47 protein-coding genes and 1 pseudogene (2 of these 48 only partly in view) are annotated in these 57,380 nt (G+C 58.4%); 27 read left to right on the top strand and 21 right to left on the bottom strand.

Annotation, left to right across the window (positions count from 1 at the left end):
• Positions 1 to 1,550 carry the 3' portion of a choice-of-anchor L domain-containing protein gene (locus ACO07T_RS08395; RefSeq protein WP_422049024.1) on the top strand. It extends 1,348 nt beyond the left edge of the window, so the window shows 1,550 of its 2,898 coding nt (coding positions 1,349–2,898); its start codon lies off the left edge, out of view; the stop codon is at positions 1,548 to 1,550.
• Positions 1,551 to 1,910: 360 nt separating this feature from the next.
• Here the strand turns inward: ACO07T_RS08395 and ACO07T_RS08390 are convergent.
• The 6 genes and pseudogenes from ACO07T_RS08390 to ACO07T_RS08365 form a co-directional block, all read right to left on the bottom strand.
• Positions 1,911 to 3,076, bottom strand: a pseudogene (locus ACO07T_RS08390) (IS3 family transposase).
• A 143-nt stretch (positions 3,077 to 3,219) separates the two neighbouring features.
• Complete coding sequence (locus ACO07T_RS08385; RefSeq protein WP_422049023.1) at positions 3,220 to 3,867, bottom strand: N-acetylmuramoyl-L-alanine amidase; 648 nt, start codon at positions 3,865 to 3,867, stop codon at positions 3,220 to 3,222.
• A gap of 189 nt (positions 3,868 to 4,056) precedes the next feature.
• Positions 4,057 to 5,211, bottom strand: a complete 1,155-nt coding sequence (locus ACO07T_RS08380) for a helix-turn-helix transcriptional regulator (RefSeq protein ID WP_422049022.1) — start codon at positions 5,209 to 5,211, stop codon at positions 4,057 to 4,059.
• A 1,130-nt stretch (positions 5,212 to 6,341) separates the two neighbouring features.
• Positions 6,342 to 6,767 (bottom strand): sugar 3,4-ketoisomerase, encoded by a 426-nt coding sequence (locus ACO07T_RS08375; protein WP_422049021.1) that lies wholly within the window; start codon positions 6,765 to 6,767, stop codon positions 6,342 to 6,344.
• Between the two features lie 419 nt (positions 6,768 to 7,186).
• Positions 7,187 to 8,155, bottom strand: a complete 969-nt coding sequence (locus tag ACO07T_RS08370) for a glycosyltransferase (protein ID WP_422049020.1) — start codon at positions 8,153 to 8,155, stop codon at positions 7,187 to 7,189.
• Positions 8,156 to 8,176: 21 nt separating this feature from the next.
• Positions 8,177 to 9,280, bottom strand: coding sequence for a DegT/DnrJ/EryC1/StrS family aminotransferase (locus ACO07T_RS08365; protein ID WP_422049019.1), 1,104 nt, complete (start codon positions 9,278 to 9,280; stop codon positions 8,177 to 8,179).
• Positions 9,281 to 9,398: 118 nt separating this feature from the next.
• On the opposite strand from ACO07T_RS08365, the gene ACO07T_RS08360 reads away from it, so the two are divergent.
• Positions 9,399 to 10,034, top strand: coding sequence for a GNAT family N-acetyltransferase (locus ACO07T_RS08360; RefSeq protein WP_422049018.1), 636 nt, complete (start codon positions 9,399 to 9,401; stop codon positions 10,032 to 10,034).
• A 354-nt stretch (positions 10,035 to 10,388) separates the two neighbouring features.
• Here ACO07T_RS08360 and ACO07T_RS08355 read toward each other — a convergent pair whose 3' ends face one another.
• Entirely contained in the window at positions 10,389 to 11,348 is a 960-nt protein-coding gene (locus ACO07T_RS08355; RefSeq protein WP_422049017.1) for a YecA family protein, read from the bottom strand.
• Positions 11,349 to 11,659: 311 nt separating this feature from the next.
• Between ACO07T_RS08355 and ACO07T_RS08350 the strand changes: the two genes are divergently transcribed.
• The 6 genes from ACO07T_RS08350 to ACO07T_RS08325 all read left to right on the top strand — a co-directional run bounded on the left by ACO07T_RS08350 (position 11,660) and on the right by ACO07T_RS08325 (position 19,823).
• Positions 11,660 to 12,334 (top strand): Crp/Fnr family transcriptional regulator, encoded by a 675-nt coding sequence (locus ACO07T_RS08350; protein WP_209059812.1) that lies wholly within the window; start codon positions 11,660 to 11,662, stop codon positions 12,332 to 12,334.
• A 146-nt stretch (positions 12,335 to 12,480) separates the two neighbouring features.
• Positions 12,481 to 12,687, top strand: coding sequence for a YgaP family membrane protein (locus ACO07T_RS08345; RefSeq protein ID WP_422049016.1), 207 nt, complete (start codon positions 12,481 to 12,483; stop codon positions 12,685 to 12,687).
• Positions 12,688 to 12,905: 218 nt separating this feature from the next.
• Positions 12,906 to 13,790, top strand: coding sequence for an MBL fold metallo-hydrolase (locus ACO07T_RS08340; protein ID WP_422049015.1), 885 nt, complete (start codon positions 12,906 to 12,908; stop codon positions 13,788 to 13,790).
• A 57-nt stretch (positions 13,791 to 13,847) separates the two neighbouring features.
• Positions 13,848 to 15,527: a TIGR01244 family sulfur transferase gene (locus tag ACO07T_RS08335; protein WP_422049014.1), complete on the top strand. Its 1,680-nt coding sequence runs from the start codon at positions 13,848 to 13,850 to the stop codon at positions 15,525 to 15,527.
• Between the two features lie 105 nt (positions 15,528 to 15,632).
• Positions 15,633 to 17,372, top strand: a complete 1,740-nt coding sequence (locus ACO07T_RS08330; protein ID WP_422049013.1) for a SulP family inorganic anion transporter — start codon at positions 15,633 to 15,635, stop codon at positions 17,370 to 17,372.
• A gap of 177 nt (positions 17,373 to 17,549) precedes the next feature.
• Complete coding sequence (locus ACO07T_RS08325) at positions 17,550 to 19,823, top strand: methyl-accepting chemotaxis protein (protein ID WP_422049012.1); 2,274 nt, start codon at positions 17,550 to 17,552, stop codon at positions 19,821 to 19,823.
• On the opposite strand, the gene ACO07T_RS08320 is transcribed toward ACO07T_RS08325, so the two are convergent.
• Positions 19,820 to 21,037, bottom strand: coding sequence for a peptidoglycan-binding protein (locus ACO07T_RS08320; protein WP_422049011.1), 1,218 nt, complete (start codon positions 21,035 to 21,037; stop codon positions 19,820 to 19,822). The two genes, ACO07T_RS08325 and ACO07T_RS08320, sit on opposite strands and share 4 nt — an antisense overlap.
• 173 nt (positions 21,038 to 21,210) lie before the next feature.
• Between ACO07T_RS08320 and ACO07T_RS08315 the strand changes: the two genes are divergently transcribed.
• Together ACO07T_RS08315 and ACO07T_RS08310 are read left to right on the top strand one after the other, a co-directional pair.
• Complete coding sequence (locus ACO07T_RS08315; RefSeq protein ID WP_422049010.1) at positions 21,211 to 21,825, top strand: OmpA family protein; 615 nt, start codon at positions 21,211 to 21,213, stop codon at positions 21,823 to 21,825.
• The gene (locus ACO07T_RS08310) at positions 21,822 to 22,619 is read left to right on the top strand and encodes a caspase family protein (protein ID WP_422049340.1); all 798 of its coding nucleotides are present in this window, start codon (positions 21,822 to 21,824) and stop codon (positions 22,617 to 22,619) included. Before ACO07T_RS08315 ends, ACO07T_RS08310 begins: the two co-directional genes overlap by 4 nt.
• Positions 22,620 to 22,839: 220 nt before the next feature.
• Here the strand turns inward: ACO07T_RS08310 and ACO07T_RS08305 are convergent, their stop codons facing one another.
• The 3 genes from ACO07T_RS08305 to ACO07T_RS08295 all read right to left on the bottom strand — a co-directional run bounded on the left by ACO07T_RS08305 (position 22,840) and on the right by ACO07T_RS08295 (position 27,858).
• Positions 22,840 to 24,762, bottom strand: a complete 1,923-nt coding sequence (locus ACO07T_RS08305) for an acyl-CoA synthetase (RefSeq protein ID WP_422049009.1) — start codon at positions 24,760 to 24,762, stop codon at positions 22,840 to 22,842.
• Positions 24,763 to 24,825: 63 nt separating this feature from the next.
• Positions 24,826 to 26,460 carry a GMC family oxidoreductase gene (locus ACO07T_RS08300; protein WP_422049008.1) on the bottom strand — a complete coding sequence of 545 codons (1,635 nt, stop codon included), beginning with the start codon at positions 26,458 to 26,460 and terminating at the stop codon, positions 24,826 to 24,828.
• Between the two features lie 390 nt (positions 26,461 to 26,850).
• Positions 26,851 to 27,858: an AraC family transcriptional regulator gene (locus tag ACO07T_RS08295; protein WP_422049007.1), complete on the bottom strand. Its 1,008-nt coding sequence runs from the start codon at positions 27,856 to 27,858 to the stop codon at positions 26,851 to 26,853.
• A 112-nt stretch (positions 27,859 to 27,970) separates the two neighbouring features.
• On the opposite strand from ACO07T_RS08295, the gene ACO07T_RS08290 reads away from it, so the two are divergent.
• The 3 genes from ACO07T_RS08290 to ACO07T_RS08280 all read left to right on the top strand — a co-directional run bounded on the left by ACO07T_RS08290 (position 27,971) and on the right by ACO07T_RS08280 (position 30,149).
• Positions 27,971 to 28,420, top strand: a complete 450-nt coding sequence (locus ACO07T_RS08290; protein WP_209085920.1) for a hypothetical protein — start codon at positions 27,971 to 27,973, stop codon at positions 28,418 to 28,420.
• A 12-nt stretch (positions 28,421 to 28,432) separates the two neighbouring features.
• Positions 28,433 to 28,849, top strand: coding sequence for a hypothetical protein (locus ACO07T_RS08285; RefSeq protein WP_209077325.1), 417 nt, complete (start codon positions 28,433 to 28,435; stop codon positions 28,847 to 28,849).
• A 70-nt stretch (positions 28,850 to 28,919) separates the two neighbouring features.
• Positions 28,920 to 30,149 carry an NADH:flavin oxidoreductase/NADH oxidase family protein gene (locus ACO07T_RS08280; RefSeq protein ID WP_209077327.1) on the top strand — a complete coding sequence of 410 codons (1,230 nt, stop codon included), beginning with the start codon at positions 28,920 to 28,922 and terminating at the stop codon, positions 30,147 to 30,149.
• Between the two features lie 117 nt (positions 30,150 to 30,266).
• On the opposite strand, the gene map is transcribed toward ACO07T_RS08280, so the two are convergent.
• Together map and sfsA are read right to left on the bottom strand one after the other, a co-directional pair.
• Positions 30,267 to 31,133, bottom strand: a complete 867-nt coding sequence (gene map / locus ACO07T_RS08275; protein WP_209059881.1) for a type I methionyl aminopeptidase — start codon at positions 31,131 to 31,133, stop codon at positions 30,267 to 30,269.
• Positions 31,134 to 31,206: 73 nt separating this feature from the next.
• Complete coding sequence (gene sfsA, locus ACO07T_RS08270) at positions 31,207 to 31,932, bottom strand: DNA/RNA nuclease SfsA (protein ID WP_422049006.1); 726 nt, start codon at positions 31,930 to 31,932, stop codon at positions 31,207 to 31,209.
• 46 nt (positions 31,933 to 31,978) lie between these two features.
• On the opposite strand from sfsA, the gene ACO07T_RS08265 reads away from it, so the two are divergent.
• The 5 genes from ACO07T_RS08265 to ACO07T_RS08245 all read left to right on the top strand — a co-directional run bounded on the left by ACO07T_RS08265 (position 31,979) and on the right by ACO07T_RS08245 (position 35,307).
• A complete protein-coding gene (locus tag ACO07T_RS08265; protein ID WP_422049005.1) occupies positions 31,979 to 32,698 on the top strand; it encodes a competence/damage-inducible protein A in 720 nt (239 codons plus the stop codon).
• On the top strand, positions 32,695 to 33,426 hold the full coding sequence (locus ACO07T_RS08260; protein WP_422049004.1) for a GNAT family N-acetyltransferase: 732 nt from the start codon (positions 32,695 to 32,697) through the stop codon (positions 33,424 to 33,426). The genes ACO07T_RS08265 and ACO07T_RS08260 overlap by 4 nt, the downstream gene beginning before the upstream one ends.
• Positions 33,427 to 33,441: 15 nt before the next feature.
• On the top strand, positions 33,442 to 34,014 hold the full coding sequence (locus ACO07T_RS08255) for a peroxidase-related enzyme (protein WP_422049003.1): 573 nt from the start codon (positions 33,442 to 33,444) through the stop codon (positions 34,012 to 34,014).
• A complete protein-coding gene (locus ACO07T_RS08250; RefSeq protein ID WP_422049002.1) occupies positions 34,011 to 34,988 on the top strand; it encodes an OmpA family protein in 978 nt (325 codons plus the stop codon). Before ACO07T_RS08255 ends, ACO07T_RS08250 begins: the two co-directional genes overlap by 4 nt.
• A gap of 91 nt (positions 34,989 to 35,079) precedes the next feature.
• Positions 35,080 to 35,307 carry a WGR domain-containing protein gene (locus ACO07T_RS08245; protein WP_209059910.1) on the top strand — a complete coding sequence of 76 codons (228 nt, stop codon included), beginning with the start codon at positions 35,080 to 35,082 and terminating at the stop codon, positions 35,305 to 35,307.
• A 51-nt stretch (positions 35,308 to 35,358) separates the two neighbouring features.
• Here the strand turns inward: ACO07T_RS08245 and ACO07T_RS08240 are convergent, their stop codons facing one another.
• Positions 35,359 to 36,555 carry a hydantoinase/carbamoylase family amidase gene (locus ACO07T_RS08240; RefSeq protein WP_422049001.1) on the bottom strand — a complete coding sequence of 399 codons (1,197 nt, stop codon included), beginning with the start codon at positions 36,553 to 36,555 and terminating at the stop codon, positions 35,359 to 35,361.
• Between the two features lie 136 nt (positions 36,556 to 36,691).
• Between ACO07T_RS08240 and ACO07T_RS08235 the strand changes: the two genes are divergently transcribed.
• Entirely contained in the window at positions 36,692 to 37,351 is a 660-nt protein-coding gene (locus ACO07T_RS08235) for a histidine phosphatase family protein (protein ID WP_422049000.1), read from the top strand.
• Between the two features lie 45 nt (positions 37,352 to 37,396).
• Here ACO07T_RS08235 and ACO07T_RS08230 read toward each other — a convergent pair whose 3' ends face one another.
• On the bottom strand, positions 37,397 to 37,579 hold the full coding sequence (locus ACO07T_RS08230; protein WP_209059921.1) for a zinc-finger domain-containing protein: 183 nt from the start codon (positions 37,577 to 37,579) through the stop codon (positions 37,397 to 37,399).
• Positions 37,580 to 37,708: 129 nt separating this feature from the next.
• Between ACO07T_RS08230 and ACO07T_RS08225 the strand changes: the two genes are divergently transcribed.
• Positions 37,709 to 38,641, top strand: coding sequence for an ABC transporter ATP-binding protein (locus ACO07T_RS08225; protein ID WP_422048999.1), 933 nt, complete (start codon positions 37,709 to 37,711; stop codon positions 38,639 to 38,641).
• Between the two features lie 28 nt (positions 38,642 to 38,669).
• On the opposite strand, the gene ACO07T_RS08220 is transcribed toward ACO07T_RS08225, so the two are convergent.
• Positions 38,670 to 40,247 carry a DUF5928 domain-containing protein gene (locus ACO07T_RS08220; protein ID WP_209059927.1) on the bottom strand — a complete coding sequence of 526 codons (1,578 nt, stop codon included), beginning with the start codon at positions 40,245 to 40,247 and terminating at the stop codon, positions 38,670 to 38,672.
• A 148-nt stretch (positions 40,248 to 40,395) separates the two neighbouring features.
• On the opposite strand from ACO07T_RS08220, the gene ACO07T_RS08215 reads away from it, so the two are divergent.
• Positions 40,396 to 41,214 carry a sulfotransferase family protein gene (locus ACO07T_RS08215; RefSeq protein WP_422048998.1) on the top strand — a complete coding sequence of 273 codons (819 nt, stop codon included), beginning with the start codon at positions 40,396 to 40,398 and terminating at the stop codon, positions 41,212 to 41,214.
• A gap of 264 nt (positions 41,215 to 41,478) precedes the next feature.
• On the top strand, positions 41,479 to 42,384 hold the full coding sequence (locus tag ACO07T_RS08210; protein ID WP_209077347.1) for a LysR family transcriptional regulator: 906 nt from the start codon (positions 41,479 to 41,481) through the stop codon (positions 42,382 to 42,384).
• A 125-nt stretch (positions 42,385 to 42,509) separates the two neighbouring features.
• Here the strand turns inward: ACO07T_RS08210 and ACO07T_RS08205 are convergent, their stop codons facing one another.
• The 4 genes from ACO07T_RS08205 to ACO07T_RS08190 form a co-directional block, all read right to left on the bottom strand.
• Positions 42,510 to 44,537 carry an FAD-dependent oxidoreductase gene (locus ACO07T_RS08205; protein ID WP_422049339.1) on the bottom strand — a complete coding sequence of 676 codons (2,028 nt, stop codon included), beginning with the start codon at positions 44,535 to 44,537 and terminating at the stop codon, positions 42,510 to 42,512.
• A 314-nt stretch (positions 44,538 to 44,851) separates the two neighbouring features.
• On the bottom strand, positions 44,852 to 48,370 hold the full coding sequence (gene dnaE / locus ACO07T_RS08200) for a DNA polymerase III subunit alpha (protein ID WP_422048997.1): 3,519 nt from the start codon (positions 48,368 to 48,370) through the stop codon (positions 44,852 to 44,854).
• Positions 48,371 to 48,512: 142 nt separating this feature from the next.
• The gene (locus tag ACO07T_RS08195) at positions 48,513 to 48,707 is read right to left on the bottom strand and encodes a SlyX family protein (RefSeq protein ID WP_209077555.1); all 195 of its coding nucleotides are present in this window, start codon (positions 48,705 to 48,707) and stop codon (positions 48,513 to 48,515) included.
• A 95-nt stretch (positions 48,708 to 48,802) separates the two neighbouring features.
• Complete coding sequence (locus ACO07T_RS08190) at positions 48,803 to 49,369, bottom strand: carboxymuconolactone decarboxylase family protein (RefSeq protein ID WP_209059951.1); 567 nt, start codon at positions 49,367 to 49,369, stop codon at positions 48,803 to 48,805.
• 111 nt (positions 49,370 to 49,480) lie between these two features.
• On the opposite strand from ACO07T_RS08190, the gene ACO07T_RS08185 reads away from it, so the two are divergent.
• Positions 49,481 to 50,053, top strand: a complete 573-nt coding sequence (locus ACO07T_RS08185) for a TetR/AcrR family transcriptional regulator (RefSeq protein ID WP_209077353.1) — start codon at positions 49,481 to 49,483, stop codon at positions 50,051 to 50,053.
• A 30-nt stretch (positions 50,054 to 50,083) separates the two neighbouring features.
• Here ACO07T_RS08185 and ACO07T_RS08180 read toward each other — a convergent pair whose 3' ends face one another.
• Positions 50,084 to 52,141, bottom strand: coding sequence for a putative bifunctional diguanylate cyclase/phosphodiesterase (locus ACO07T_RS08180; RefSeq protein ID WP_422048996.1), 2,058 nt, complete (start codon positions 52,139 to 52,141; stop codon positions 50,084 to 50,086).
• Positions 52,142 to 52,340: 199 nt separating this feature from the next.
• On the opposite strand from ACO07T_RS08180, the gene hisS reads away from it, so the two are divergent.
• The 4 genes from hisS to ACO07T_RS08160 form a co-directional block, all read left to right on the top strand.
• The gene (hisS, locus tag ACO07T_RS08175) at positions 52,341 to 53,843 is read left to right on the top strand and encodes a histidine--tRNA ligase (protein WP_422048995.1); all 1,503 of its coding nucleotides are present in this window, start codon (positions 52,341 to 52,343) and stop codon (positions 53,841 to 53,843) included.
• Positions 53,843 to 54,928, top strand: a complete 1,086-nt coding sequence (locus ACO07T_RS08170; RefSeq protein ID WP_422048994.1) for an ATP phosphoribosyltransferase regulatory subunit — start codon at positions 53,843 to 53,845, stop codon at positions 54,926 to 54,928. Before hisS ends, ACO07T_RS08170 begins: the two co-directional genes overlap by 1 nt.
• On the top strand, positions 54,925 to 55,623 hold the full coding sequence (gene hisG, locus ACO07T_RS08165) for an ATP phosphoribosyltransferase (protein WP_209077361.1): 699 nt from the start codon (positions 54,925 to 54,927) through the stop codon (positions 55,621 to 55,623). Before ACO07T_RS08170 ends, hisG begins: the two co-directional genes overlap by 4 nt.
• Before the next feature lie 278 nt (positions 55,624 to 55,901).
• Positions 55,902 to 57,380, top strand: partial view of a Tex family protein gene (locus ACO07T_RS08160; RefSeq protein WP_422048993.1) — the 5' portion only. 882 nt of this gene lie beyond the right edge of the window; only the first 1,479 of its 2,361 coding nucleotides appear in the window; its start codon is at positions 55,902 to 55,904; its stop codon lies off the right edge, out of view.

Genomic DNA, 57,380 nt, shown 5'->3' with positions numbered 1-57,380 from the left:
TAAAAATTGCCGTTTCCGATACCGGTGACTACATACTGGACTCAGCGATTTACGTCACCAATTTTGAGTTGCTCCTTGATGGTGCAACTGGCGAGGATATCTTTAAAGTTGTCAATGGCGTAGTTGGTCAGAACGCGCTTGTGGCCTCTGAAACAAAGGAAGAATTTAACCTCGCAGCAGGAACTGGTTCAGTTGCTGGAGAGCTTAAGGCGCTTGATGGGGATGTCATCACCGGCTTCACTGATCAGATAAAACTCATCATTGAAAAGGTTAAGCTGCTTAAGGAATGGCTTACCGTTACTTCCGGCTCTGCAATTTTGGATATTGACGAAGATGGCGACGGTGACGTCGATGGGACAATCACGCTGGAAGGTGATTTCGAGGGAGCTGAATTTAATGTTGAAGTGGTTGGTGACAATTCCGAGATAACAGTGGAGTTCGCCACAGTGAATGCGCCTCCAATAGCTTTGGATGATATGTTCACGGTTTCCCAAAATAGCGCGCTGTCGGGTAACGTTCTAGATGACAATGGAAGCGGTTCAGATTTTGACCCGGACGGAGACAATTTGTCCGTCTCGCTGGTTTCTGGGCCAATGGATGGTGTGTTGTCTCTGAATCCTGACGGGACTTTTAGCTATGAGGCCAAAGGAGACCTATTTGATCTCGCAGCGCCTGGTGAAATAGTTGAGCAGAGCTTTGTCTATCAAATAGATGATGGTCGTGGGGGAGTAGAGCAGGCGACTGCTTCTATCCAGGTTAGTATCGGGGAAAGTGAGACAATCGAGGTCAACTCGCATATCGAATTTGATCGTGGCTCGTTTTTTGTGAATTCAAAAGAACGAATGCTTTTGTCGCAAGAACTTCATAAAACTGTAGCGGATGGTGAAAATACGGATGGTCCGGCACTGTTTGAGCTCAATAGAGCAGGCAAAGCTGAGCAGAACAAAGATTGGGGGACCGATAGTTCTGTGGACATCGTAGATGTGGCGGCGTTTACATACGACATGGAAACAGGCTTGCAAGACACGCTCGTTTTTGTCGACAGAGATACGGCTCGCGATGCCGGTTTCGGCGCGGACCTGAACATTGGCGATGTGATTAAACAAGAGGTCAATAGCTATGCCAGCACTGCTGGATTCGGAGCCGCTTTTGGTGTTCGGGACAAAGGCAAAGGGACCGAGGGGGGCTATGGGCCTTGGGATCAAACAGAGGACGAACGCGCATACATCAATGAAAACGAAGTGCTGTTCTTTGAACTCAAATCAGAGCAAGTCGTCGGCACCGGAGCCGCTTTCTCGCTCGATCTGGCTTCCGAAGAAATGGATATCGTGGACGTTACGGTAGATTTCTGGACAGCAGATTCTGAAGGGCACTTTAGCTTGATTGGAAGCGATGCCGCATATCTTAGCAATGGGGGCAGCGCCAGCGTAGAGGCAAGTCAGGTGTTTGATGCGGTGTCGTTTAGGTCTTCGGATCCCGCAAATGACATGTTGTATCGGATTGCGAGCTTGGAAATTTCAACGATCTATGCTGACGACATATTAGGTTAAAGTTCGGCTTCTCAGATTTTTCGGCGAAGGGTGATCTCGGTTTCTAGCGGTCCTCTGTTTGTGAATATTAGAACGGCCGCTCCAATTTGAGGCTCGGATTCGATAGCTCTACAGACACTACCACGCTGCCAGGGCGTCGCCACAACGCTGTACTGTGTGTCCTTTGATCCAGCTCCTTCAGGTGGAGAAGCCGTTCTTGTTTCTTCCTGTTGATATGGTTTCGGACAAGGCGTGCTGCCTGACGCCCTTGCGGAGTTCAAGCGAAGTAAGCCAAATGGCGCGGGTGAGATGGGCTTAAAGGGCTGGGGTCAGCCCGCCAGTTTGGACATGTCACGTTTTTGTGCCGCCCCAAGTGCACGTTTAGGCTACTTTCCGTTCGAGGGCGACCGGGCTTTTCCAGCCCAATGCTGAGTGCCTTCGGCGCGGATTGTAGAAGCCGTAGATGTACTGGAAGATGGCTAACTCAGCGTCCCGCCGCGTCTGCTATGACCTTCGCCAAATCAGCTCTGCCTTGATCGTTTTGAAGAGGGTTTCCACAGCTGAGTTGTCATAACAGTTGCCTTTGCCACTCATCGATACCTGGAAGCCGTGCTGGCGCAGCAGCTTCTGGTAATCGTGAGAGCAGTATTGGCTGCCACTGTGGTGTGGTGGATGCAGTCTTTTGGTGGCTGCCGAAGAGCTACGGCCATCTTCAACGCTCGGATCGCCAGATCACGCTTCACCCTGTTGCTGACCGCCCAGCCGATTACCCGTCGGGAATGCAGGTCAAGAATGACGGCAAGGTAGAGCCATCCCTCTCGGGTCCAAACATAACTGATGTCCCCGGCCCATTTCTGATTGGGGCCATCCGCGTTGAAGTCTCGTTTCAACAGGTTCGGGGCGATGTTGAGGGCGTGGTTGCTGTCAGTGGTCACCTTGTATTTTTGGGACCGTTCGACCCGTATTCCATTCTTCCGCATCAATCTGCCAACCCGGCGATGCCCGACGTTCAGACCCATCTCTTTCAACTCTTCGGTCATGCGTGGACGACCATAGCTGCCTAAGCTGAGACGGGACTGTTCTTTGATGTGAGCCAAGACAACCATGTCAGTCTGCTGCCTTTGGCTGGCCGGGCGGCTGCGATAGGCGCGCAGGCCACGGTTGCTGACACCCAAGACCTGACAAAGGCGGTTGGTCGAGAATTCGTGGCCATGCTCTTCAATGAACTGGAACCTCATGGTTTTTGGCTCGCGAAGAAGGCTGTGGCCTTCGAACGCTCTCTCGAACGCATGGCGTTCGCGTTCTCAGTTTGGGATGTCCCTCTCCTCCTTGAGAATACGGTTCTCCCGTCGAAGTCGCTCATTCTCTCGGGCAAGGTCGAGGTCTTTGTCTGACACAACCTTGGTGTCACGATGTGATGTCACCCATTTATTCAGCGTCGAAAGGCCAACACCCAAATCCGAGGCCACCTGTTTGCGTGTTAGTCCGCTCGTTAGCGCGATCCGCGCCGCATCACCGCGAAATTCGTCCTTCCGTTTCAATCCCATAGCTCGTCTCCTTTGCTGCAATAAATACTATCAAAGGAGCGGCATCAAACCGCGACAGGTCCACGATGGACACGACTCTGCGAAGAACCGAACGGGAAAACGTTCAAGCCCTCAAGCCCTGTTGGGGTTTGTTGCGACCCTTTTTACAACCACTCGCTGACCTTGAAACCTGGGCAAGCTTTCTGAGCATAATCGTTGTGGCCGTTGATTTTCCGGATCAGAGTCCGGCGTCCGATATCTGATATCAAGTTACGCAATGCGGTTTCTTGCGCTTCCGTGAAGTTGTCACTGAAGATGTCGGTTTCCGACGAGCCGAAGCCTCCTACCAGGGAAATACCGATTGTCCCGCGATTGTGGCCTCTCACATGTGCGCCGACGACTGTTTCAGCACGTCCTTGTGCAACGCTGCCGTCTCGGTCAACCACGTAGTGGTAACCTATGTCGTTCCAACCGCGATCTGATACGTGCCATCGGCGGATTTCAGTAATCTTCTCTTCAATAGAACGCCCTTCATACCATTCGGGTCGAGTAGCCGTGCAATGTACCACAATTTCATTCACCGCATGGTGCCCAGGGTCCTGGTAGATCATGCCTCCAGCGCTGGTGGTAGCGGCGACCTGCTGCATCTCAGCGGGTTTGCCATCATTGTCGAGCCAGGTTTCGGCGGCTTTGCGTGTGCGACGGCCAAAGTCACCGTCAATCGGGCCTGGATTGTAGCCCAGCGCTTTGAGTGCTTGTTGAATGGATGTCAGGGCAGCAGCCGGGCTGGTTATCGCAGCATAATTGGTCATTTCGATATTCCTAAAATAACTTGATCAAACCCAAAGCGCAGCGCCGAGGGCATTCAATTGGCGGGCTTGGCTCAGTCATTCTCAAGACCACCTGCGTAGTAGGTTAGAGAGCGGCGCCCGGTAATTCATGATCCGTACAGATCATGACATTTGCGTTCTTTGCGAAAGGAGTTCCAGCAATACCATGCTTCAAGCTACGGGCGGTAATACGCGAAGGATGAGCCTTATCAATTCGATTCTACTGCTGACGCCCGCTTTAGAAAGTACTGCGGCTACCTGATTTTTCGCCGTAGTAGGACTGGTGTTTCGCTTTTCCGCGATCTCTGCGACGCTAGCTCCTTCAGCGATCCAGCGACAGACGTCAGTTTCAGCCTGCGTCAGGTCATAAAGCTTAGTAAACCGGTCCAGCCTAAGATATGGGGCCCGTTCTGGATCGATTATGGTCACGAGAGCCCCCTCCAATCCATGCTCTAATTCTGCCTTGCTGTCACTGATCGGAGCAATGTCCAGAAGATACGGTGTCTGTCCGGAAGGCCGCCTTACAGAGATAAGAGATTCGTGCAGGTTTGCCTGGCCCCGAGCTGTAGACGCCACCTCAAAAATATGCGCTCGTATTTTAGATGTAGTTTCTGGGTCCGAGGTGACTATTCTGGCATCGCGAGCCAAAAACATACCATCCTTAAGACTAACAATTCTTTCCACTTCCGCGTTTTTCACGATTACCTGTCCATCTGGTAGCGCAAGTGCAATCCCTGCTTGAATTCGGTCCAAGGCAGTGAGTGCCGCTTTATAGCGGGCCTTCAGAAAAGCGAATACCCGACCTATCTCCAAAGACTTCGTTAGGTGGGGGAGCAAGGCGCGCGTGCGATCGCCTGCTACTGCTGGTATTTCATAAACTGTGCGATCAAAACCTATACTCATTGCATCGAACCAGACGGGATCTTCGTTCAGACGGACTCCAAGTCGCCGAGCAATGCCAGTTCTCTTCTTCAAATACGCATAGTCTTTTCGGCGGTCGAGAACTTCGGGTGGAATACCCGTTTCGATATCTGGAGTTGGGTAATGCGTTGGTTGCTCCTGGAGAAAATCCCAATCCTGGTTTTGGAGCCGGGAAAGCCAAGCACTATAGTACCAACCTGCGGGCGTACGGGAGAAATCTAGGTAGACAGTGGACATCAGCGTCAAATCTTTTGCACCGGCATTGCGGCCCCTGACCACCAGGGCGATAGCCTTGGCGTCGACGACGGCCGCAGTTGAATCCAATGCCTTGCGCCAGCTTCCGGGATTAACCGCTGTATCGTAAATTTTTTCGAGTGCCTGATAGCCTTTGTGATCCAACTTCAATTGCCATCTCCGACGATTAGAAATGCTAAATCGGGCTCGGGGATTTCGTCTTTTGAACGAGAACCGTCAGCAGATATTTCTGAATTTTCTGAATGCCCTTATATTAGCGCATTTTCAGTTCGATCGCGATGGTGGTAATCGGATATCGGTGTCTCACGTATTTACATCAGATTATGGGAAGGGACCGGGGTTTGTCTAATTCTCGAAACTAGATGGGTATTTATGACAGCGGCACCGTTCAAGGCGTTAGGGCCGAGGCTCTTTGAGGTGCCTGTAGTGTCCAGGAAAGTCGCTTTCTTTGGTTTGCGCTGTCCGTGCGCATGGTCAACTGGCGACAATATGTCGTTGTTTGTGTGCTTGGGCTTGGGGGGTATCACGGCTCGAAGTATTCAAAGATATCGCGTCGCGCTTTCTCGGGGTTGCGGTATTTTGGCCGTCTCACCTTCTCCCGCGTCGAGGGCTGAAAGAAAGTCTCGGCCACTGCGTTCTGCGCATGTTATTGATCCATTGGATCAATAAGTCCGCTGCCCGGACCAGCTTGGACTCATGAAAATTGCCTCTGCGGCTTATCGAGAATCACAGATTGTATTCGCGCAGAAACGCGGCACATTCATGGCTGGTGAATTGCGCGCCATGATCTGAGTGGATCAACAGGCCGAGCCTGGGATTGCGTCATCAGATTGCCGTCAGCAACGCCTGCCCTGCCAGTTCTGATGCTTGGCGCGCCTAGAGCGCCCAACCGACAACACGCCACGAGAACAGATCAATGAAACCGCAGAGGTAGGTAAGCCGATCCCTTTAATATGAGTGCTGATTGATGTGAGATTCTTTGTCAGCTTAGGTATGAGTATGCTCAAACCCTGAGGGAATTGGGCATAACCGTTTTGTCGGAAACCAAGTTGCTCGCGCGCCAGCAGATTTTCAACGCCACGAAGGCAGAGAGCAAAGCGGTGGCACGTCAAAGTCGCTTAATTGATGATCGCGCGCGGGAAACAGAAGCATTTGAACTTGGCTACATCGGGCAGGTATAACTAAGCTTATCCTCAATCCTTGGACGAGATTTTGCGTAAATCCCCACTAGAACACCGCTTCTCTCAGTGTGGGCTAAATCAACTGGTCCTTGCCAGGTATCACTTGCGTGCGGCGGCAAGGAACTCTTCGTAATCCCGATAGTAGTCCGCTTCATCATAGGGTTGAGAGGCGAGAACCATGCATACGGCGCCTTGGCTGAATTTGTCCATTTCCCGCCAAATTAAATTCCTGATGTAGAGGCCCTTCTTTGGGCTGCGCAACCATACGTCTCGCTTGGTTTTCCCATCATCAATCTTCATTCGGAAACTTCCGGACAGGGCAAAAACGACTTGCTCCAGTTCTCGATGCGCGTGTCCACCCCGCTCCGCATCAACAGGCACGTTGTAAAGATAGTAAACGCGCTGGATATCAAACGGGATGTGACGCCCCCCTTCCATAAAGGTCAGATCTCCTCGCGGGTCGGAGATCACGGGCAAATCAACAAGACGGACATTCTCGTCAAACTGAGAGTTGCTTTGGCTCATTTTGAAGGTTTCCTGATTTACTTCATAATTGAGATCACGAAATGCCAACTACCAAAACGCAATCAAGTCTGACAAGTTTGTATCTTACTCACTTTCAACAGGCCGTAAGCAACCTTTCGGGGGCAGGTAACACCCCAATCCAAAGCGGGATTATGGCGCTTAACGGTATGGCCTCTTGGGTTTCCTTTTTGAGAAAAAGTTTAGATACACGCTAGCAAGCGAAACCAGACATTGGATTGCAGTGCAAGGCGGTGAAACTGGGACAGCAGAAGCCGTTCGTCTTCTGAACGGCGAGATGCATTGCTTTCGAAGGCTCATTAGAGCACAGAAATTCAAAATCCAAACCAGCCTGCCGCACTGGATGCAGCGTCTCTGTCAGGCATATTGTGCCATCATAGATGGGCGTTAAAACCGTGATTTCAGCCGTCACGGCCGACTGCCTGCGCTTGTAGCTGTTGGCGTAACTTGTTTCTGCGGCGGCGTTCCGATCGCCAAGTCGCCAGTCCCAGCAATGGATGTCTCAGAAGCAAGCTGGTGAAGGCACCGGATTGATTTTCGTAATAGGCCAGCCCAAGCGCGGCCTTGATCTGTGCTCTTCGCAGGACACGTAAGACCTCAGAGCTGCCGCTCAGTCCAAAGTTTTCTGCGTCCTTTATCCGCTGGTGCATCACGCCCTTATGCGCGAGAAAACCTTTTCTGCGCTTCTCTTCAAAGGCTGCTATGTCCGCGTGGGAAAAGTCGGAGGAGGTCAGGCCCAGGCCCAGACGATACTGCACCAACTCTTCTTCCAAGACAGTGACACGATCTTCCAGCGCCGCACGAAACCCGAAGACAAGGTCTTCGTAGGCTGTTGGATCCATCGGGCCATAGTTCTCATAGAGGCTGCGGTGCCATGCTCCGGTTGCCCCTATGTAAAGCGCCTTTGATTTGGCTGCCTGTGTCAAATTCCAGCTGCGATAAAACAATGCAGTACGGAAATCCCCAGGCACCGGATTGCCTTCGGGGTCAATCGCTTGGACATAAGAGCATACCAAAAGCGGCGAACCTCGGCTGAAAGCCTCTTGGATGCGGCGGCAGCGCTGAGGATATGATAGGTCGTCCCCAGCGGCGGCAACCAGAACATCCCCCGAACTGAGACGATGTGCCATGTCAATATTGCCAGCCAAGCCCAAGTTCTTTGGATTGCGGTTCAAAATGATCCTATGGGGGCCGTTGTAAGCTGCCACGACGGCTTCGATTTCATCGAAGGTGCCATCGGTAGAATGATCGTCTGTAATGACAATTTCCAGGTCTGGCACATCCTGTTTCAGAGCGCTGACAACTGCCTCGCGAACGGTGTTCTTCTGATTATAGGTCAGTAGAATGTAGGATAAAGAGAGCTGCGCCATCTTATGCTTCTAACCCAGCCATCACAGAGCATCGGTCAGGCGGTTCACGGTTTCGATGACCCTGTCCTGATCTGCCTCGGGCATCTGTGGTCCGATAGGTAGGCTGAGCAATTCATCTGCAAATTGTTCCGCCAGGGGAAAGGCCCCTTTTGCGTGGCCCTGCTGTGTGTAGGCTTGCTGCTGATGTGGTGCAATTGGGTAGTGTATCAGCGTGGTGATGCCTTCTTCGGCAAGTTTCTTCATCAGAGTATCGCGCTGGGGATGCCGGATCACATAGAGATGCCAAACGGGATTGGCCCAGTCCGGGACATGCGGGCGTATAACGCCTTGTAGCGAGTTGCTATAGCGATCTGCAAGGCGGCGACGGGCCTCTGTCCATTGGTTCAAGTGCTTCAGCTTGACGTTCAGGATCGCGGCCTGCAGTGGGTCCAGACGGCTGTTGGTTCCTATGACCTCGTTGACGTATTTCTCGCGAGAGCCATAGTTGCCAATGGTGCGCACGCGTTCGGCAATATCTGCGCGGTTTGTGGTGACTGCGCCCCCGTCTCCAAGGGCGCCTAGGTTCTTGCCGGGGTAGAAACTCCAGCAAACCACGTCCCCATGAGCACCGATACGGTGATTTTTGTAGGTGGCTCCATGGGACTGCGCCGCATCTTCAATCAGCGGAACGCCTAACCTGCGAGCAACAGCCAATAGGGGGTCAAGATCCGCTGGCTGGCCATATAGATGCACGGCAATGATCGCCCGAGTTCTTTCGGTGACAGCGTCATCAATACGCGACGTATCAATATTATAGGTCTGTGGGTCTGGTTCGACCGGCACCGGGGTAGCCCCCACTGCGGAAACCGCAAGCCAGGTTGCCACAAAGGTATGAGACGGAACGATCACTTCATCGCCAGCCTTGACGCCAAGGGCTCGAAGGCTCAGACACAGAGCGTCCAGCCCATTGCCCACACCCAAGCAGTGCGCTGCACCGCAGTAAGTCGCGTAGGCTTCTTCAAAGGCGCTGACTTCCGGGCCAAGAATATAGTGCCCGCTATTTAGGACACGGGCCACCGCAGCGTCGATATCAGTTTGCAGCTCCAGATATCCGGCGCGCAGGTCAAGAAAAGGAATTTGCGCCATTTCCATCCATTTATGATCAGGGACGTTAATTTCCTGTGCTTCTGTAAACTTGTTTTGGGGGATAGGGAATGCGATAATTTTTCCTCATTGCAAATACCCCCACTCTGGACTTCGACCCATGACCGAATACTGTGGACCCGCTCCGCACACCAATATGGATGCCCACTCCAGTCGCGACACGCGCGCAGTCATCTTGGAAGGCAAGTGGCTTAACCTACGCCTCGCTCAGCCGAGCGATGCTGGCTATATTCACCAGCTGCGGATGGATCCCACATACAATCTACATCTGTCGGCGGTGAATGGCACGGTCCAAGATCAGGAAGACTGGCTGCACCGGTACAAAACCCGTGAAGCGGCGGGCGTCGAGTATTACTATGTTATCGAGCGACGCTCGGATGCGCGCCCCTGCGGGTTGGTGCGGCTTTACGACATTGAGAAGAGCCAGTTTACCTGGGGCAGTTGGATCCTTGACCAGAACAAAACGCCCAAGGCGGCGCTTGAAAGCGCTCTGCTGATATATGTCAAAGGCTTTGAAGAACTGGGGCTCAGTAAGTCTGTTTTTGACGTGCGCTTAGACAACGCCCGCACATTGGCCTTCCATAGACGCTTTGGGGCGGTTGAGACCGGACGAGATGCACAGGATGTATTTTTTGAATACACGGCTGCGCAATTCCGGGCCGACAAAGATAGGCACTTGGCAGCAATAAGAGCATCGCAATCCCCGGAGGGACGCCGCTCAATAGAAAGTTCCTAAAACTGTAGCGGGCTGGACATGCTTTAGAGCGATGTCTGCGCAATGGAGACCAGCTTGCCTCGAGGCCGGGCGGGGGGCGACGATGAATGGTCGCTGCTTGAGCACTTTTTCTTGCGGCCCGTGTCCTGAATGCCTGCAAGTCTGCCGATCATCGCCTTGTTCTTGCTGGCATGTTCTGGATTGCTGACACCTGCTCGGCGACCCGCATTTCCTGCCATTTGTGACTAGAGTCTACCGTGACCAATCCTTGGTTGAGAGAAGGAGCAGAGGCAATGACAGCAACAAGACTTACGGATGCGAAGAAGGAGATTGCGTTGGAGCAACCTGCCCCAGCGCCACCGCCACGCTCCAAGGTTACGCAACCGCAAAGTCCGTGATGTCTTTGCCTGCGCGTGCCTGTACCGGGGCTTGCAGTTTGAATTCGTGATACATCATCGGCACGACGAAGGGGATCAGGTCGACGAGGATGTCGCGGTCGGCGAAGGCGAAGGTGTCGATGGCATTGGTCCGGTGCGAGACGTGGATTTTGCCGTCGTTGAGGAAGTCGAGCAGGGGGAGCAGGAAGTCTTGATGGCTCAGGTGGAGGCCGTTGGCGGTCCAGCTGTCCGGGCGCAGGGCGGCGGCGGCGAGGAAACCGGCGCACCAGGAGGTTGGGTCCATGGCGCCCTCTGCGGTTTCGTCAAACACCGGCGCGAGGTGTTTGCTTTCTTCGAGGCCTGCCAGAATGTCGTCATAGAGGCCGCCAACCGCGATGATGACACTTTCGGGAAGATCCTCTGGGGCACCCAGGGCGACATGCAGCCATTCATAGGCTGGGACGGATTGAGGGGAGCAGATCACGCCTGTGAGGTAACCATCCAACTGGGAGACCGAGGTGCATTCTCCGCCTGCTGTTTGGGTTTCCAGAAACTCTTCGATGGTGTTGAAGTCGTTGAGGCGGCGCATAAAATCGTCTTGGAGGGCCTCGTCAACTTTCAAAGCCAAGGCATGTTCTTTTGCGGCGTCTGTGTCCCATTCCGAAAGGGCGACAAGGCTGTCTTCTTCCGCCTCCAGGGACTTGAGCGTCCGCTTGGATGTGGTCGGTTCGAGCGCCACAAAGATTGCTGTGATCACCAAAGTGGCGATGCCGCCACCAAGCCAGCCCAGAACCGGGGCGCTGATCCAGGTGGCTCCCATTACGGCGGCGGAGATTGCCAGCAAAAGGGAGCAGCCAAGATTGAGCAGGATGATCTGCATGACATTGAGGCGCGGGGCGTCGTTGGTCTTTGTGGGGGCGGTGGCAAGAACGATCTGGTTGGCGGTCATCGGTTTCATAGCGGGTCTCTCCGTGGGATGGGTGAACTCAGGAAGAGAACCATTCTGGTTCGGGTCTGGGGGACCGTCAGCGTTCTTGCTGTGATGTTTGTATACCGTCGTATTCATTTAGCGATTGGGTGGCAGAGGGTGAATGCAAATAGCCCTAAGGCAAGGCGGCTATACTTTAGGTTAGTTGGGGCGGTTTGAGCGACCTATGGCACACTGTATCGGCGATTAAACTCGCATCCCTTGGCCTTGCTCCGGACCCAATGGACCCGCAATTCAGGATGCACTAAGACACAGGCGGGATCATCTGAGGGGGCATACTGATGGAAGAGAATTGGATTGAAAAGTTCAATGGCCTGAGCCGCTTGCCTGCAGATATACGGGCGGCGTTGGAGGCGGGCAGCGAGATTGTTTCGGTTCCGGCAGGCACGCAGATCTTTGCGCCGGGGCAGACGGCTGACAATCTGTGGTTGCTTCTGGATGGCACGGTGAAGGTGCAGCAAAGGTCGGACACCGGGCGCGAGGTGTTTCTGTATCGGGTGCATGCGGGGGAAAGCTGTGTGCTCACCACCGCCTGTATGCTGGCCTTTGAGGATTACTCGGCGGAAGGCGCTGCGGAGACCGATGTGAAAGCGGTGGCGATACCGCGCGCGACCTTTGATGATCTTGTTGGCAAGTCGCCGGTGTTTCGGGAATTTGTGTTCACCGCCTATTCGCGCCGGATCACCGATCTGTTCACGCTGATTGACGATATTGTCTTTCAGCGGATGGATGTGCGGCTGGCGTCCCGTTTGCTGGAACTCGCGGATGCGGGCGATGTTGTGCATGCGACCCATGCCGCGTTGGGCACAGAATTGGGCACGGCGCGGGAGGTCATTTCGCGCACGCTATCGGAATTCCAGCGGCGGGGATGGGTGGAACAGTCCCGCGGCGAGGTAAAGCTTTTGGAACGCGAAGGGCTGGAGCACCTTGTGAAGACCTCAGGCGCGCATCGGTAAGACCTCTGGAGCCCTGTGGCGAAGGTACGCAGGGCGAAAATCCCGCCAGATTTCATGAAATTCGATTGCTTGGTGACCATGTCACCAAAGTCTCCGCGCGCCCCATGCGAATGTGGCCAGGCAACGATTCGACCTGGAGACGAAAAATGATGAAGAACATGGGAATGATCGACCGCGGCGGCCGTCTGATCATCGCGGCGGCGTTGGTGCATCTGGCGCTGGTTGCAGGCCTTATTGGTGGTGTCCTTTTCTGGATTGCCTTGGCAGTTGCCGCTGTGTTCACGCTGACGGCATTTGTCGGGAATTGCCCGCTTTATCGCATTGTCGGCCTCAAGACCTGCCGCGACTGCTGATCCACATGCGGGCCAAGGGCGCGAGGGGCCTTCCTTAAAGGCTGCCTTATGCGCTCTGCACCACACCCAGATGCGTTTGGCTTCGGCGGGAAGATTGCCGGGGCCGCGCGCCAGCGGTGCGGCTGTCGAGGCGCGCTTTCAGGCCATACGCATTCTCAGATGCTGTCACTGATTTGGAAGACCAAGGGCGCGGGGCGCGTCCTGAGGAGGAGAAACCTATGACTGATTATCCCGTCAACATCACCGTGAAACCTGAGGTGCAGGCGTTCTTTGACGAGGCGACCAACACCATCAGCTACATTGTCAAAGACCCGTCGTCAAAGAGCTGCGCGATCGTGGATTCGGTGATGGACATCGACTATGCCGCTGGGCGTATCACCTTTGATCACGCAGACGAGTTGATCCGCCAGATCGAGACACAGGGTCTTAAGCTGGAGTGGATCATTGAGACCCACGTGCATGCCGACCACCTGAGCGCGGCGCCTTATCTGCAAGAGCGGTTGGGCGGGAAAATCGGGGTCGGCTCCAAGATCACCGTGGTGCAGAACGTGTTTGGCAAGGTGTTCAACGAAGGCACCGAATTTCAGCGCGACGGGTCGCAGTTTGATGCGCTGTTTGAGGATGGCGACACCTATATGGTCGGCAATATGCAGTGCTTTGCCATGTATACGCCGGGGCACACACCCGCCTGCATGGTGCATGTGATGGGCGATGCGGCTTTTGTCGGGGATACGCTTTTTATGCCTGATGGCGGATCTGCCCGCTGTGACTTTCCCGGCGGCTCGGCAGAAGAGCTTTATGAGAGCATTATGAAAGTGCTGGGGCTGCCGGACGAGACGCGGCTGTTTATGTGCCACGATTATGGCCCCGGCGGCCGTGCCATCGCCTGGGAAACCTCGGTGGCGGAGCAGAAAGCGGCCAATATCCATGTTGGCCAAGGCAAGACCAAGGAAGAGTTTGTCAGGTTCCGCACCGAGCGGGATGCGCAGCTCTCGATGCCAAAGCTCATCATTCCATCGCTGCAGGTGAACATGCGCGCGGGGGAGGTGCCGACCGATAAAGACGGCAACCCGATGCTCAAGGTGCCGGTCAACGGCCTGTAAGCGGCGCTGCGCGCTGAGGCGTGCGATCTGTCAAAACCGCCCGGAGGAGGGGTTCACATGAACATCAAACGACTAACCGATCAGGTTTCGGTCAGCCCGCAGATTGTGGCCGATGATATTGCCGAGATTGCCGCGCAGGGCTTTCGCACCATTCTGTGCAATCGGCCCGATGGTGAGGGAGGCGATCAGCCCTCCTTTGAGGAGATAGAGGCTGCGGCCAAGGCCGCAGGGATTGAGGCGCGCTATGTGCCGGTGCAATCGGGCATGGTGCGCGATGAGGATGTGGCGGCATTTGGCGCGGTTTTGCAGGAGGTCCAGCGCCCGGTTCTGGCCTATTGCCGGACCGGCACGCGCTCGGCGACGCTGTGGTCTTTCCATCGATCCAAATCGCGCCCGATGGCGGAGATTCTCGCGGCCACCAAAGCGGCGGGCTATGACATGAACGGCGTGGCGCGGCGTATTTCAAATGGGGGCAAGACCCCCACAGATACCGGAGACGCGCATTTTGAGGTGGTGATCGTTGGCGCAGGTGCCGGGGGCATCGCGGTTGCCGCCAGCCTGAAGGCTCGGCAATCGGGCCTCAATATCGCGGTGATTGATCCTGCTGACATCCACTACTATCAGCCCGGCTGGACCATGGTGGGAGGTGGTGTGTTTGAGGCGCAAACCACCGCCAAAACCATGGGATCTCTCATTCCCAAAGGCGTGCATTGGATCAAATCCGCAGTGGCGGCGTTTGAGCCGGAAAACTATGCGGTCATTCTGGATGGCTGCCGGGTTGTGAAATATGACCGGCTGGTGGTCTGCCCGGGCCTGAAGCTGGATTGGGAAGCCGTTGAAGGTCTTGAGGAGACATTGGGCCGCAATGGGGTGACCTCAAACTACCGCTATGATCTGGCGCCTTATACCTGGCAGCTGGTGCAGGAGTTGCAGGAGGGGCGTGCGCTGTTCACCCAGCCGCCGATGCCGATCAAATGCGCGGGGGCGCCGCAGAAGGCGATGTATCTTTCCGGGGATGCTTGGCACCGCAATGGGCGGCTTGAGCACATCGACATTCAATTCATGAATGCTGGCGGGGTGCTTTTCGGGGTGAAGGATTATGTCCCTGCGCTCTCGCAATATGTGGAGAAATACGACGCGACGCTGAATTTCTTCCATAACCTCGTCGCGGTGGATGGGGCTGCGAAGACGGCTACGTTTAAAGTGGCGCAGCCGGATACCGATCCTGCGGAGGTCACGGTTGAATTTGACATGATGCATGTCTGCCCGCCGCAGGTGGCGCCGGATTTCATTCGGGTGTCGCCCTTGGCGGATGCTGCGGGGTGGGTCGATGTGGATCAGGCTACCTTGCGTCACACGAGCTATGACAACATCTGGTCCCTTGGCGATGTGATGAATGCGCCAAATGCCAAGACCGCCGCCGCCGCGCGCAAACAGGCCCCGACGGTGGCCGACAATATCGCGGCAGATATTGCGGGGCGCTCGCCAACCTCGGCCTATGACGGATATGGCTCCTGCCCGCTGACGGTGGAGCGCGGCAAGATTGTGCTCGCGGAATTTGGCTATGGCGGTGTGCTCAAACCCAGTTTTCCCACTTTCCTGCTGGATGGCACCAAACCCAGCCGGGCGGCCTGGTTTTTGAAGGAGACCATGCTGCCGCCGATCTACTGGAAGGCCATGCTCAAGGGGAAGGAGTGGCTGGCAAAACCGGAGAAGATCAAGGTCGCGCCGAACTAAGGCGCGCGCCGCCTGCGTCGCGCCCGCCTGGGTCACGTCGCGACGGGCGGGTGCAGACCTGCGCGATGGGCAGAGGCCCGCAAAACTCAGATGACGGAAAACACAATGTCCCACCCCCTGCGCCGGTTTGTTCCCATTCTTGATTGGGGGCGTCGCTATGACCGGAACGCGCTGTCAAATGACCTGATCGCAGCGGTGATCGTGACGATCATGCTGATCCCGCAGTCGCTGGCCTATGCGCTGTTGGCGGGGTTGCCGCCGGAGGCAGGCATTTATGCTTCGATTGCGCCGATCATCCTGTATGCGATCTTTGGCACCAGCCGCGCTTTGGCGGTGGGGCCGGTGGCGGTGGTGTCCTTGCTGACCGCGTCAACCATCGGGCAGGTGGCAGAGCAGGGGACCGCTGGGTACGCGGTTGCAGCGCTCACGCTGGCGTTTCTGTCCGGCGCGTTTCTGGTGCTTTTGGGTGTTTTGCGGCTCGGGTTTCTGGCGAATTTCCTGAGCCATCCGGTGATTGCCGGGTTTATCACGGCTTCGGGCATCCTGATTGCCGCCAGCCAGCTCAAACATATTTTGGGTGTGAGCGCCCATGGCCATACGCTGCCGGAGATGCTGCTGTCGATTGCCCGCCATCTGCATGAGATCAACTGGATCACAGTGGGGATTGGCGTTCTGGCCGCGGGCTTTCTGTTTTGGGTGCGCGGCAACCTGAAGCCGCTTCTGAAAAAGCTTGGGACGGGGCCGCTGCTGACCGATCTTCTGGCCAAGGGTGGTCCGGTTTTTGCGGTGGTGGCGACCACGCTTGCGGTCTGGGGGCTGAATTTGGGGGAGCAGGGCGTGCGCATTGTTGGGGATGTGCCACAAAGCCTGCCGCCGCTGACCTTGCCGGGGGTGAACAGTGATCTTATCGGCGCGCTTTTGCTGCCCGCCATCCTGATTTCGATCATTGGCTTTGTGGAAAGTGTCTCAGTGGCGCAGACCCTTGCGGCCAAGAAACGCCAGCGTATTGATCCGGATCAGGAGTTGATTGGACTGGGGGCGGCCAATCTGGGGGCGGCGTTCACCGGCGGCTTCCCCGTCACCGGCGGCTTCTCCCGCTCGGTGGTCAATTTTGATGCCGGGGCGGAAACCCCTGCGGCGGGGATCTTTACGGCAGTGGGGCTTGCGGTGGCTGCGGTTGCGCTGACCCCTCTGGTGTATTTTCTGCCAAAGGCAACGCTGGCGGCAACAATCATCGTGGCGGTGCTGTCGCTGGTGGACTTTTCGATCCTGCGAAAGACCTGGGCATACTCCCGCGCGGATTTCATCGCCGTGGCAGCCACGATCCTGCTGACGCTGGGGCTGGGTGTGGAGGTTGGTGTGGCCAGCGGTGTGGCCATTTCGGTGCTGCTGCATCTTTATAAGACCTCCAGCCCCCATGTGGCGGAGGTGGGGCTGGTGCCCGGCACGCAGCACTTTCGCAATATCCACCGCCATGAGGTGGAGACCGTGCCCGCGCTGGTGACGTTGCGGGTGGACGAGAGCCTCTACTTCGTCAATGCGCGGTTCCTTGAGGATTTGATCCAGAGTCGTGTCACCGCCGGTTGTGAGGTGCGCGATGTGGTGCTGATGTTCTCTGCGGTCAATGAAGTGGACTATTCCGCGCTGGAAAGTCTGGAAGCCATCAATGCTCGTCTGCGAGACATGGGGGTCGGGTTGCATCTGTCAGAAGTGAAAGGCCCGGTGATGGACCGGCTGAGGCGCTCGCATCTGATTGAGGCGCTCAATGGCGAGGTTTTCCTGTCTCAATATGACGCCTGGCAGAGGTTTGGCGTGCCGAAGAATATGCCTCAGGTTGCAGAGTAGGGGCGGCGAGAAGGCCTGTGGCCTATGAAACGCCCAATATTACAGCGCTTGGGTAGGCGGCCTCCTCCTTTGGGATAGGCTACATGACCGCTTAAAGAATTCTCAGGATTTCTGCGCCTAGGCTCCGTGAAATGCGCGCACACGTCGCGTGAGAAGGCATGGTCGGGAGGCGTTTCTATGCTCAAGTTTGGCAACCTTTCGCTCCGGCTCAAGCTGCCCCTGCTGATGGTCGCGTTGACCGCCACGTTCCTTGTGGGGGTGTCCTTTTCCGTCTACCGGATGGCGGAGCAGACCATTCGGCAGAATGTGTTCTTTTCTCATGAGACCTCCGCCAATGCGGCTCAGCAGGCGCTGACGGCCATGATTGATGCGGTGCGTCGCGATCTGGTGATGAATGCGGATCAGCCCACGACCTTCCGCGCGATCAGCAATTTCGAGCGCGTGATCAAGATGATCGAAGCGGACGATCCGATCCAATATCTCACAGAGACTTACGTCACCAACAATCCGCATGCGGCAGAAGAGCGCGCCAAACTGGTCGATCCGGGAGATGGCGAATACTACAGCCAATCCCACGCCAGCTATCACCCGACGTTTTTGCGGGCGCTCACGCTCAATGGATACAAGGATATGTATCTGTTCAACACAGAGGGGCGGCTGCTGTATTCGGTGGCCAAACAGGCGGATTTCGCGCAGGATTTCTCTGCCGGAGCAAATGCAGAGACAGGTTTGGGGCAGGTGTTTCAGGCCGCTTTGAAGGCGCAGCCGGGGGAGATCAGCACATCTGATGTTGCCGCTTACGCGCTTGGCGATGGCGGGGCTGGGGCCTTTCTTGCGATCCCGGTGCTGAGCAAGAAAAAGGTGATCGCGGGCGTTCTGGCGGTTCAGCTTTCCAGCGAGCGTATCGCGCAGGCCCTGGCGGGCAATCTGGAGCCAAACGGCGGGCAGAACATGTTTTTGATCAGCCAGGATGGGCGCGCGCGCAGCCCGTCTTTGATTGAGGGGCAGTTTGCGGTTGCCGATATATTGCCGGATGCGCCGCATATTACTGCGGCCGTGGCGCGCGAAGAGGCGATGTTTGAAAGCGTAGCAACCGGCGCTGGGCATACCGTGATTGGTCTCGTCAAACCGCTGGATGTTGATGGATTCTCCTGGGCGCTGGTGATGGAGACAGACCGCAATGCGGCCTTTGCGGTTGTGCGCGACATTCGCATGGTGGCCATCGCCATGATCGCTGCGGCTGTTGTTTTGGCCACGGGCGTGTCTTGGCTTGTCGCAAGCCGGATCACGCGTCCGATCCAATCTCTGCGGGAAGTGACAAGCGCGCTGGCGGAAGGGGCCTATGATGTGGAGATCACAGGGCGCGCGCGGGGCGATGAACTTGGCGATCTGGCCAACGCCATGGGCAGTTTCCGAGACCGCCTGAAGAGCGCGGATGCGGCCTCTGCCCGAGAAACGCAGGCGGCGCAGAAAACCGCCCATGTGGTGGCAACCATGAATGATGCGCTGTCTGATCTGGAAGGCGGCAATCTGGCCTGTGACATCACTACGCCTTTTGCGGAGGATTACGAAACGCTGCGGGAGAGCTTCAATCGCGGCCTCGCCAACCTGCGCGACATGATGTCAGGTGTGATCGATGCGGCGGGCAATGTGGATCAATACTCCAACGAGCAGAAATCTGCGGCAACCGTGCTGGAAGCGCGCACAGAGGCGGCGGCTGCCACGCTGGAGGAAACCGCGCGGGCGGTGGATCACCTGTCTGAAGGTGTGACAGCCACTGCCGATCGTGCAACCCGGGTTGATACGGCCATGCAGGCCGCGCGCAATGAGGCAGAGAGCAGTCGCGATGTTGTGTCCTCTGCGGTGTCGGCGATGGATCAGATCCAGACGGCCTCTGATGAGATTGCGCAGATCATCGGTGTGATTGACGACATCGCCTTTCAGACCAACTTGTTGGCCTTAAACGCGGGAGTTGAGGCTGCGCGCGCAGGCGAAGCCGGAAGCGGATTTGCGGTGGTGGCCTCTGAGGTGCGGGCGCTGGCACAGCGGGCCTCTTCTGCTGCGGGCAAGATCCAGACCCTGACCGGGGCCAGCGAAGACCATGTGGCCAACGGCGTTGCCATGGTGGGGCGTGCAGGCGAGGCGCTGAGCAGCATCATCACTCAGGTGGGCTCTGTGTCCGATTTGGTGACCGAAATTTCCGAAGGTGTGCAGGAGCAGGCGTCTGATCTTGATGAGGTCAATGCGGCCATGCGCAAGCTCGACACCATGACCCAGCAGAACACGGCTATGGCAGAAGAAGCCGCTGCCGCCAGCCAGATGTTGCAGGGCGAGGCGCAAAGCCTGACCGGCATTGTGTCGCGTTTTGAGATGGATGTGGCCAGCTCGGAGGAAGAGGCAGCGTTTGAGGGGCCGGAAGCAGGCTTGGAAGACACGCGCCTCAGCGCTTAGAATTCGACGTCCTCTTTGATGAAATCATAGAGGTTTTTGTAAAGCCCTTCGCAGTTTTGATTGTTCACACATTGCGGTGACGTTGCAGGGGCTGCGGGAGCGGTGGCGCGTGCGGCGGGCTTGGCCGGCTGACGTGGCTGCTTTGGCACGGATGCGGGCGCCGGTGCTGACTTGGCTTTGGCGACAGGGGGCGGGGTGGCCGCTTTCAGGCGTTCGATAAAGTCAAAATCCACTTCGCCATTGGCAATGAGATGTTGCTTGGTTTGAAACCGGGTGATCGCCTGACGGGTGGCAGGATCCAGCGTGCCGCTTGGGCTGCCGCTAAGATAGCCGAGCGCAATCAGGCGGCGCTGTATGTCCTTGGTCTCCGCACCGGTAAGCACATGTTTGCGCTCGCGTTTCTGGGCGGCGCGGGCATCTGTCATATCGCCCTGTAGACATTGCCAATAGGGCACACCCGCGTGCTTGCCCAACAGTTCGATCAGGCCAAGCTCGATCAGATTGCGCACCGCTTGCCCCTGACTTTCGACGCGGTCGATGGAGATCGGGACCGCCACATCCAGATCGTCGATCATGCCCGCAACCGTGCCGCTGAGCCCGCGACGGGAGACAACCATGGAATTGGAGACAGAGCCGCCAGCGAGCACCTGACGGCTGGGATATTGCACGAGATGCAGATCCACCGAGACAATCGAAAGCGTGCGTTTGCTGCGGTAAAGCGAGGTGGTGATGCCGCGCCCGCTGTTGGAGTCATGGCCTGCGGTGATGGTGTTGTCGACCGTGTCGGAGTCGAGCTGTGATATCGACCCTCTGATATAGAGGTTGGGTTTGATCTCGCCCTTTTTGCGGGTTGTCACCAGCTCCAGCTGACCAAAACCGGAGATACGGGCCTGATCCAGAAACACATAGCGCCCGCTGCGTTGGTTCATCTGGTTGAGCGCGTTGATGAGCATGTCATCCGCGCCCACATCAATGTCGCGTGTGTCATCGGGGATGTCGGAGGACGACACCAGATAGCGCCGCGTGGGCAGCTGGGCAAAGAGCCCGTCCATGCAGCGCAGGGATGGGGCAAAAGAGGTGAAATTCCGCGCCGGGCGCGCATTGGGTTGCGCAATGGCGGGGGCAAAACTGGCGTGCGAGGAGGCACAGCTGGTCAAAATGAACGCGGCCAAAAGCCAGAAAATCACAACGGAAACAAAGCGAACCCGAACCAAGAGGACACCATACACATAACCAAAACACCCCAATAGTGTGCGGCCAGTTGGTTTACACCGGTAAAACGGATGGGTGTTGTTGTGCGCGTTTTTGCTGCGAATTTTCTAAAAATTGAAAGCTCCCAAGTTACGCTCTGTTTAGGCTTTCATGGCAAAATAGAGGCGTTGCCACTGTGTTTTGTTTGGTTCTGGCTATGATGTTTGTGCGGTTTTTCAGTCTTATTGGCGCTTTCTTTCTTCTGTCTTCTCAAGTGCTTGCGGCTTCGCGTGAGCTGCCGGTTTCGGCAGACGGTTGCGCGATCCATTTTGCGCTGACGGGGCAAGTGGGGGCGGGGTGCGTACCGCCCGCCAGAGCGGAGCTTGGTGCGGAGCGGCGATTGCCGCCTGCGGGATTTGATACCGCAGCGGCCAGTCTGGACAGCGTGCCTGAGGAACAGGGGTACTTTATCCGCTTTCCCTTCAATTCTGACGATTTGACAGAAGAGTATAAGGCCCATCTGGCGCGGTTGGGGCGCGTCTTGAATGCGCCGAAGCTGGCGCAGAGCTGTATCAAACTGGTTGGCCATGCGGACAGTGTGGGCGGGCCTGCCTATAATCGGCGTTTGTCTGACGCACGGGCGCGGGCGGTGGCGGCAGCGCTGGCCAGTGCGTCTCAAGTGGATATGGGCCGGATCGCCACAGAAGCCCGCGGCGAAACCGCTCTGCTGAGGGGCATCCCGGGGCCACATCCGTTAAATCGCCGCGTGGAAATTCTGGCGCGGCCGAGCAATGGGACCCGTTGCAAGTGATTTGCCGGGCTCTGGTTGTCCTGCTGATCGGTGTCGTGGGCGTTGCGCACGCCGGATGGGCCGACATTCGCGACCAGCGGTATGTCGCGCTGGTGATTGGAAGCGGGGCCTATCCGGGGGCGGCGGCGCTATCCAATGCGGTGGCGGATAGCGGGGAGATTGCGGCGCGTCTGCATGCGCTGGGCTATAGTGTGATGCACCTTGAAAACCCGACACAGGCGGAGGTGATGCGCACGCTGGCCGTTTTGCGCTGGGCCGCTGTCGATGCGCGGCAGGTGGTGGTTTATCTGGCCGGGCATGGGGTGATGCAGGCGGGGCAGGCCTTTTACGTGCCGGTGGATGCGATGAATGGGACGCAGTTTGATCCGCCAGCGCAAAGCCCGACGGAGGCGCAGATGGGGGCTTTGTCTCAAACGGTGCCACTCTCCGCCATTGTGCAGGCGCTCTCGGATAAACCGCGCAACAAGATCATATTTTTTGACGCATGCCGTTCGGTTGTATCTCCGATCATGGGCGGGATTGGCGGAAGCAGGCGTGCCATGGAGGCCGGAGTGGCCATCGCTTTTGCGTCTTCACCGGGCACGGTGGCTTATGACGGCCAAAATGGCCACAGCCCTTTTGCGCAGGCTTTCTTGCGCCATGTCACACAAAAGGCCCCGCCGTTGGAGGATGTGCTGCGCCGCATTCGGGTCGATGTGGTGCGCCAGACGCAAGGGGTACAAGTGCCTTGGGTGCGCTCTTCGATGCTGCAGCGTGCGTTTGTGCAACCGACGCCTCCTGCGCCGAATGGCTAGGGTATGAGCTGACGGCTGATGAGAATGGGCGAGCTTGGTGCTGAGCGGGTCAAACTGGTGTGGTTCCAGCCCTTCGGTGCAGATCAGCTTCCGAGCACTCGGTATCGGGCGCAGGAGGCAGGGCACGCGTTGCGGACTTCTGTGGTGGGGGCAAAGTAAGAAGCGCCGCAGAGGGGACTGCGGCGCTTCAAATCTGTCAGTTCGGCTGAAGTGTTGCGGGTCAGCTGATGTCGACGGTGAAGGCAAATTGGCCCAATGCGCTTTGCAATGCGTCTTGACCGGACGCCACCGCAACTTTGGCGACAACGCCGCGGCTGGCGTCTTGCACCACGTCGAGGCTGAGCAGCTCGGCGGAGAGCTTTTGTGCCTCTTCCCGCACGGTGCGCTCGATTTCCATCATGTTGAGCGTGACTTTGTGGATCTTGCCCACTGCGGTCACAGGAAGGGTCTCAAGGCAGATGAAATCCTTAGGCACCGCCGCGCGTTCGGTCACATGGGTTTGTGCAAACTCCAGCAGCGCGGCCGCGTCGACTTCTGTGCCAGCGGATTTCTGATAGTACATTACTGGCACTTCGCCCACTTTGGCGTCCGGGCGGCCGATCACGGCAGCCATGGCGACGGCGGGGTGCTTGTGCATGGCTTCTTCGACGATCTTGGGGTCGATGTTGTGACCGCCGCGAATGATCAGCTCTTTTTTACGGCCGGTCATCCAGAAATAGCCATCCGCGTCACAGCGTGCGAGGTCGCCGGTGTTGAACCAGCGCTTGCCGTCTTGCTCCAGCCAGATGCCTTTGTTTTGCTCTTCGATCAGGTAGCCGTCAAAGACGTTGGGGCCGGTAATGTAGATCACGCCGGCCTCATCCACCTCTGCCCAACGCTCAAATTCGTCGTTGTCGTTGAGAATGGCGATGCGCATGTCCTGATAAGGGAAGCGCATACCGATGGAGCCGATGCGCGGCTCCGGGTTGTTGATTGGGTTCATGGAAGACGCCAGAACGCCTTCGGTCATGCCGTAGGCCTCAACGATGGAGACGCCGGTTTCCGCCATGAAGGCATTGAACAGTTCGACCGGCATCGGGGCCGCGCCACATGCGCCAAAGCGCAGGGAGCTGAGGTCTTTGTCTTTGTGCGGCACCTGCATCAGCGCGCCGTAGATGGTGGGCACGCCGGAATAGGAGCTTATGCCGTAGTGCTCAACCATGTCCCAGAACCCTGCGATCACGCCTTCGCCGCGATAGCCGGAAGGGGTGGCCAGCACGATATGGCCGCCGTGCATCCATGGCAGCAGGCCGGTTACGAGCATGGCGTTGGTGTGAAAGAGCGGCAGGCCGCACAGCGCTGCGGTGCCCGGGCCGACGTTTTCCGCGCCAACATAAAGGCTTGGGCACCAGGAGTTGTAGACCTCGCCAAAATGGGTGCGTTTCACGATTTTGGGCAGCCCGGTGGTGCCACCGGTGCAGAGCATGGTGGAGGTGTCCTGCGGACCCGGCGCATCAAAGGTGAGCGCGTCGGATGGATCGTTGGCGATCTCATCGAGCAGGCGGGACATGGTGACATTGGTGCCCTCAAGCGTGGGGGCGACCGGAGGCAGAGGCAGGGTTTCAGGCCAGACGCCGTCCCCCTTGATATAGGGTGCAAAGTTGCAGAGCAGGATGTGCTCCAGGCCGGGCACGTCTTTGGACGCGGCGCTGGCTTTCTCCCAGATGTCGACACCGGGGGTCTGTTCAAGCGTGATCAGCACTTTCACACCGGCGGCCTTCAGCAGGTCAGCCATGTGATCGGCTTCCATCAGCGGGTTGATGGCGAGCATGCCACCTGCCGCGCTGCCGCCCCAGATCGCAAAATGGGTTTCCGGCATATTGGGCAGGATGTAGGCCGCCACATCGTCGCGGCCGATGCCGAGGCGGCGCAGGGCGTTGGCCGTTTGGGTGATGCGCGCAAGCAGCTGGCCATGGGTCAGCACATAGGGCGTGCGCATGGCGGCGGCGCTCAGAAAGAAGCTGAGAGCAGGGGCATCAGGGTTGAGCGCTGCACCTTTCTGCAGCGCCTCATAGGTGCTTTGCGGCAGGTGCCGATCCTGCAAAGGTGTCCGCTCGAACGCAAGAATTTCATCCATGGTTTTGAGAACGGTATTGTTATTCATTGTCTTTCCCTTTTTGGTCCGGCACCCGCCTCTGTTCGCGTGAAGCAGGATGTCAGTGTGTCATCAGGCCGCAGCTTTGATCTGGTCCGATTTGATCATGTCGGCGGCTTTCTCAGCGATCATCATGGTCGGGGCATTGGTGTTGCCCGAGATCAGATTGGGCATGATGGATGCGTCGATCACGCGCAGCCCTTCCATGCCGTGGACGCGCAGCTCGGGATCAACCACCGCCATCTCATCGACACCCATCTTGCAGGTGCCCACAGGGTGATAGATCGTGTCCGCGCGCGCACGGATGTGTTTCTCCCAATCCGCATCTGTTTTGGCGTGTTCCGTGCCAAACATCTCTTTGTGGCGGTACTTTGCCAGCGCCGGGGCCTCCATGATCTCGCGGGTCATGCGGATGCCCTTGATCATGGTTTCCAGATCGCGGCGGTCTTCGAGGAAGGCCGGATCAATGGCCGGGCTGTCAAACGGATCCGTGCTCTTGAGCGTCACAGAACCGCGGCTTTCCGGGCGCAATTTGCAGATGTGACAGCTGAAGCCGTGGCCGTAGTGCAGTTTGCGGGAGTGATCGTCCACCAGTGCCACGGTGAAGTGCAGCTGCACGTCGGGGCGATCCAGCGACGGAGAGGTTTTCAGGAAGCCTGCGCCTTCCGCAAAGCAGGTGGCCATCATCGAGACACCGGTTTTGCGCCATCTTTTGAGGTGGCCCATCATTTTCATGCCGCCGCGCAGGCTGATCCCAAAGTTGTCGAGGTCTTTGGACTTATAGGCCAGCGTGAAATCGAGGTGGTCCTGCAGGTTTTTGCCAACACCAGGCAGATTGTGGCGCACTTCGATACCGTGTTTCTGAAGGTCCTGGGCATCGCCGACGCCGGAGAGTTGCAGAAGCTGCGGGGTTTTCAGCGCGCCGCTGCAGAGCAGCACCTCGCGTGTGGCGTTGACGGTGATGTCCGCGCCTTTGCCATCCTTTTTGTAGACCACACCGGTCGCGCGCAGGCCGTCAAATGTGAGCCGAGTGGCATGGGCCTTGGTGATCACAGTGAGGTTGGGGCGGTCCATGACCGGGAAGAGGTAGGCGGCGGCGGCAGAGCAGCGCTCGCCGTTTTTGGCCTCATCGTGGAACTGGGTGACCTGATAGTAGCCAACACCCTCGTTGTCGCCACGGTTGAAATCTGTCTTCTCGCGGAACTGCAGCTGGCGGGCTGCTTCGACAAAATCGGCGGTGATCGGGCGCGCTTCTTTCTGGTCAGACACCTGAAGCGGACCACCGTTGCCGTGAACGTCGTCGGCACCGCGCTCGTTGTTTTCGGATTTCTTGAAGTAGGGCAGGATGCTGTCCCAATCCCAGCCTTCACAGCCCAGATTGGCCCATTCGTCATAATCCTGACGTTGACCGCGCACATAGAGCATGGCGTTGATCGCGCTGGAGCCACCAAGCGCTTTGCCGCGCGGCTGGTAGCCCTTGCGGCCGTTCAGGCCGGGCTGCTCAACGGTTTCCATGATCCAGTTGTTGATCTTGAACGGTTTGCCCGGAAGCATCGCCACAACCGCAGCCGGCATGCGCACAAGGATGCTGTTGCCGCCGCCGCCGGCTTCGAGCAGGCACACGTTGATGTTGGGGTCTTCGGTCAGGCGATTGGCGAGCACACAACCCGCAGATCCACCGCCTACGATCACGTAGTCAAAATTCATAATATTCCTCCCTTTCTGCATGCTAGAAAATCGAGCGGTTTGAGGAAGCGTCTTTGAGGACATTTTTTTGACACTTCCGGCCAGTCGGATTCCTCTATTGTTCCAGATTTTCAATCTGGAGTGGTTTTGAGGTTGCTGGAAAGTCCGAAATTAAAGGGAGGTTTGCGCAGAATGCAAGCCGCGCGCGGCAACCGGAGATGGGCGCAATCTTTTGTTAAGATTTTAGAAAAACGGCTGTGGGCTCTCGGCGACCTAGCTGAAACAGGCCGTGAGACAGGCGCAATGGCATGTCTGGCCTCAACCCTGTGATGTGTGGTGTGGCACTGTGTCAGAAGGGATCGACATGCAGTTGACGTTGCGGCAATCTGTGCGCCCAATCAGCAGAAATGCTCAGGCACTCTGTTTCAGGCTGCCCGGGCTGTAGCCGTATTGCTTGGTAAAGGCGCGCACAAAGCTTGAAGATTCGGAGTAGCCGGTGCGCCACGCAACAGTGGTGACGTCCAGACCCGCGGTGCTGAGCAGCTCGTGGCCGATCGCCAGACGGGCCTCAATAAAGATCTGCCGGAAAGACGCGCCTTCTGCGGACAGGCGGCGGCGCAGGGTGCGTTCGCTCACCCCCAATTTGGCCGAGATGGAAGCAATCGTGGGCTCGTTGTTCATGTCGAGCAGAATGGCCTCGCGCACTTTGGAGCGCATGTCGTTGGGGGCGGTCTCGGTGAGGTTGAGCAGGCTGCGGCATTGCTGCAGGCAGTGCTCCATGGTCGCGGGGTCATGGCGCGGCAGAGGTGTGTCCATCAGGTGATCAGGCACCACGATGGCGTTGCGGTCACTGTTCACAATGACTTTCAGGCCAAGCAGCTTCTGGATCGCCGCTGCGCTTTCCGGGGCGTTGAGCGTGGATTCCACGGTCATCTGCGAGAGCGACAGTTTTGGTAGAATCTCTGAGGTGAAATTGGTGAAGACTGTCAGGTGGCGCTCCAGCACGAAGGTTTTGACGCTGGGCGGCAGGCCGTCGGTGTCATAGATCAGCAAAGTGCTGTTTTCGGCGCGCTCCAGTTTGAACTGGGCGATCAGAAAGGACAGGTTGGCAAAATCCACGGCGGTTTTCAGGCCCGCGCGCAGGGAAGGGCTGCTGACAATCGCGTAGCCCCAGATCCCGAACACTTCGGGGCGATAGAGGCGTCCGATTTCCACGCCTAGGCCCGGCCGGTTTGTGGTATGCTTCAGAAAGTTGCCAATGACGGCGACCTCTTGGGCGATCGTCACCTGGGTGTCATTGTTGTAGAGGTCGAATGTAACCAAGCCTGTTCCTTGCAGGCATTGCTCCGAGCTGACGCCGTAGTTTGGCGCTGCTTCGCACAGGATGCGGATGCTGCCTGCAGGGCGTTTTAAGGACATATCTAACATGAACAAAAGCTAAATCACATGGCCGGAAATGTCAAAATGATGTCCCCAAACGTCATCGGCTTTCCTCGACAGTCGTATATTGTGATGTGATCGGGAGGTACATATGCGATCACTTATTGCCATTCAAGAAGGTCAGATTTCGCTTGAGCAGATCAAGGCGTTGGAAGAGGTTTTGCGTAAACTTTACGCGGAACACATCTGCGACGACAAACTGACCATCATTTGGAACATTGCGGCCAAGCAGCACACGATCACCGATCGGAAGTGGTCTCGGTCCTCTACAGTGACCATGGAAGTGCCAGACGGGCTGGAAACCCAGAAGCGTGAAGCCTTCATGCTAGAGGTGGAAAAGAGCTGGCGTGCCGTGACCGGGCAGCACCCGGATCAGGTGGCCGTCGGCGCCTTTGATCAGTCGCGCTACACGGACATTCTGAAAGGCAACCTGACGCGGTTCTCCACATGGGGGCGCATCAGCTATCTGGCCAAGCTTTTCACGCGCATCTTTATATCCAAGGCACGGTATGGAGTGCTGATTACCCGATTTAACCAGTGAGGGAGGAGACTCATGCCGCTTTATACTCTGGCTTCCAAGAAGCCGTTTGCCGAGCAGACACGTTTTGACATCGCACAGGTGATCACGGATGTGCACTGTGGCTTGACCGGCGCGCCAACCGAGTTTGTGAATGTGGTTTTCATGACCGGTTACAGCATGCGCCGCGGAACCATTCTGGGTGTCAACGGGAACGTCCGCACCGGAGGAGACCGCACCGCCGGTCTTTATGAGCAGCTCAACCAACAAATGCACCAGCGGATCGCGGAAGCGGCCAAGCTGGATCTCTCGAAAGTTCTCGTCACGCTGATCGGCATCGAGCCGCATTGGGTTGTTGAAGGGGGCATGGTTTTGCCACCACCCGGCGAAGAAGCGGGCTGGCTCGAACGCAAGAACGCCGTTCACGCTGCAATGGGCGTGGGCACGGCGTAAAGACTACAATGGAAACTGGCCGCATGCGACAGGGCATGCCGGCCTGTACAGACATCAAGGAAACACAGACATGGCAACGCTTGGAGATTCTCTGACGCTGAAATCGGGTACGGTTCTGCGCAACCGGATTTGCAAGGCTTCGATGAATGAAGCGCTGGCAACGCCGGACGGCAAGGTAACGGACGCGCATGTGTCGCTCTATGAAGCATGGGCGGACAGCGGCGCGAGCCTGCTGATCACCGGCAACATGATGGTAGACGGCAAGCACATGAACGAGCCGCTTGTTGTGGACGCGCTGCTGGACACCAACATGGACTTGCTGCGCAAGTGGGCAGCCACCGGCAAACGCACCAACACCCACATCTGGCCCCAGCTGAACCACCCGGGCAAGCAATCGCCAAAAATGGTGAATGATGCACCGCTGGCGCCGTCTGTTGTGCCGATCCCCAACGACATGTTTGCGCCGCCACGCGAGCTGACCGACGCAGAGATCGAAGGCATCATCGACAGCTTTGCCGAAGCGGCGGCGCGTCTGGAAGAAGCGGGCTTCACCGGTGTTCAGCTGCACGGCGCGCACGGCTATCTGATTGGCCAGTTCCTGTCTCCGCACCACAACCGTCGCGAAGACAAATGGGGCGGCAGCTTTGAAAACCGCTTCCGCTTTGTGGAAGAGATCTACAACCGCACCCGTGCCCGCACCGGCCCTGGTTTCAACGTCGGCATCAAGATCAACTCCTCTGACTTCCAGAAGGGTGGCTTCACCGAGGAAGATTCCATCGAGGTGGCAAAGCGTCTGGACAAGCTGGGCATCGACCTGATCGAGATTTCCGGCGGCAGCTGGGAAAACCCGGTGAACCGTAAAGGCAAACAAGAAGCGAAAAAGGAAAGCACGCTGAAGCGTGAGGCCTATTTCCTTGAGTATGCTGAAAAGGTGAAAAGCCAGATTTCTACACCTTTAGTGGTGACGGGTGGGTTCCGCTCATCTGAAGGCATGAGCGAAGCGCTGGGAACCGGTGCAATGGATATGGCCGGTGTGGCCCGTCCGTTTGCGGTGGATCCGAAGTTTGGTAAGCACGTGATGCAGAACAACAAGCATGTGTCCCCAGTGGCGCCGATCCGCTCCGGTCTGAAGAAGATCGACGCGATGGCGATCATGGAAATCAGCTGGTACACCATGCAGATCGAGCGCATTTCGCAAGGCAAGAAGGTGCAAACCAAAGCCGACGGCATCTGGCCTGCGCTGCGCGTGATCTATCGTTTCTGGAAGAACGGCAAAGCGGTAAAGCGCGTCCGCGCCTAACTCTACAGACTGTTTATCGTGATTGAGGGCCGCCCAGTTTGGGCGGCCTTTCTCGTATCAGCGTTGCCGTAGGGTGCTGGCGGCGGAGGACTGCGCGGGGCAGGCAGCGCTTAGGTCTTAGCCCCAGGTTGGGTGGAAGAGACCGGCTTTGGAGAGCGTGAAGATGTCTGCGCCGTCCGAGGTCACGCCGATGGAGTGCTCAAACTGTGCGGAGAGCGATTTGTCGCGTGTTACCGCTGTCCAGTCATCTTCGAGCACTTTTGTTTCGGGGCGGCCCAAGTTGACCATTGGCTCGATGGTGAAGAACATGCCTTCTTCGAGCACTGGGCCAGTGCCTGCGCGGCCATAGTGCAGCACGTTGGGTGGGGCGTGGAACACGAGGCCAAGCCCGTGGCCGCAGAAATCGCGCACCACAGACATGCGCTGGCGCTCCACATAGGTCTGAATGGCGTTGCCGATGTCACCAAAGGTGTTGCCGGGTTTGACGGCTTCGATGCCCAGCATCAGTGCGTCATGGGTGACCTGAATGAGCTTTTTGGCAAACGCCTTGGGTTTGCCGGCCACATACATGCGGCTGGTGTCGCCAAACCAGCCGTCCACGATCACGGTCACGTCGATGTTGAGAATGTCGCCATCCTGCAATTTGTCATCGGCGCGCATCGGGTCTTCCTTGCGGGCGCTGGTCTCTTTGTTCCACTTGGGGATCGGGCTGCCGGGGATGCCGTGGCAGACAACGTGGTTCACGCTGATGCAGCTGGCGTGCTGGTAGCCGCGATAGCCGATGGTGGCGGATTCAGCGCCAGCCGCGACGACTTTGGACTCAATCAGGCGGTCCAGCTCGGCCGTGGTCTGGCCGGGGAACACATGCTCTGCGATCTCATCGAGGATCTGCGAGGCAAGCGCGCCTGCTTTGTGCATGCCTGCATGGTCGCCTGGGGCGTAGATGCGAATGCCATCGCGGGTTTGGCGGCCTTTGCCGATCATCTGAACTGCTCCATCACCTAGGGTCCGACGCTATGTAAGGGCAAATGCCTCAAAGCGCCAGAGGGGGCTTATGCTATGCGTCAGAAAGGGTTTCGGGGAGGTGAAAAGGCAGGCGTTTGCCGATGGTGATCTGCGCAGGCGTTATGTCGCAGCGATAGGCAATCACCTCGACCCCGGCGGCTTGCGCTTTAACGAAGGTGGCGGCATAGGTCGGGTCGATGTCATGGGCCAGTGTCACCTGCTCGGCATCGGTGCGCTGCACCAGATAGAACATCGCGGCGTCATGGCCCTGCGCGCGCATCTCGATCAGCTCTTGCAGATGTTTGGCCCCGCGGGCGGTCACGCTGTCGGGAAATTCGGCCACACCGGGCTGGCGTGACAGGGTGACGGATTTGACCTCCAGATAGAGGTCAGGGCGGTCGGCACCGGACAGCAGGAAATCAATCCGGCTGTTTTGACCGTATTTCACCTCCGGGCGGACCATCTCGTAGCTGGCGTATTCGGGGATTTCGCCTGCAATCAGCGCGGTTTTTAACGCGCGGTTGGGCACCGAAGTGTCCACACCGGTGAAATCGCCGCTTTCATGCTCCACCAAGCGCCAGCCGTATTTGAGCTTTTTCTTCGGGTCATCATTGGGCTCAAGCCAGATTTTCATGCCCGGTTCCGCCAGCCCCATCATCGAGCCGGGATTGGCACAATGGGCGGTCACCTCTGTGCCATTTTCGAGCACCGCATCGGCAAGAAAGCGTTTGTATCGGCGGATCAGCGTGGCGGGGATAAGAGGGGTTTGAAAGCGCATGTGACAGGCCTATACCTGCACTAAGCTGCTGACAAGGAATGAGATCATGACAAACCCTACTGCCGCCATGCTGGTTATCGGTGATGAAATCCTGTCGGGAAGAACCCGCGATGCGAATATGCACTATCTTGCGGGCGAGCTGACCAAGCAGGGGATCACGCTGGCTGAGGTGCGTGTTGTGCCGGATGTGCCGGAGAAGATCATTGGCGCGGTGCGTTCCCTGTCGGGTGAATATGACAGTGTCTTCACCTCCGGCGGGATCGGGCCGACCCATGACGACATCACGGCGGATTGTGTGGCCGAGGCTTTTGGTGTGCATATCGATATTCGTGATGATGCGCGAGCGCTGTTGCAAAAGCACTATGACAATGCCGGGCAGGAATTTAACGCGGCGCGCCAGCGCATGGCGCGTATCCCCGATGGGGCGAGCCTGATCGACAATCCGGTGTCGGTTGCGCCGGGATTTGTCGTGGAAAATGTCTACGTGATGGCCGGTGTGCCGTCGGTTTTTCAGGCGATGGTGGCGAGTGTTCTGCCAAAGCTTACAGGTGGCGCACCATTGCTGAGCCAGACCCTGCGCATTGAGCGCGGCGAAGGCGAGATTGCCGGGCCTCTGGGAGAGTTGGCTGAGGAGTTTGCCGATCTGTCGATTGGCTCTTATCCCTATCAGCGCAATGGCGTTTACGGGGCCAATGTGGTGGTGCGCGGCACGGATGGTGCGCGGATTGATGCCGTCATGGCGCGGCTCTCTGGGTTGTTCGCATGAGGGCGACGCCGGATGCGCGGCAGCTCTATGATGTCGTAGATGCCACATGGCCCGCAGCGCGGAGCTTTGCGGTTGGGCCGTTTCTCATTCGCGAAGGCAAGGGCGGAGGCAAGCGGGTGTCTGCGGCCACCGCGTTGGGCCCCTATGACGACAGTGATATTGCCCGTGCGGAAGAAGCTATGACCGCGCTTGGGCAGGGCCTGTTGTTTCAGCTGCGTGAGGGCGAAGAGGCTCTGGATGCGACGCTGGCTGCGCGCGGCTATGACGTCGTTGATCCTGTCATCATGTATGTGATCGAGGTGGAGGCGCTTTCGCAAGAAGAGCCGCCGCGCACGGCGGCAATCCCCGCTTGGGAGCCGCTCAAGATCATGGAAGAGATCTGGGCCGCAGGTGGGGTTGGCCCCGAACGTATCGATGTGATGCGCCGTGCAGAAGGTCCGAAAACCGGGATGATTTCGCGTTGGAACGACAAGCCTGCGGGGGCATCTTTCCTCGCTATGCATGAGGGCATCGGCATGGTGCACTCGCTTGAAATTCTACCGCATCAACGCCGTCAGGGCGTTGCTCAGTTTTTGATGCGCCGTGCGGCGATCTGGGTGCAGCAGCACGGCGGCACACATCTTTCGGTGATCTGCACCACAGCGAACGAAGGGGCGAATGCCCTCTATGCTTCCCTCGGGATGCGCGTTGTGGGACAGTATCATTACCGCCAGAAAACAAACGCTTGAGGGAGGGGAAAGACCATGAGCACAACAGAGATGCCAACCGCACTCGACATTCCGGTGATGGACCCGCTGCCACCGGAGACACAGCGCTATTTTGAGATTTGTCAGGAAAAGCTGGGCATGGTGCCCAACGTGTTGAAGGCCTATGCCATCACGGTGGAGAAGCTCAATGCATTCACCGCGCTCTACAATGATCTGATGTTGGGAGAGAGCGGGCTGAGCAAGCTTGAGCGCGAGATGATTGCGGTGGCGGTGAGCTCGATCAACAAGTGTTTTTACTGTCTGGTGGCGCATGGGGCTGCGGTGCGGCAGCTTTCGGGTGATCCGAGCCTCGGCGAAAAAATGGTGATGAACTGGCGTGTGGCGGATCTGGATGCGCGGCAATATGCGATGCTGGCCTTTGCTGAAAAGATGACGGTGGCTTCGAGTACAATTGAAGAAAATGACCGTCAAAAGCTGCGCGATGTTGGCTTTTCCGATCAGGACATCTGGGATATCGCCAATGTGGCGGGGTTCTATAACATGTCCAATCGTGTGGCCTCCGCGACCAACATGAAACCCAACGAAGAGTATCACGCACTAGCAAGATGAAAACGGCCCTAGCGATAGGCTTGGCGATCATGGCGCCTTTGGCGTGCTGGGCATTTGAGCCCCAGTTCGAAGGCGAAGGTCAGTTGATGGCCGATGTGTTTGAGCCTCAGGGTGTTTTGACTTTGCCAGTTGGGCGGTTTGCTGATGGCGTGATGCCGACGCGCAGCCTGCCGGGTCATGTGACACGGCGCAGCTGGCGTATCTCGCGCGGGTTTCGCGGCACGGGCATGTTGACCGCCACGCTTGCGGCGCAGATGCGCCAGCAGGGGTATGATGTTGTCTTTGAATGTGAATCCGATGGTTGCGGCGGGTTTGATTTCCGCTTCGGGATCGACGTCCTGCCGCCGCCAAAGATGTTTGTGGATCTGTCGGATTACTTCTTTCTGTCAGGCACCAAAGACACCGATACCGGGCTGGAGGCGGTTTGGATTTTGGTGAGCCAAACCGTGCAGGCAGGCATGGTGCAGATTGAAAGCGTATCTCCGGCCAACACCGTGGCTCCAGAGCCTCTGGCACCAACAGGTGGCGGCGGTTTTCAAGGCGTGGCGGAGATTTCGCCGGACGGCCAGGAGGCTGTGTCCACAAAATCCCTGTCAGATTTGAGTGCGCAGATTGAAGGCACTGGGCATGTGGTGCTGGATGATCTGTCTTTTGAGACCGGAGCCTCCAAGCTGGCGGATCGGGAGTTTGCCTCGCTGGAGGCGCTCGCAGCCTATCTGAAGGCAAATGCCGAGACACGCATCGCGCTGGTCGGGCATACCGACAGTCAGGGGGCGCTGGATGTGAACACCCGCATCTCGCGACAGCGGGCACAGGCGGTGAAAGACCGGCTGGTCAGCCAGCATGGCGTGCCATCCAAGCAGGTTGAGGCCCGAGGGGCGGGATATCTAGCGCCCGTTGCCAGCAATCGCACGGACGCGGGGCGGGAGGCCAATCGCCGTGTGGAAGCGGTGTTGCTCAACATCACTGAGTGACGGCTGGAGGCTGGCCAAGTTGGTCCGCCAAATTTGCAGACCTGCGCGATGCGAAGTTGCGTCCGCTGACTCTCTGCAATAGAATCACCTCATGGCCATCTGCATCATGTACAAACCAGCGCTGCGCACCCGCCCAAGATACTACCGGGTGGAGATCGCGATGAACTTGTTTGAAGAGGTCTCTGTAATGCGCGAATGGGGCGTGAAGGGCGGCAAAGGCCGCACCATGATCAGCATCTTTGGCAACCTGCGCGATGCGTCTTTGGCGGCGGATGGGTTCCGGCGCAAAGCCCTGCGTAAGGGATACGCACGCAGCTAAGGCCCCCTACGTTTGAAGGGGCCGCCTTGTCTCTCGTCGAGGTAACATACTTCAGTTGGCCAAGCGCGACACCGCGCGGGCGAGCACTTCCAGACCTTTGACCAGATCTGTTTCGGCGGTGTCTTCCTCAAACACATGGCTGACGCCGTTGATGGAGGGCACAAAGAGCATGCCGACCGGCAGGATATTGGCCACATTGGCCGCGTCATGCAGCGCGCCGGAGGGCATCAGGCGATGCGCATCCGGGGCCAACTCGGCTGCTGCGTCCGACAGCGCGGCCTTAAGGCGCGGGTTCATCTGTGTCGGAGGCAAGCTCCATTCGCCACCAAAAGAGACACGTCCGCCAAGGCGGGTGGCGCAGTCTTTGGCGAGCTTTCTGATCAGTGTGTCCATGTCTTGCAGGCGGGTCTCGGACCCGTCGCGCCATTGCATCGAGAAGGTCACGCTGCCGGGGACTACGGAGCTGGCGTTGGGATGCAGGGAGACATGGCCGATGGTCCAGACTGTGGTGTCTGTGACGATATCGGTCAGGGCTGCATTGAGAGATTGGTTGAACGCGGACAGCATCTGAAATGCGTCTTTGCGGGTGGACATGGGGGTGGTGCCAGCATGGTTCTGTGCGCCGTCAAAGGTGATCTTGAGATCGCGGATGCCGACAATTTCGGTCACAACACCGATTTGCTCACCTGCGAGATCGAGCCAGGGGCCTTGCTCGATGTGCATTTCCAGAAAGCCAGTGAACTGCGCGGGATCAACCCAGCCCTGATCCAGATGCGCCATACTCTGTCGGGTCTCTGCGAAAGTGATACCCGCGTCATCTGTCACTTGATCCATCTCGTCGAGCTGGGTCACACCGCTCCATAGCGCGCTGGCGGTGGTGCCGCCAAAGCGGCCTTCTTCGTCCTGAAAGGACACAACGGACACGGGCGGGCCGCCGCTCTCTTTGTTGGCGCGGGCGATTTCAAGACCGGCGATGACCCCAAGCGCCCCGTCGAGCCAGCCACCTTCGGGCTGGGTGTCTGAGTGCGAGCCAAGCAGCAACGAGGGTGCCTCAGCCAATCCCCAGACCGATCCGGCAGGGTCAAAATGCGGCGTCAGCCCTGCCTCTTCAAAACGGGTGGCAAGCCATTGGCGGGCGGCGATGTCATCTGCACTAAAGGCCCGCCGTTGCACACCTTTGCCAACGCCCGCCGCACCGATAGCGCGCAGCGCATGGAGGTCTTGAAGAAAGCGGTCGGGATTGAGCATGGATGGGCCTCATTTGTGAATGGCCAAACCCTAACCTGCGGCAGGGGAAGTGCAAGCCGGTGGCGGCGAATTCGCTTTCCCATGGCGCATCGCTTCGTTACGCATGGGCCACCGCTGTAGTTGAGAAAGGTCGCAGATGCCTCACATCACCCTTGTGCGCCACGGACAGGCCAACACCGAAGCCCGCGATGAACACAGCTATGACAAGCTGTCGCCTCTCGGGCATCAGCAGGCCGCATGGCTTGGCGCGCATCTGCGTGGCAATGGTGAGCGGTTTCAGCGGGTCTATGTCGGCAGTATGCGTCGGCATCGGGAGACGGCGGAGAGCCTTGGTGCGGCAGAGTTTGCCGAGATCGTGGAAGATCCGCGTCTGAATGAATTTGCCTATTTTGATCTGTCCCGTCTGATGGAAGAGCAGTTCGGGCTGGAGGTGCCTTCAGACCGGGAAGGCTTTGTGCGCCATATGCCAAGGGTGTTGCGCGCCTGGCAGGAGGGCGAGATTCAAGATGTGCCGGAAAGCTACGCCGATTTTGATGCGCGGGTGAAGGCGGCGATGGCGGAGATCGCCTCTGGAGAGGGCCGCGCGCTGGTGGTCACCTCTGGTGGCTTGATTGGCGCTGTGCTGCGCCAGACGCTCTCGCTTGACGTGGACGGCTGGGCGCAGATGTGTCTGGCGATCCAGAACACCTCAGTGCACCGCTGGCAGATGGTTCTGGGCAAGCCATTGCTGGCCCAGTTCAACTCTGTGGCCCATCTTGAAGCCCCAGACCGGCAGTTTGCCCAGACCCATTTGTAAAACCGATGGGTGCCTCGGTAAGGCACCTCGGCGCGGGTGGATCGCTTAGGCGACTTTGTCTTCGAAGTCTTTGTGGATGTATTTGCAGTCGCAATAGGGGCACTCGACCCAGCCGTGTTCATTTGGGATCTGCAACCAGACACGGGGATGGCCCAAGGCTCCCTCGCCGCCGTCACAGGCAATGCGATAGCTGTCAACGATCTTGGTTTCAGGGGCGGCAATCGTCATCGCAAACGTCCTTTGGCTGGGGCAGGCATGCGCCTGTGACTTGGCAATTTCCGGGGAGTTGGTTGTGATACCGGCCCCGTTTCGATAGGGCAAATATTATGGATTGCACAGCGAGGGGCAAGAGCGGTCATGGTTCAGAATGCGATTGAAATCCGCGGGCTGCAGAAGACCTACAGGGGTGGCCGCGGCGAGCCAGAGAAGCACGCCCTTAAAGGGGTCGATCTTTCGGTGCCGGCGGGCAAGATTTTTGGTCTGTTAGGCCCCAACGGTGCCGGGAAATCGACCATGATCAACATCATGGCGGGGCTGGTGGCCAAGACCTCTGGCAGCGTGCGCATCTGGGGATTTGATCAGGATGAAAATCCACGCCAATCCCGCGCGGCGATTGGCGTGATGCCGCAAGAGCTGAACCTTGACCCCTTCTTCACCCCGCGCGGCGCGCTTGAGGTGCAGGCGGGCCTTTATGGTGTGCCAAAGGCGCAGCGGCAAAGCGATGCCATTCTGGAGATGGTGGGGCTGTCTGATAAGGCTGACGCCTATGCGCGTACGCTTTCTGGCGGGATGCGGCGGCGGCTGTTGCTTGGCAAGGCGTTGGTGCATGGGCCGCAGGTGCTCGTGCTGGACGAGCCGACCGCCGGCGTGGATATCGAGCTGCGCCAGATGTTGTGGCGCAATGTGCGGCGGCTGAACGAAGAGCAGGGCACAACGATCATTCTGACCACGCACTACCTCGAAGAGGCGGAGGAGATGTGTGATGAGATTGCGATCATCAACCAAGGCGAGCTGGTGGCGCAGGACAGCACGCGCAACCTGTTGGGCCATATCGATCAGAAATGCATGGTGATCCAGCCCGCAGGCGAAGTTGATGCGCTGCCCGAAGCCGACGGTCTTTCGGTGGAGCGGCGCGCCGACGGCGCTTTGGCGATCAGCTATCAGGCCAATGCCACCTCGGCTGAAGACGTGCTCAACGCGGTGCGGGCTGCCGGGATTTCCATACAGGATGTGAAGACCGAGCAGGCCGATCTTGAAGATGTGTTCCTTGAGCTGACGCGCAGCCGCTGAGCCGGTACGGCGGGCAAAGGCACCTCGCTTAGTCGCTGAACAGATAGTCCGTGCGGGCGACTTCGCGGGCGGCTTCCTCGTTCACATGCAGGAAGTCCGTCAGGGCTTTTACATGGGTTTCCTCAGTGCCGCCTTCGATCATACGGGAGAGGTTCTCAAAGCCGGCGTCGCGGATGCGGTCACTTTCGTTGAAGATGTCCCGTTTGATGGTTGGCAGGAGCCGTTCCAATGTTTCCCGAGGGGTCTGCTCTCCGGCGAGGCCAATCCTGATGGCGTGGCCCGTCAGATACTGATCGGTAAAGTCACACTGGATTTCCAGCATCCGCGTGGTGGAGCGGTCGCTGAAGAAATCCTGCATCAGATCCAGCGCGCTGGGGTCGAGGCAGATCAGCAGGCGATCGGTGTCGTAGTAGTCAAACAACATCCGCATCAGCGCGCGGCGGTGGCGCGTGCGTTTGCCCAGAGTGGACTGAATGCCACCCAGATCGGGGAGCGGCGTGCCCTCCTCGTTGAAGAGGTAGGCAATGGTCGGAATGTTGGTGGTCTGACTGATTTTGTCGAGCAGGCGTTTGGCGACGTGCCATTTCTTGCATACCAAGAGCATCAACTCGCGGTCCCGGCCCAGCGTACTTTCGGTCTCCCAAAAACGGCTGGCAAAGCGCTTGCCCTGTCGGCCGCGTCCGGTGAGGAAGCGGAACAGGCTGGGGCCTTCGGCGGAAATCTGAAACTGCACGCCTTTCTCCGCATAAAGTTGCCCCAAGCGTTCCTTGAGCTCCAAGGCTTCGGGGCTGATCTTGCGCGCAAAGAGGTAATCCTGACTGATCAACAGATCATAGTGATCGTTGTAAAAGGTCAGGGGCATCCCGTAGTCGGTGAACATCAGGAAGGTCAGCGTGCGGGAGCGGATTTCCTCGGTTGGCACAAGATGGCGCACCAGCGTCTGGAAAAACGTCTCATCTGGAATCCAAGTAGTGCGGAAAAAGCGCATCACATCGCGGCGCTTTTGCGTGAAGTTCAGCACTGCTTCGATGGTTTGGCGACGCAGACACCACCATTGGCTGCCAATCATCACCTGAATGTCGGCGGGAACCTCGCGTTTCAGGCCCAGCTTTTTCTGCAGATTGAAGGTCGTATAAAAACGACGCTTCTGCGTGCGCTCGTTGAACCAGTGGCGATAGATCAGGCGCTCGGCCTTCATGCCGGTCTTGATCCAGTCGCTCTCAAAGAAATCAAAGCTCTCGATGAAATCCACATCGTTCTCATCCAGGAAATTGTGGATGTACTCAGAAGATTTGATCACCATGCAGTCGCCTGACAGCATGTAAAAATGTGAAGCGCGCGGGAATTTTTTGACGGCGGTTTCCACCGCGTTCAGCGTCGCCTCCACCAGAGACCACTCGCCCCAGCCACATTTGATCCGCTTTTCGGCAAAGGCCACATTGGGATTGGTCCCCAGCGCCTCTTGCAGCATGCGAAAATGCTCCGGTTTGGCACGCGCATCAAAGTGAATGGAGATGTGGTCACCCGTGGCCGTCAGGCGCTCCGCCTGTTTGATGATGGCTTCGGGATCCTTGTGGCACAGAAGAATGTAAGCAATTCTCGCCATCTAGCCTCTTTGATCCCCACTTTGACGTCTTGTAATTATCCATTTAAAGATGAACACGCGTTGAATAAACAGACTTTGTTTGGAATTTTAAAATACGTACAGAGATCGTGGCATTTGAGCGAAGCACGGCGGTAACGGAGGCAGAGCAATGGGATTTCCCGGCACCTGGATGACGGAAAGTGAGAGCGTGGTGTACCGTGTGGTGCCCAAATGCGCTTGCTCGACGATCGGGCAGATCATGTATTACTCCGATCATGGCGCGTTTTTTGACGGTGACATCCATGACGCCAAGGGCGGGATGCACAAATGGGCGCTGGAAGGCAGCCACCAGCCGATCACCGACAATGTACGTGACCACCGCTCTTATGCGTTCACCTGTGTGCGCAATCCTTACACGCGCATTCTGTCGTCTTTCTTTGACAAGATCTGCGGCATTCAGCGCAACGGCAAACGCTATCGCGGCAATCTGGTGCCGATGCTGGTGCAGAAATACGGGATCGAAGTGGGCGGCGATGACGGCAAGCAGGAGTTTGACCAGATCCAGAGCTTCCGCCGCTTCCTGCTGTTTGCACGCGACACCATTCGCTGGCGGCGCCCGATGGACCCGGACATTCACTGGTCGGCCATGTCGGGCCATATCTCAACCTTCATCGTGAACGGCGGCGCCTACGACAAGATTTTCTGGACCGAGCAGTTCAACGACGGCATGCAGAGCGTGTTGGATCAGATCGAGACGCCGCATGCGGTGGATCTGGCGAGCATCCCGCGCTTCAACGAATCCGAGGGCCACGGCCCCAAGCGCGCGCATCCGGTTGAGGACTATTTCGACGATCTGTCGATGCATCTGGTCTATGAAATCTACAAACGCGATTTCCACCTGTTCAAATATGATTTCGAGAATCCGGCCAACAAAATGCCGATTGGGGAAATCGATCTGGACGAGGTTCACGCCAAATTGGGCGACTGATCGGCGGGCCGACCCGTCTTTCTGGCGAGTCTGTGCACAATAGAGATGTTAGTGGCCTGAACTGACCGGGCAGCCTTTCACATAAGTTGAGAGCGGTTTTTTCTGTGTTTCTGGGGCCTTATGGGCTGTGGAAACCGAATGTTTCCCTGTTTCCATGCCGCAAACGATCCCATGAAAACCCCGATATTGTCCGGCCTCTGCCCATATCCTGCCCGATTCCGGCGTCATAGATGGTGCTCAAGCGAGTAAGTAGAGGACACCAGCATGGATCGCCTGACCGAGATGGAAGCTTTTGCCACTGTTGTGGATCAGGGCGGATTCACGGATGCCGCCAAGAAGATGGGCATTTCCAAATCTGCGGTGTCAAAGCACGTCTCTTCCCTCGAAGCCCGTTTGGGCGCGCGTTTGTTGAACCGCACCACCCGCCGTGTCTCACCCACGGAGATTGGTCTGGCCTATTATGACCGCGCCCGGCGGGTTTTGAATGACGCAGGTGAGGCGGATGCGCTGGTGACCTCGATGCAATCGGCGCCTTCGGGTCTGTTACGGATCTCTGTGGCGACAGATTTTGGGGTCAATCACCTCTCCCCTGTGCTGGGCGACTTTCTGGCGGAATTCCCTGATATCACTGTGAATATGGTGCTGAACAACCGCTATGTGGAGCTGATTTCTGAGGGCTTTGATATGGCGATCCGCATTGGGGAGCTGGAAGACAGCACCCTGCGGGCGCGCAAATTGGCTGAGACCACCAAACGTATGATCGCGAGCCCGGCCTATTTTGAGAAATACGGCCGCCCGGAGAAAATTGACGATCTGAACCACCACAAACTGTTGCATTATTCCAGTCAGGCCAATGGCGCTGTCTGGAAACTGACCGCGCCGTCAGGCGAAAAGCGGCAGGTGCGCACGGCGGGCTGGCTTTCGGTGAATGACGGGCAATCCCTTCTGAATGCAGCACAATCTGGCCTCGGCATCGCCTATCTTCCGAACTTCCTCTATGCGGATGCGCTGGAGCAGGGGCTGGTTGAGGAAGCCATTCCGGATCTGCCGATTGAGACACAAGGCATTTATGCCGTTTACCCGCCCGGGCGCTTTACGCAGCCCAAGGTGCGCGCGTTTATCGACTTTCTGGTCCACGCTTTTGGCGACAAAGGCCCGGCCAACTGGTAATTTTCCCTGGCTTTCTATGAAAGCAACCTTAGCTCGGGTTCCTTGTGAACTCGGGCTTTTTCTTTTGTGCGGGCAACAAAAAAGGGGAGCGGCCAGCGCTCCCCTTTGGTTTTCTCATCAGGGCCTTACAGGCTTGCGGCCAGACGTGTGCCCTGATTGATGGCGCGTTTTGCGTCAAGCTCGGCAGCCACATCCGCGCCGCCAATCACGTGGCAGGTGACGCCTTCGGCCTCCAGCGCATCGGCCAGACTGCGGTCAGACAGCTGACCGGCGCAGATCACCACATTGTCGACTGCGATCACCCGAGGGTTTTCACGCGCTTCGCCAAAGGAAATGTGCAGGCCGTCATCGTCGATCCGCTCGTAGTTCACACCACCAAGCATCTCGACGTTCTTCATCTTGAGCGCCGCGCGATGGATCCAACCGGTTGTTTTCCCAAGACCTTTGCCAAGCGCTTTGGCCTTACGCTGCATCAGGGTGACCTGACGTGCCGGTGCGTGGGGCTGGGCCCCTTCGGGGGCGATGCCGCCGCGGTGCTCTTCGGGATCAGAGACACCCCATTCCACCATCCATTCCGGCAGGTTTTCGGTGAGGCTTTCACCTTCGTGCACGAGGAATTCGGAGACGTCAAAGCCGATGCCGCCTGCGCCGATGACGGCGACCTTTTTGCCGACAGGTTTCTTGTCGCGCAGCACATCGAGATAGCTCATCACCTCGGGACGGTCTTGGCCCGGAATGCCCGGGTCGCGCGGCACGATGCCGGTGGCGATGATGACCTCGTCAAAGCCAGCCAGCGTGTTGGCGGTGGCCTCGGTGTTCAGGCGGACCTCGATGTCGAGATCGGCGATCATGGCTTCATACCAGTCCACCAGCCCCCAGAATTCCTCTTTGCCGGGGATCTGTTTGGCAACGTTGAGCTGCCCGCCTAGTTTGTCGGCGCGGTCGATCAGTGTGACCTTGTGGCCGCGTTGTGCAGCGGTCATTGCGGCGGACAGACCGGCTGGTCCGGCGCCAACAACGGCGATGGACTTCACCGCATCCGCAGCAAGGATCGGTAATTCCGTTTCATGGCAAGCCCTTGGATTCACAAGACAAGATGTGAGTTTTCCGCCAAATGTGTGATCCAGACACGCCTGGTTGCAGCCGATGCAGGGGGCGATGTGGGCGGCTTTGCCTTCGGAGGCTTTGTTGACAAAATCACTGTCCGCGAGGAAAGGCCGGGCCATGGAAATCATGTCGGCGCAGCCCTCGGCCAGCACCTCTTCGGCCACTTCAGGCGTGTTGATGCGGTTGGAAGTGATCACCGGGATGCCAACCTTGCCCATCAGCTTTTTGGTGACCCATGCAAAGGCGCGGCGGGGCACGGAGGTGGCGATGGTCGGAATGCGCGCCTCGTGCCAGCCGATGCCGGTGTTGATGATGGTTGCGCCTGCTTTTTCAATCTCTTGCGCCAGCTGCACCACTTCTTCGTGGGTGGAGCCATTGGGCACCAGATCAATCATCGACAGACGGTAGATGATGATGAAATCCTCGCCCACAGCCTCGCGGCAGCGGCGCACCACTTCGATGGGCAGGCGGATGCGGTTTTCGTAAGACCCGCCCCAGCGGTCCGTGCGTTTGTTCACATGGGTGACAATGAACTGATTGAGGAAATAGCCCTCGCTGCCCATGATCTCAATACCGTCATAACCGGCTTCGCGCGCGCGGGTGGCGGCGGTGATAAAGTCTTGAATTTGCTTTTCAATTCCCTCTTCATCCAGCTCCTTTGGCGGGAAGGGAGAGATCGGGGATTTGATCGGTGAAGCAGACACGCATTCCGGCCCGTAAGCATAGCGCCCAGCGTGCAGGATCTGCATGGCGATCTTGCCACCCGCCTCATGGACGCGGTTTGTCACCACCTTGTGGTTGGCGATGTCCTGATCGGAAAACAGCCCGGCAGCACCTGGGAAAACGCCGCCCTCTTTGGAAGGGGCCATGCCGCCTGTGACGATCAGGCCAACGCCGCCGCGGGCGCGTTCAGCGTAAAATTCCGCCACCCGATTCCAGTCTTTGGTTTCTTCCAGACCGGTGTGCATCGAGCCCATCAGGACGCGGTTTTTCAGAGTGGTAAAGCCCAGATCAAGCGGGGCCAGCATATGGGGATATTGAGTCACAGGTGCCTCCATCGGTGCCTCCTCATTTCCGGTTGACCAAAACGTAAAGACGGGGCGCTGTCACCCCTGAACGCGGCGTCATCGTCGCTGCGTCATGGCCAAAGTGTTGCGCGGCGATTGGGCCATATTAACCATAAATCGCGACGTCGGTATTGCGTCTGTATCGCGGCTGTATTGCGTAGGTGCCAAATGCAGGCGGCTGCAAAACCTTAAGGCGGCGCGCGTTGCGCCTTCCTCTTGCCAAAAAAAACTCGGGTGAAGTCCCATCTGTAATCGGGCGAGGGCGGAGTCCTCAAAAGGCTCAGCGCGGGAGGTTAGACCTCCTGCACCGCCATCACCCCTTCGACGGATTTCAGCGCGCTTTTGATCTGGGGATTGACCGGGAAGCCTGCGCCCGCGTCGATCTCCACCTCGCCGGGCAGCTCCATATTGGTGAGGCAGAACACAATCGGGCCTTTGGGAGCTTTGGGCATGCTTTCCTTGGCACCCTGCAGGATGTTGGCCACAGGCCCCACGGCGCTGGCGTCATCGAGGAAGATCTTGAGGCCCGCATTCCCAGCATCTGCGACGATGGTGTCTACCGGCGTCATGGATTGGGCCAGCAGCTTGAGCTGATCACTTTCCATTTCTGCCTTCACGGTCACGACCACTTTGGAGCCGGTTTCGAGATACTCGCGGCATTTTTCCAGTGTGTCCGAGAAGATCGTGACCTCATAGGCCCCGGTCGGGTCGGAGAGCTGGGCAAAGGCGAAGCGGTTGCCGCGTGCGGATTTGCGTTCCTGTCGGCCGGAAACACGACCGGCGAGTTTGGCGATACAGGCCCCACCGCGCGCCTTGTCGGTGAGCTCGTCCAGCGTGAGCACCTGCTTGCGTTTCAGGGCGGCCATATAGTCTTCGAGCGGGTGACCGGAGAGGAAGAAACCAATCGCTTTGGCTTCCTCGTCCAGACGCTCGGCCTGTAGCCAGTCTCCGGCAGGGGAGAGGCGCGGCTCTGGCAGGTCATCCCCGGCCTCGCCAAAGAGCGAGACCTGATTGGAGGTCTTCTGCTCATGAATGGCGGCGGAGTAGTTCACCAGACCATCGAGGCTTTCCAGCACACGGCGGCGGTTGCCATCGAGCTGATCAAAGGCGCCGGAGCGGGCGAGCATTTCCAGCGGGCGTTTGCCCACTTTTTTGAGATCGACCCGACGGGCAAAATCAAATAGCGTGGCAAAAGGCTTGTCCTGCCCGTCGACCTTGCGGCCTTCGGTGACGAGTTTCATCGCCTCCACACCGACGTTTTTCAGCGCCCCAAGGGCGTAGACCAGCGCGCCGTCGACCACTTTGAAGGTGGCGTCAGAGCGGTTCACGCAGGGCGGCACATAGGGCAGTTTGAGCGCCTTTTTGACCTCTTCAAAATAGACCGCGAGCTTATCTGTGAGGTGGATATCGCAGTTCATCACCCCGGCCATGAATTCAACCGGGTGGTTGGCTTTGAGCCAGGCGGTCTGATAGCTCACCACCGCATAGGCGGCCGCGTGGGATTTGTTAAAGCCGTAGTTGGCGAATTTTTCCAGAAGGTCGAAAACCTCGGAGGCTTTCTTGGCCGGAACACCGTTTTCCGCCGCGCCTTTTTCAAATTTCGGGCGCTCGGCGTCCATCGCCTCTTTGATCTTCTTACCCATGGCGCGGCGCAACAGGTCGGCGCCGCCAAGGGAGTAGCCCGCCATGACCTGCGCGATCTGCATCACCTGTTCCTGATAAACGATGATGCCCTGGGTTTCCTCAAGGATGTGGTCGATCAGCGGGTGGACAGATTCGATCTCGCGCTGCCCGTTTTTGACCTCGCAATAGACCGGGATGTTCTCCATCGGACCCGGACGGTAGAGCGCCACAAGCGCAACGATGTCCTCAATACAGGTGGGTTTCATGCGCTTAAGCGCATCCATCATGCCGGTGGATTCCACCTGGAACACGGCGACGGTTTTGGCGTCGGAGTAAAGCTTGTAGGTCGGCCCGTCATCCAGCGGGATGGCGTTGATCTGGTTTTCGGCCCCCTCTGCAGGCTCATAAAGCTGGGTGCCATCGGCGGCCACATGCAGCGGGCGGCCCGAGCTGTGGATTTGCTCAATGGCGTTCTGGATCACTGTCAGGGTTTTCAGACCCAAGAAGTCGAACTTCACAAGCCCCGCCTGTTCGACCCATTTCATATTGAATTGGGTGGCGGGCATGTCAGAACGCGGATCTTGGTAAAGCGGCACCAGCGCGTCCAGCGGACGGTCGCCAATCACCACACCGGCGGCGTGGGTGGAGGCGTTCCGCAACAGCCCTTCAACCTGTTGGCCGTAGGTCAGGAGGCGGTTCACCACCTCTTCGTTTTCGGCCTCTTCGCGCAGGCGCGGCTCTTCCTTGAGACTGTCGGCGATGGACATGGGCTTCACGCCCTCCACCGGGATCAGCTTGGAGAGGCGGTCCACCTGACCGTATGGCATCTGCAGCACGCGGCCGATGTCGCGCACGGCGGCCTTGGACAGCAGCGCACCAAAGGTGATGATCTGCCCCACTTTGTCGCGGCCGTATTTCTGCTGCACGTATTTGATGACCTCCTCGCGGCGGTCCATGCAGAAGTCGATGTCGAAGTCGGGCATCGAGACCCGTTCCGGGTTGAGGAAGCGTTCAAACAGCAGCGAGTAGCGCAGCGGGTCAAGGTCGGTGATGGTGAGCGCATAGGCCACAAGGCTGCCCGCACCGGAGCCCCGGCCCGGGCCTACGGGGATGCCGTGATCTTTGCCCCATTGGATAAAGTCCGCAACGATCAGGAAGTAGCCGGGAAAGCCCATGCCTTCGATGATGCCCAGCTCAAAATCGAGCCGCTCCTGATATTCCTCCACACTCACGGCGTGGGGGATCACCGCAAGGCGGGCCTGCAGGCCTTCATTGGCGATGCGACGCAGCTCAGCCACCTCATCGTCGGCAAATTTGGGCAGGATCGGGTCGCGCAGATAGGTGGCAAAGGCGCAGCGTTTGGCGATTTCCACTGTGTTTTCAATCGCCTCAGGGAGATCGGCAAAGAGCGTGATCATCTCTTCTTGCGATTTGAAATAGTGCTGCGGGGTCAGGCGGCGGCGGCCCTCCTGCTGATCCACATAGGCCCCTTCCGAGATACAGATCAGCGCATCATGCGCCTCATACATATCGGTTGTAGGGAAGTAGACATCATTGGTGGCGACCAGCGGGATGTCCATGGCGTAGGCCATCTCGATAAAGCCGCGCTCGGTCAGCTGTTCAGCCTCAGGCTTGCCGTGCTCGCCGGGGTGACGCTGCAGCTCCACATAGAGGCGGTCGTCAAAAATCTCTTTGAAACGGGTCATCATGGCGCGGGCGGCATCATGCTGGCCGTTGCGCATCATGCGGCCCATGGGCCCGTCCGGCCCGCCGGTGAGACAGATCAACCCAGCAGAGCGCTCCGCCAGCTCCTCCATGGTGACCTGCGGCAGCTGCCCGCCTTTGTCCACATAGAGGCAGGAGGACAGCTTCATAAGGTTTTCATAGCCTTCCTCGCGCTGGCTCAGCAGCACGATGGGGGCCGGGGGCGGCGGGGCCGTGCGACCGGTCGGGTCGTTGTGCGGCATGTGCAGATCGACCTGACAGCCGACGATCGGCTGAATGCCCGCGTTTTGCGCCCCGACCGAGAATTCCAGCGCCGCAAACAGGCTGTTGGTGTCGGTGATGGCGACGGCGGGCATGCCCATCTTTTCACAAAGCGCGGGCAGTTTTTTTACGCGCACGGCGCCCTCCAGCAGAGAGTATTCCGTGTGGGTGCGCAGGTGAATGAATCGGGGAGCTGTGGTCATTGCCACAGGCTATCTCAGCCCTGCGGGGGAGGAAACACCCGCCAGCTTTCTCATTCCAAAAATATCCCGGGTGAAGTCACATCATTGATGTGACGAGGGCAGCGCCCTCAAGCAGGCTCAGCGCAGCTGAGCCACTGGAAGGTCAATAATGCGGCGGGCGTTCGTCGCCGATCACCACACCGCCGCCGCCTTCGGCTTCGCGGCTGGCTTCGCGTTCCATCAGCATGTGCACACGGCGGGTGAGCAGGGCAATCTCGCTGTCCTGACGGGCCACAACATCGCTGAGATCCTCGATGGTGCGGGTCAGGTGGGCGATTTGTTCTTCAAGCTTTTGCACGGTGTGTTCCATGCGCCTGCCATAGGCGTGAAGGGGCCGCGCCGTCAAGCGCAGCCCCGTGTTTTGCTCCGTTGGCCCTGAAGGGCCGGGCGGGATTACACCTCCAGAGGGGTGTTGCCGCGTTCCCATTTCAGCGGGTGGAACACTTCGTCGACCGGGGTCTGTGCCACGTGGTTGACGTAGTTGGACATGGTTTTCTGCGCCAGACCGAGGATCACGTCGAGCACCGCGCGGTGGCCGTAGCCTGCATCAAAGAAAGCTTTCATCTGCGCTTCAGACACGTTGCCGCGTTCACGCACCATCTGCACGGTGAAGGTGCGCAGAGCTTCCAGCTTGGCGGAAGGCAGCGGGGTTTCGTTGCGCAGCGCCTCGGTGATCTCGTCAGACACTTTCATCATTTTCGCGATGCCGGTGTGGGCTGGCACACAGTAGTGGCAGGCGTGCTCAACGTTGATGGACTGCCAGACAACGGTGAGCTCATCGGCGTCAAAATCGGTCTCGGTGAAGAGTTTGTGCAGCAGCTGGTAGCCTTCATAGGCCTGTGGGCTCTCTGCCAGAACCTTGTGCAGACCGGGCAGGCGGCCAAAGGCTTTCTGGGAGTTTTCCAGCAGCGGCTTGGAGGCTTCTGGGGCGGTTTCGAGGTCGTGGGACGGGAAGCTCATGAGGATTATTCCTGTGAATCAGTGTTGATGAGACTCATTTAGGCTTTATTGAGTGATCACTCAAGTATATTGTTGAGCAATCATTCAAGAATTAGCCGTAACGAGTCCGTGATGCCCCGAAAGCCAAATTATGACCGCCAAGAGTTGATAGGCCGCGCCCGTGATCTGTTCTGGCAGCGCGGCTGGGCGGGCACGTCGCTCAAGGATCTGGAGGCAGAGCTTCAGATGAAGCCGGGCAGCTTCTATGCGGCTTTCGGCTCCAAGGACGCGCTGTTTGAGCTGGCGCTAAATCAATATGCCTCTGACGGGGTGGCGGGGCTGACCGCATTGGCGCAGGAGCTCGGGCCGCTTGAGGCGCTCAAGCGTTGGCCGCAGATTGCGATCGGCAATGGGGCGGCACCGGCCAAAGCCTGTATGTTGTCAAAAACGCTGTTGGAGCTGCGGGCGCACAACCACCCGCTTGCTGAAACCGCGAGCCAGCATCTGTTGAAGATGGAAGCCACCTTTGCCGCCTTGTTTGCGCAGGCGCAGGCCGCCGGGGAGATTGATGCGGCGCATAATCCCAAGGCTTTGGCGCGGCGCTATCAGTCTGATCTGCTGGGGCTGCGCGTGTCAGCAGAGCGCGAAGGGGTGGATGGCGTAGCCATCGCGCAGGAGATCGCCGACGACCTCGGTGCGCTTTAGGCTTCGGTTCAAATCAGCCGTTGGTGCCGGTTAGCCCTTGGTGCCGGTCTGTGCTGCGCCGTCCGGCAGGTTGAGCGCGGTGCGCAGATAGCCCTCCACATCCTCCAGCTCCAGCGGACGGGAGAAGAGATAGCCCTGACCCACGCGGTTGCCGACCCCGTGCAGCAGCGCGATCTGCTCTTCGGTTTCGATGCCTTCCACCACCAGATCAATGTCGAGCTGGCACAGCATATCGGCGAGGTGACGGACCAGAATGTGGTTGTCATTGCCCGCGTGAATGTCGCGCACAAATTCCCGGTCAATCTTGATCTCGTCAAATTCCATGCGCAGCAGGTAGGCGAGTGAGGAATAGCCGGTGCCAAAATCATCCAGCGCGCTGCGCACGCCCTGTTTGCGCAGAGCGCCCATTGTGGCCTGAACCGCCTCCATCTTTTCCATTGCGGCGGTTTCGGTCACTTCCAGTGTCAGAAGTTCGGGATCAAACCCCGTGGTCCAGAGAATGTCCTGAATGTCCTCGGCAAGGGACAGGCTGCGGAAGCTTTTGGCGGAAACATTGACAGAAATGGGCACCGGCATGCCCATATCCGCGCTCAGCGTTCTGGCAAAGCGGGCGGCTTTTTTGAGCACATAGAGATCGAGGTCTTTCACCACGCCGGAGCTTTCGGCGATGGTGATGAACTCGTCGGGTGAGATGTCTTCGCCGTCCAGACGCCAGCGCGCCAGCGCTTCAAATCCGCGGAATTGCCGGTTGCTCAGATTGACCTGCGGCTGCAGCGCGACACGGATGTCGCCATTGCGGATCGCGTCAGGCAGGCGGGCGGCGATGGTCTTCTGCCGCTGCATACAGGCGTCGATGACCTTGTCGTATTCCTGATAGGTGTTTTTGCCGAGCCCTTTGGCCGAATAGAGCGCGGCGTCTGCGGCCTTGAGCAATTCGCTTGGCGTTTGCCCCATGCCCTGATCGGCGCAGGCCAGACCAATGGAGCATTTCGGGGTGATGGACCAGTTCTCAAATTCCATCGGACGGGTGACCTGCGCGAGCATACGCGGGGCCACTGCCGCGCCAAGGCTGAAGGCGTTGCGGGCGTTCCAGATCAGGGCAAATTCATCGCCGCCCAAGCGCGCGACCATCGCATCCACATCGCGGGTGGCTGCTTTCAGGCGCTGGGCGACCTCAACCAACAGGGCATCACCGGCGGCGTGGCCCATGGTGTCGTTCACCAGTTTGAAGTCATCCAGATCCACCAGCGCCGCGGTCAGGGTGTTGCGTTCGGGCAGATCAAAGCTCTCGCGCAAATGCTCGTTGAAGAGCTTGCGGTTGGGCAGGCCGGTCAGCGGATCATGGGACAGCAGGAACTTTTCCTTGGCGTCTGCCGCGTTTTTCATTTCCTCGATTTTGACCTGCGATTTCAGCTGCAGCACATGGAGGTTGCGGGCGTGTTCGCGAAAGCCGATGAGCCAGAAGACGGCCAGAGAGCCAAAGAACCAGACGGCGGCATATTTGGCATCTGCCAGCGCGTTGGCGGTCATGTCGCGCTCAACAACATAGGCGCCCATCGCGTCGCCCAGTTGAAACACCTCTTCGCCAAGCAATGTGTTGTGGCAGCTCACACAGGTTTCTTTTTCCGCAATCGATGGCACCAGGGTGCGGCTGATGAGCCGGCCATTCTCCCAATGCTGTTCGTGCACCGGCGCGTGGTTTGATTGGCCTGAAAATCCGGCGATGACCTCGGACAGGCGGGGATCATCTTCGCTGGTGCCAAGTTCCAGACCGGGCAGGCCCGGCATGCGCATCTGCGTGTTGGCGCGCCCGTCGCGCTCGACTTGTCCTGTGCTGGAAAAATGCTCGATGCCAAGGCGCCGGAAATGCGCCGGAATAGGGGAGTCCTCGCCGCGCGCATCGGAAAACACGGCCACAAAACTGTCGGTCATTTCCACGAGCTGCAAACGCTCATGCTTGCTGATGTGGTTTTCCTCAACCCGCAGCACGGCAAAGAAGATCAGCGCAGTGCCAAGAGCAATTGCGATGGACCAAAGCAGCGTCTTGGTTTTTTCCGGTGCCAAGGACGGCAAAGTGAGGTCGGTCATCGAAAGGCCTGACAAATACGCATGTCGGAACATTTTTGTGCAAGTGTCCTTAGATTCGGTGAATCTGGCTTTGATTGCGGGGGCAGATTTGGGGCCGGGTGCCGTAAGGGCCGGGCGCTGTCATAAAGCCTTTCCTTGCTCCTCTGCGGGGCATTCTGTAAAGGCACAGGCGACGTAATTTCACTCAGGGACCATGGATATGGCCAAGCAGAAGAAAGCCCCCCGCCCCAAGGCAGTCACGCCAAAGGGGTTCCGCGACTATTTTGGTGTGGAGGTGACCGAGCGCACCGAGATGCTGCATCAGATCGCCGGGGTCTATCATCGCTATGGTTTTGAGGCGCTTGAGAGCAGCGCGGTGGAAACTGTTGAGGCGCTGGGCAAGTTCCTTCCGGATGTTGATCGCCCCAATGAAGGCGTGTTTGCCTGGCAGGAATTTGACGAGAAAGATCAGGGTGACTGGATGGCCCTGCGCTATGATCTGACCGCGCCTTTGGCACGAGTCTATGCGCAGCACCGCAATGATCTGCCCAACCCTTATCGGCGTTATGCGATGGGGCCGGTGTGGCGCAATGAAAAGCCCGGACCGGGGCGCTATCGTCAGTTTTATCAATGTGATGCAGACACTGTAGGCACGGCGAGCATGGCGGCGGATGCGGAAATCTGCGCGATGCTGTCTGACACGCTGGAGACCGTGGGCATTCCGCGCGGGGATTTCCTTGTGCGGGTGAACAACCGCAAGGTCATGAACGGTGTGCTTGAAGTGATGGGTCTTGGTGACGATCAGGCGGCACGCGACAACGTGCTGCGCACCATCGACAAGTTCGACAAGGTGGGCGAGAGCGGCGTGCGCGAATTGCTGGGCAAAGGCCGTCTGGATGCCTCTGGTGCTTACATCGACGGTGTGGGCCTGTCTGACGATCAGATCGAGCCGGTGATTGCCTTCCTGACCTCTAAAGCCGACGATGTGGCCAAGACCTTTGACAATCTGCGCGGTGCGGTTGGCGCTTCCAAAGTGGGTGCTGAGGGCATTGCCGAGCTGGAGCAGATTGGCGAGCTGCTGGCCGCTGGGGGCTATGGCAGCGACCGGATTGAGATCGACCCCTCCATTGTGCGTGGCCTTGGCTATTACACCGGGCCGGTGTTTGAGGCGGAGCTGACCTTTGAAATTCTCGATGAGAAGGGCCGCAAGCGGCAGTTTGGCTCTGTGTCCGGCGGTGGTCGTTATGATGGCTTGGTGAAGCGCTTCACTGGCCAAGAAGTGCCTGCGGTTGGGGTGTCGATCGGGGTGGATCGCCTGCTGGCGGCGCTGCGCGAGAAAGGTCGTATTGGTGGCGTGGCCACGGGGCCTGTGGTGGTGACCGTGATGGATCGCGACCGGATGTCGGATTATCAGGCGATGGTGGCGGAGCTGCGCAATGCTGGCATTCGCGCCGAGGTTTATCTTGGTAATCCGAAGAACTTCGGCAACCAGCTGAAATACGCGGATAAGCGCAACAGCCCTGTGGCGGTGATCGAAGGTGGTGACGAGAAAGCCAACGGTGTGGTGCAGCTCAAAGACCTGATCTTGGGTGCAAAAATTGCCGAGAGCGCCACATTGGAAGAGTGGAAAGAACGCCCGAGCCAGTTTGAGGTGCCACGCGGTGATCTGGTGGCGAAGGTGCGCGAGATTCTGGCGTCTCAGAGCGAAGAGCAGGCGGGCTGATGGCACAAAAATCCAAAATCCGCGCGCGGGCGGCAGCGCTGGCTGCTGGCTTTGAAGCGGCGGGTGCGGTGCCGGTGGAAACGCCGATTCTGCTGCCTGCGGACGCGCTTCTGGACCTGTATGGCGAAGACATTCGCGGGCGCGCCTATGTGACCTCTGATGCGCTGCGCGGGGAACAGATGCTGCGCCCTGATTTCACGGTGCCTGTCGTTCAGATGCATATGGCCCATGGGGCGGAACCGGCGCGTTACACTTACGCGGGTGAGGTGTTCCGGCGGCAGGAGGATGATCCTGCGCGCGCCAATGAATATATGCAGGTCGGCTATGAGGTGTTTGACCGCGAGAACCCTGCGGCGAGTGACGCTGAGGTGTTTGCGGTGATGCAGGACGCGCTGAAAGGCGTGGAACTGCGGGCCGCGACGGGTGACATCGGCATTCTGGCTGCAGCAGTGGCCGGGCTGGAAACCACCGAGCGGCGCAAACGCGCGCTGGCGCGCCACATCTGGCGGCCCCGGCGGTTTAAGGCGTTGCTGGATCGGTTTGCCGGGCGCAGCGAGGTGCCTGCAAGTCGGGCGGCGCTTTTGGCGGCGGATGATCCGATGGCGCATGGCTTCACCGATATTGGCTTGCGGTCGCAAACTGAGGTGGCGGCGCGGATTGAGGCGCTGCGCGAGGATGCGGCGGCGGCGCCGATCTCGCCTTTGCAGGTGGAGCTGATCGAAGCGCTGCTGAATGTGCGCGAGACGCTGCCCAATGCGCTTGAGCATATCCGCGACCTGGCGGTGGACATGCCCGCGATCAGCGGAGCCGCGCGCCGGTTGCGCGAGCGTATGGAAGCGCTGGATGCGCGCGGTGTGGACGTGGAAAGCCTTGAGTTTGAGGCCAGCTATGGCCGCACCTCGATGGAATATTACGACGGGTTTGTCTTTGGCTTTTATGTGCCGGATCGGGCGGATCTGCCTGCGGTGGCCACGGGCGGGCGTTATGATGCGCTGACCCAAGTGCTTGGTCAGGGACGGGAAATTCCCGCTGTGGGTGGTGTGATCCGCCCCGGCGTGTTGGTCGATCTGGAGGACGCGGCATGAGCATCAAGCTGGGTGTGCCCTCCAAAGGGCGGTTGATGGAGAAGACCTTTGACTGGTTTGGCGCGCGCGGCGTGCAGCTGAGCCGGACGGGATCAGATCGTGAATATGCAGGGGCCGTTGAAGGCGTTGAGGGCGTGGAGCTGGTGCTGCTGTCGGCAGGGGAAATCCCGCGTGAGCTGGCGGCAGGGCGCATTCACCTTGGCGTCACGGGCACCGATCTTGTGCGCGAAAAGCTTGGTCAGTGGGAGCAGCAGGTTGCGGAGCTGGCGCTTTTGGGCTTTGGCCATGCGGATCTGATCATTGCCGTGCCGGGCTGTTGGGCCGATGTGGACACGCTGGATGATCTGGATGCGGCGGCCTCGGCGTTCCGGGAGACCCATGGGTTCCGGATGCGGATTGCCACCAAATATCACCGTCTGGTGCGGGAATTCCTGCGCGACAATGGTGTGGCGGATTATCAGCTGGTGGACAGCCAAGGCGCGACCGAAGGCACGATCAAGAATATGACGGCGGAAGGCGTGGCGGATATCACCTCGACAGGCGATACGCTGCGGGCCAACCACCTGAAAATCCTGTCTGATGCCTTGGTGCTGAAGTCGCAGGCAACGCTGTTTAAAAGCCGCAAGGCGGCCATGACGGATGAAGAGCGCGCGACCATGAAGGCGCTTTTGCAGACGCTGGAGCTTGACGGGTAAGGCCCGTCTTGGCCCGGAAATAAGGGCGTAGCCCGCCGGGCCGCGCCCGACCCTCCCCATGGGAGGGCGCATTTGCGGCGATGCGACCAATCTTCTCCTTGGAGTTGGTGGCCCCATAAACTGGCATTTCAGAGGTATGCTGCGCCCACCCAGGGTCAGGCGCGTCCCTGGGTTGTGACGCTCTTTCGGCGGTATTTCTCTGAGCGGGGCGTTCCGCTCTTGGCCCCACGGCAGGCAATGCTAAGAAGGGTGCTCCAATGATTTTCAGGAGAGCCCCCTTGGATACGAGCACGCGCATTTTCCGCACCATTGCTGGCGAGATTGCCGCCAAACCGGATCAGGTTGGAGCGGCTGTGAAGCTTCTGGATGAGGGCGCGACGGTGCCGTTTGTGGCGCGGTACCGCAAAGAGGTGACAGGTGGGCTGGATGACAGCCAGCTGCGGACCTTGGCGGATCGGCTGGCTTATCTGCGGGAGCTGGAAGCGCGGCGCGAGACCGTGGCCGCCTCGATCACCGAGCAGGGCAAGATGACCGATGCGCTGGCCAAAGCCATTGTGGGGGCGGAGACCAAAGCCGCGCTGGAAGATATTTACCTGCCTTGCAAACCCAAACGCCGCACCAAGGCGATGATTGCGCGGGAAAACGGGCTGGCCCCGCTTGCAGAGGCGATTTTGGCGGATCGCACGGCGGACCCTGAGGCGCTGGCGGCGGGCTATGTCACCGAAAACGTGGCCGATGTGAAAGCGGCGCTGGATGGCGCGCGCGATATTGTCGCTGAAGGGCTGACAGAGAATGCCACGCTTTTGGGCGAGCTGCGCAGCTTCTTGCAGAAAGAGGCGATTGTGGCGGCCAAGGTGATTTCCGGTCAGGAACAGGCAGGCGCGAAGTTTTCGGATTATTTTGAGCATTCCGAGCCGTGGTCCAAAGTGCCAAGCCACCGTGCGCTGGCGATGATGCGCGCCTCCAAGGAAGGCGTGATCTCGCTGGACATTGGCCCTGATCCCGAGGGCGGCAAGGAGCGCGCGGAGATGATGGTGGCGAGCTACCTCGACACCCGCAGCGAGGCGCCCGGTGATCTGTGGCTGCGCAAAGTGGCGGGCTGGACCTGGCGGGTGAAGCTGAGCCTGACGATGACTGTGGATCTGATGGGCGAGCTGCGCGCGCGGGCACAGGAAGAGGCCATTCAGGTATTTGCGCGCAACTTGAAAGACCTTTTGCTGGCAGCTCCTGCGGGGGCAAAGGCGACGCTGGGTCTGGACCCGGGCATTCGGACGGGCTGTAAAGTGGCGGTGGTGGATGCCACCGGCAAGCTGTTGGATACGGCCACGATTTATCCCTTCCAGCCGAAGAATGATGTGCGCGGTGCAGAGGCGACCTTGATGGCGCTGATTGCCAAACATGGCGTTGAGCTGGTCGCGATTGGCAATGGCACCGCGAGCCGGGAGAGCGAGAAGCTGGTGGGTGAGGTGCTGAAGCATTTGCCCAAAGGTGTGAAAGCGCCGACCAAAGTGGTGGTGAGCGAGGCGGGGGCCTCGGTTTACTCCGCAAGCGAGCTGGCGGCGCGGGAGTTCCCGGGGCTGGATGTGTCTTTGCGCGGCGCGGTGTCGATTGCGCGGCGTTTGCAGGATCCGTTGGCGGAGCTCGTAAAGATCGAGCCGAAATCCATCGGGGTTGGCCAGTATCAGCACGATGTGGATCAGCACCGTTTGGGCAAGTCGCTGGAAGCTGTTGTAGAAGACGCGGTGAACGCGGTCGGT

This window comes from Shimia sp., from assembly GCF_965227725.1.
Classification (GTDB): domain Bacteria; phylum Pseudomonadota; class Alphaproteobacteria; order Rhodobacterales; family Rhodobacteraceae; genus Shimia.
This window is presented reverse-complemented; position numbering and strand designations above follow the sequence as displayed.

What these genes read in the sequence shown, in the direction of transcription:
- ACO07T_RS08370 (WP_422049020.1), bottom strand. Translation starts at nt 8,155, where the DNA reads ATGGCGCAGCTCTCTTTATCCTACATTCTACTGACCTATAATCAGAAG.
- ACO07T_RS08285 (WP_209077325.1), top strand. Translation starts at nt 28,433, where the DNA reads ATGCCGCTTTATACTCTGGCTTCCAAGAAGCCGTTTGCCGAGCAGACA.
- ACO07T_RS08235 (WP_422049000.1), top strand. Translation starts at nt 36,692, where the DNA reads ATGCCTCACATCACCCTTGTGCGCCACGGACAGGCCAACACCGAAGCC.
- ACO07T_RS08225 (WP_422048999.1), top strand. Translation starts at nt 37,709, where the DNA reads ATGGTTCAGAATGCGATTGAAATCCGCGGGCTGCAGAAGACCTACAGG.
- map (WP_209059881.1), bottom strand. Translation starts at nt 31,133, where the DNA reads ATGATCGGCAAAGGCCGCCAAACCCGCGATGGCATTCGCATCTACGCC.
- dnaE (WP_422048997.1), bottom strand. Translation starts at nt 48,370, where the DNA reads ATGACCACAGCTCCCCGATTCATTCACCTGCGCACCCACACGGAATAC.
- ACO07T_RS08355 (WP_422049017.1), bottom strand. Translation starts at nt 11,348, where the DNA reads ATGAAACCGATGACCGCCAACCAGATCGTTCTTGCCACCGCCCCCACA.
- ACO07T_RS08240 (WP_422049001.1), bottom strand. Translation starts at nt 36,555, where the DNA reads ATGCTCAATCCCGACCGCTTTCTTCAAGACCTCCATGCGCTGCGCGCT.
- ACO07T_RS08330 (WP_422049013.1), top strand. Translation starts at nt 15,633, where the DNA reads ATGTCCCACCCCCTGCGCCGGTTTGTTCCCATTCTTGATTGGGGGCGT.
- ACO07T_RS08295 (WP_422049007.1), bottom strand. Translation starts at nt 27,858, where the DNA reads ATGTCCTTAAAACGCCCTGCAGGCAGCATCCGCATCCTGTGCGAAGCA.
- hisS (WP_422048995.1), top strand. Translation starts at nt 52,341, where the DNA reads ATGGCCAAGCAGAAGAAAGCCCCCCGCCCCAAGGCAGTCACGCCAAAG.
- ACO07T_RS08340 (WP_422049015.1), top strand. Translation starts at nt 12,906, where the DNA reads ATGACTGATTATCCCGTCAACATCACCGTGAAACCTGAGGTGCAGGCG.
- ACO07T_RS08350 (WP_209059812.1), top strand. Translation starts at nt 11,660, where the DNA reads ATGGAAGAGAATTGGATTGAAAAGTTCAATGGCCTGAGCCGCTTGCCT.
- ACO07T_RS08215 (WP_422048998.1), top strand. Translation starts at nt 40,396, where the DNA reads ATGGGATTTCCCGGCACCTGGATGACGGAAAGTGAGAGCGTGGTGTAC.
- ACO07T_RS08230 (WP_209059921.1), bottom strand. Translation starts at nt 37,579, where the DNA reads ATGACGATTGCCGCCCCTGAAACCAAGATCGTTGACAGCTATCGCATT.
- ACO07T_RS08260 (WP_422049004.1), top strand. Translation starts at nt 32,695, where the DNA reads ATGAGGGCGACGCCGGATGCGCGGCAGCTCTATGATGTCGTAGATGCC.
- ACO07T_RS08170 (WP_422048994.1), top strand. Translation starts at nt 53,843, where the DNA reads ATGGCACAAAAATCCAAAATCCGCGCGCGGGCGGCAGCGCTGGCTGCT.
- ACO07T_RS08250 (WP_422049002.1), top strand. Translation starts at nt 34,011, where the DNA reads ATGAAAACGGCCCTAGCGATAGGCTTGGCGATCATGGCGCCTTTGGCG.
- sfsA (WP_422049006.1), bottom strand. Translation starts at nt 31,932, where the DNA reads ATGCGCTTTCAAACCCCTCTTATCCCCGCCACGCTGATCCGCCGATAC.
- ACO07T_RS08180 (WP_422048996.1), bottom strand. Translation starts at nt 52,141, where the DNA reads ATGACCGACCTCACTTTGCCGTCCTTGGCACCGGAAAAAACCAAGACG.
- ACO07T_RS08280 (WP_209077327.1), top strand. Translation starts at nt 28,920, where the DNA reads ATGGCAACGCTTGGAGATTCTCTGACGCTGAAATCGGGTACGGTTCTG.
- ACO07T_RS08210 (WP_209077347.1), top strand. Translation starts at nt 41,479, where the DNA reads ATGGATCGCCTGACCGAGATGGAAGCTTTTGCCACTGTTGTGGATCAG.
- ACO07T_RS08265 (WP_422049005.1), top strand. Translation starts at nt 31,979, where the DNA reads ATGACAAACCCTACTGCCGCCATGCTGGTTATCGGTGATGAAATCCTG.
- ACO07T_RS08385 (WP_422049023.1), bottom strand. Translation starts at nt 3,867, where the DNA reads ATGACCAATTATGCTGCGATAACCAGCCCGGCTGCTGCCCTGACATCC.
- ACO07T_RS08220 (WP_209059927.1), bottom strand. Translation starts at nt 40,247, where the DNA reads ATGGCGAGAATTGCTTACATTCTTCTGTGCCACAAGGATCCCGAAGCC.
- ACO07T_RS08290 (WP_209085920.1), top strand. Translation starts at nt 27,971, where the DNA reads ATGCGATCACTTATTGCCATTCAAGAAGGTCAGATTTCGCTTGAGCAG.
- ACO07T_RS08360 (WP_422049018.1), top strand. Translation starts at nt 9,399, where the DNA reads ATGACCGAATACTGTGGACCCGCTCCGCACACCAATATGGATGCCCAC.
- ACO07T_RS08190 (WP_209059951.1), bottom strand. Translation starts at nt 49,369, where the DNA reads ATGAGCTTCCCGTCCCACGACCTCGAAACCGCCCCAGAAGCCTCCAAG.
- ACO07T_RS08345 (WP_422049016.1), top strand. Translation starts at nt 12,481, where the DNA reads ATGATGAAGAACATGGGAATGATCGACCGCGGCGGCCGTCTGATCATC.
- ACO07T_RS08335 (WP_422049014.1), top strand. Translation starts at nt 13,848, where the DNA reads ATGAACATCAAACGACTAACCGATCAGGTTTCGGTCAGCCCGCAGATT.
- ACO07T_RS08255 (WP_422049003.1), top strand. Translation starts at nt 33,442, where the DNA reads ATGAGCACAACAGAGATGCCAACCGCACTCGACATTCCGGTGATGGAC.
- ACO07T_RS08300 (WP_422049008.1), bottom strand. Translation starts at nt 26,460, where the DNA reads ATGAATTTTGACTACGTGATCGTAGGCGGTGGATCTGCGGGTTGTGTG.
- ACO07T_RS08245 (WP_209059910.1), top strand. Translation starts at nt 35,080, where the DNA reads ATGGCCATCTGCATCATGTACAAACCAGCGCTGCGCACCCGCCCAAGA.
- ACO07T_RS08305 (WP_422049009.1), bottom strand. Translation starts at nt 24,762, where the DNA reads ATGAATAACAATACCGTTCTCAAAACCATGGATGAAATTCTTGCGTTC.
- hisG (WP_209077361.1), top strand. Translation starts at nt 54,925, where the DNA reads ATGAGCATCAAGCTGGGTGTGCCCTCCAAAGGGCGGTTGATGGAGAAG.
- ACO07T_RS08185 (WP_209077353.1), top strand. Translation starts at nt 49,481, where the DNA reads ATGCCCCGAAAGCCAAATTATGACCGCCAAGAGTTGATAGGCCGCGCC.
- ACO07T_RS08375 (WP_422049021.1), bottom strand. Translation starts at nt 6,767, where the DNA reads ATGAGCCAAAGCAACTCTCAGTTTGACGAGAATGTCCGTCTTGTTGAT.
- ACO07T_RS08365 (WP_422049019.1), bottom strand. Translation starts at nt 9,280, where the DNA reads ATGGCGCAAATTCCTTTTCTTGACCTGCGCGCCGGATATCTGGAGCTG.
- ACO07T_RS08325 (WP_422049012.1), top strand. Translation starts at nt 17,550, where the DNA reads ATGCTCAAGTTTGGCAACCTTTCGCTCCGGCTCAAGCTGCCCCTGCTG.